The 43,357-nt window shown below is 40.9% G+C and carries 32 protein-coding genes; 12 read left to right on the top strand and 20 right to left on the bottom strand.

Annotated features, from left to right (window positions below; translation table 11 throughout):
* The first annotated feature begins 744 nt into the window (after window positions 1-744).
* On the top strand, window positions 745-1,197 hold the full coding sequence (locus H6G74_RS27120) for a cobalamin biosynthesis protein (protein ID WP_190970594.1): 453 nt from the start codon (window positions 745-747) through the stop codon (window positions 1,195-1,197).
* 139 nt (window positions 1,198-1,336) lie between these two features.
* Here H6G74_RS27120 and H6G74_RS27115 read toward each other — a convergent pair whose 3' ends face one another.
* From H6G74_RS27115 to H6G74_RS27090, 6 genes are all read right to left on the bottom strand, one after another.
* Window positions 1,337-1,690 (bottom strand): phage holin family protein, encoded by a 354-nt coding sequence (locus tag H6G74_RS27115; RefSeq protein WP_062295288.1) that lies wholly within the window; start codon window positions 1,688-1,690, stop codon window positions 1,337-1,339.
* 90 nt (window positions 1,691-1,780) lie between these two features.
* Window positions 1,781-2,653, bottom strand: coding sequence for a peptidoglycan-binding domain-containing protein (locus H6G74_RS27110; protein ID WP_190970593.1), 873 nt, complete (start codon window positions 2,651-2,653; stop codon window positions 1,781-1,783).
* A gap of 449 nt (window positions 2,654-3,102) precedes the next feature.
* The gene (locus H6G74_RS27105) at window positions 3,103-3,546 is read right to left on the bottom strand and encodes a type II toxin-antitoxin system PemK/MazF family toxin (protein WP_190970592.1); all 444 of its coding nucleotides are present in this window, start codon (window positions 3,544-3,546) and stop codon (window positions 3,103-3,105) included.
* The gene (locus H6G74_RS27100; RefSeq protein WP_190970591.1) at window positions 3,540-3,782 is read right to left on the bottom strand and encodes an AbrB/MazE/SpoVT family DNA-binding domain-containing protein; all 243 of its coding nucleotides are present in this window, start codon (window positions 3,780-3,782) and stop codon (window positions 3,540-3,542) included. The genes H6G74_RS27105 and H6G74_RS27100 overlap by 7 nt, the downstream gene beginning before the upstream one ends.
* Before the next feature lie 512 nt (window positions 3,783-4,294).
* A complete protein-coding gene (locus H6G74_RS27095) occupies window positions 4,295-5,011 on the bottom strand; it encodes a COG4280 domain-containing protein (protein WP_190970590.1) in 717 nt (238 codons plus the stop codon).
* Between the two features lie 6 nt (window positions 5,012-5,017).
* Window positions 5,018-5,728, bottom strand: a complete 711-nt coding sequence (locus H6G74_RS27090) for a mobilization protein (RefSeq protein WP_096582981.1) — start codon at window positions 5,726-5,728, stop codon at window positions 5,018-5,020.
* A 642-nt stretch (window positions 5,729-6,370) separates the two neighbouring features.
* On the opposite strand from H6G74_RS27090, the gene H6G74_RS27085 reads away from it, so the two are divergent.
* Window positions 6,371-7,738: an NAD-dependent succinate-semialdehyde dehydrogenase gene (locus H6G74_RS27085; protein ID WP_190970589.1), complete on the top strand. Its 1,368-nt coding sequence runs from the start codon at window positions 6,371-6,373 to the stop codon at window positions 7,736-7,738.
* A gap of 100 nt (window positions 7,739-7,838) precedes the next feature.
* Window positions 7,839-9,482: an acetolactate synthase large subunit gene (locus H6G74_RS27080; RefSeq protein ID WP_190970597.1), complete on the top strand. Its 1,644-nt coding sequence runs from the start codon at window positions 7,839-7,841 to the stop codon at window positions 9,480-9,482.
* 251 nt (window positions 9,483-9,733) lie between these two features.
* On the opposite strand, the gene H6G74_RS27075 is transcribed toward H6G74_RS27080, so the two are convergent.
* The gene (locus H6G74_RS27075) at window positions 9,734-10,561 is read right to left on the bottom strand and encodes a hypothetical protein (RefSeq protein WP_190970588.1); all 828 of its coding nucleotides are present in this window, start codon (window positions 10,559-10,561) and stop codon (window positions 9,734-9,736) included.
* Window positions 10,562-10,910: 349 nt separating this feature from the next.
* On the opposite strand from H6G74_RS27075, the gene H6G74_RS27070 reads away from it, so the two are divergent.
* Together H6G74_RS27070 and H6G74_RS27065 are read left to right on the top strand one after the other, a co-directional pair.
* A complete protein-coding gene (locus tag H6G74_RS27070) occupies window positions 10,911-11,144 on the top strand; it encodes a hypothetical protein (RefSeq protein ID WP_190970587.1) in 234 nt (77 codons plus the stop codon).
* A 242-nt stretch (window positions 11,145-11,386) separates the two neighbouring features.
* Complete coding sequence (locus H6G74_RS27065; RefSeq protein ID WP_190970586.1) at window positions 11,387-12,532, top strand: serine/threonine-protein kinase; 1,146 nt, start codon at window positions 11,387-11,389, stop codon at window positions 12,530-12,532.
* Between the two features lie 73 nt (window positions 12,533-12,605).
* Here H6G74_RS27065 and H6G74_RS27060 read toward each other — a convergent pair whose 3' ends face one another.
* Complete coding sequence (locus H6G74_RS27060) at window positions 12,606-14,498, bottom strand: transketolase (protein WP_190970585.1); 1,893 nt, start codon at window positions 14,496-14,498, stop codon at window positions 12,606-12,608.
* 645 nt (window positions 14,499-15,143) lie between these two features.
* Here H6G74_RS27060 and polA point away from each other — a divergent pair.
* Window positions 15,144-18,059 carry a DNA polymerase I gene (gene polA / locus H6G74_RS27055; protein WP_190970584.1) on the top strand — a complete coding sequence of 972 codons (2,916 nt, stop codon included), beginning with the start codon at window positions 15,144-15,146 and terminating at the stop codon, window positions 18,057-18,059.
* Window positions 18,060-18,402: 343 nt separating this feature from the next.
* Window positions 18,403-19,359 (top strand): alpha/beta hydrolase, encoded by a 957-nt coding sequence (locus H6G74_RS27050; protein WP_190970583.1) that lies wholly within the window; start codon window positions 18,403-18,405, stop codon window positions 19,357-19,359.
* Window positions 19,360-19,942: 583 nt separating this feature from the next.
* Here the strand turns inward: H6G74_RS27050 and H6G74_RS27045 are convergent.
* The 3 genes from H6G74_RS27045 to cofH all read right to left on the bottom strand — a co-directional run bounded on the left by H6G74_RS27045 (window position 19,943) and on the right by cofH (window position 23,626).
* The gene (locus tag H6G74_RS27045) at window positions 19,943-21,460 is read right to left on the bottom strand and encodes a family 10 glycosylhydrolase (protein WP_190970582.1); all 1,518 of its coding nucleotides are present in this window, start codon (window positions 21,458-21,460) and stop codon (window positions 19,943-19,945) included.
* A 462-nt stretch (window positions 21,461-21,922) separates the two neighbouring features.
* Window positions 21,923-22,318, bottom strand: a complete 396-nt coding sequence (psb27, locus tag H6G74_RS27040; protein WP_190970581.1) for a photosystem II protein Psb27 — start codon at window positions 22,316-22,318, stop codon at window positions 21,923-21,925.
* 174 nt (window positions 22,319-22,492) lie between these two features.
* Window positions 22,493-23,626, bottom strand: a complete 1,134-nt coding sequence (gene cofH, locus H6G74_RS27035) for a 7,8-didemethyl-8-hydroxy-5-deazariboflavin synthase subunit CofH (RefSeq protein WP_190970580.1) — start codon at window positions 23,624-23,626, stop codon at window positions 22,493-22,495.
* 488 nt (window positions 23,627-24,114) lie between these two features.
* Between cofH and H6G74_RS27030 the strand changes: the two genes are divergently transcribed.
* Both H6G74_RS27030 and H6G74_RS27025 read left to right on the top strand, forming a co-directional pair.
* Window positions 24,115-25,350 carry a glycosyltransferase gene (locus tag H6G74_RS27030; RefSeq protein WP_190970579.1) on the top strand — a complete coding sequence of 412 codons (1,236 nt, stop codon included), beginning with the start codon at window positions 24,115-24,117 and terminating at the stop codon, window positions 25,348-25,350.
* Window positions 25,351-25,552: 202 nt separating this feature from the next.
* A complete protein-coding gene (locus H6G74_RS27025; protein WP_190970596.1) occupies window positions 25,553-27,226 on the top strand; it encodes a glycosyltransferase family 39 protein in 1,674 nt (557 codons plus the stop codon).
* A gap of 31 nt (window positions 27,227-27,257) precedes the next feature.
* Here H6G74_RS27025 and H6G74_RS27020 read toward each other — a convergent pair whose 3' ends face one another.
* Complete coding sequence (locus H6G74_RS27020; RefSeq protein ID WP_190970578.1) at window positions 27,258-27,860, bottom strand: DUF3318 domain-containing protein; 603 nt, start codon at window positions 27,858-27,860, stop codon at window positions 27,258-27,260.
* Window positions 27,861-28,103: 243 nt separating this feature from the next.
* On the opposite strand from H6G74_RS27020, the gene H6G74_RS27015 reads away from it, so the two are divergent.
* Complete coding sequence (locus H6G74_RS27015; RefSeq protein WP_190970577.1) at window positions 28,104-28,364, top strand: hypothetical protein; 261 nt, start codon at window positions 28,104-28,106, stop codon at window positions 28,362-28,364.
* Between the two features lie 162 nt (window positions 28,365-28,526).
* On the opposite strand, the gene H6G74_RS27010 is transcribed toward H6G74_RS27015, so the two are convergent.
* The 8 genes from H6G74_RS27010 to H6G74_RS26975 all read right to left on the bottom strand — a co-directional run bounded on the left by H6G74_RS27010 (window position 28,527) and on the right by H6G74_RS26975 (window position 40,191).
* The gene (locus tag H6G74_RS27010) at window positions 28,527-29,981 is read right to left on the bottom strand and encodes an amidohydrolase (protein WP_313888519.1); all 1,455 of its coding nucleotides are present in this window, start codon (window positions 29,979-29,981) and stop codon (window positions 28,527-28,529) included.
* Between the two features lie 424 nt (window positions 29,982-30,405).
* Window positions 30,406-32,055, bottom strand: coding sequence for an iron uptake porin (locus H6G74_RS27005; protein WP_190970576.1), 1,650 nt, complete (start codon window positions 32,053-32,055; stop codon window positions 30,406-30,408).
* Between the two features lie 116 nt (window positions 32,056-32,171).
* Window positions 32,172-33,800, bottom strand: a complete 1,629-nt coding sequence (locus H6G74_RS27000) for an iron uptake porin (RefSeq protein WP_190970575.1) — start codon at window positions 33,798-33,800, stop codon at window positions 32,172-32,174.
* Window positions 33,801-33,932: 132 nt separating this feature from the next.
* Window positions 33,933-34,553 (bottom strand): Crp/Fnr family transcriptional regulator, encoded by a 621-nt coding sequence (locus tag H6G74_RS26995; RefSeq protein WP_190970574.1) that lies wholly within the window; start codon window positions 34,551-34,553, stop codon window positions 33,933-33,935.
* A 134-nt stretch (window positions 34,554-34,687) separates the two neighbouring features.
* Entirely contained in the window at window positions 34,688-36,940 is a 2,253-nt protein-coding gene (locus H6G74_RS26990; protein WP_190970573.1) for a PhoX family protein, read from the bottom strand.
* A 409-nt stretch (window positions 36,941-37,349) separates the two neighbouring features.
* Window positions 37,350-38,015: a phosphate signaling complex protein PhoU gene (gene phoU, locus H6G74_RS26985; protein WP_190970572.1), complete on the bottom strand. Its 666-nt coding sequence runs from the start codon at window positions 38,013-38,015 to the stop codon at window positions 37,350-37,352.
* Window positions 38,016-38,043: 28 nt separating this feature from the next.
* Complete coding sequence (locus H6G74_RS26980) at window positions 38,044-39,378, bottom strand: PAS domain-containing sensor histidine kinase (protein WP_190970571.1); 1,335 nt, start codon at window positions 39,376-39,378, stop codon at window positions 38,044-38,046.
* A gap of 60 nt (window positions 39,379-39,438) precedes the next feature.
* On the bottom strand, window positions 39,439-40,191 hold the full coding sequence (locus tag H6G74_RS26975; protein WP_062289504.1) for a winged helix-turn-helix domain-containing protein: 753 nt from the start codon (window positions 40,189-40,191) through the stop codon (window positions 39,439-39,441).
* Window positions 40,192-40,742: 551 nt separating this feature from the next.
* Here H6G74_RS26975 and H6G74_RS26970 point away from each other — a divergent pair.
* Both H6G74_RS26970 and H6G74_RS26965 read left to right on the top strand, forming a co-directional pair.
* Window positions 40,743-41,726 carry a hypothetical protein gene (locus H6G74_RS26970; protein ID WP_190591398.1) on the top strand — a complete coding sequence of 328 codons (984 nt, stop codon included), beginning with the start codon at window positions 40,743-40,745 and terminating at the stop codon, window positions 41,724-41,726.
* Between the two features lie 42 nt (window positions 41,727-41,768).
* A complete protein-coding gene (locus H6G74_RS26965) occupies window positions 41,769-42,854 on the top strand; it encodes a hypothetical protein (RefSeq protein ID WP_190970570.1) in 1,086 nt (361 codons plus the stop codon).
* Window positions 42,855-43,357 lie beyond the last annotated feature (503 nt).

The following is a 43,357-nucleotide window of genomic DNA, read 5'->3' as shown; positions in this document are numbered from 1 at the left end:
CAAGTTAATCAAAAGACTTGGATATGGCTTTCGCAACTTTAGTAATTTCCGCTTACGTAGCTTATTAACTTGGCACTTTACTACTAATTCTCCATAAAATTACCGGAAGAACCATTATTATATAGCGTTTTCGAGTCTGCTGAGTTACAAATTTATCTGTTTTTATCTGCGTTCATCTGCGTCCATCGGCGGTTAATTATTCTTGCTTGTACTTCACTAGAATGAGAAAAGCTATATGGTTAATCTCGGCTCTAAATTCACAATTTAAGCACAAAAAAACTCAAAAGCAGATTATTGTGGACATTGATTTGCAGATTGAATAGTAACAAAGCAAACTATTCAAAAGCAACTTGTAGCGGCTCAAGATTTTTTTATGCTTCTTGATGGCGTTGACAAAATTTTCAATCTACGGTATTTACTTAAATAGTAGAAAAACTGTATCTCAAAATTTAATTAACTTCCAAACAGCAAAACTCCATCGCAGCTATTTTCGCCAACTGCGATAGAGAAAAAGAAATTGAAACACCAAGGTAAAGCACAGGCGAAAATGTTATGCTTCAATGCTAAAAATGAAGCAAAATATGAGGAAATAACCTACTGTTTTTGCTTATCCTCTCCCTTGGTGCTTCCTACTGTGCTAGACATGTTCAATATATAGTTTTTAATTTTTGGGAACAGTATTCTATCGATCAATTTTTCGGTATTGCAATCAACGACAATTTCCCCAACTCAAATCATCGGAGATTGCTGATTAATTTCACTACAACATCTCAGGAAAAAAATTCTGATTACCGACAAAATTTGTGGGTGGGAATTGGCTTTAAACAAGGGACTGCGGCGCAGTTGATGGTGATAGCCATTGAACAAGTATTTAAAAAATATTTACTCGATGAAAGTGCGATCGCGGGGATTGCTACCATTGATACAAAAGCATCAGATTCGGCATTAATAGAAATTTGCCATCAACGCCATTGGCTTTTACAAACATTTTCCGCCGCAAAGTTATCTACCGTCTTAGTACCCAACCCATCTACAATCATTACCAAAACCACGGGAACACCCAGTGTTGCAGAGGCGGCGGCGATTTTGGCGGCTTACAATGGCGAACTTGGTGCTAAATTATTAGTTCCAAAAAATATTTTCCGCGTATCAGAACTACCTGGGGTGGTAACTGTAGCAGTGGCGCAAGAAATTTAAGCGTGATTCAGGGAGTTGTAATTACAAGGGAGACAAGGGGGACAAGGGAGATGGAAGTCTGGCGAATAAACTGAACTATATTACGAAATTTAAGTAGTCTGGAAACTCTCGCCAATGAATAAAGACAGCGCCAACTTATTTATTCAACAGCTCTCAGAAAATAATTAATCACACTCGACACAATTGATAATACAATTGACCCCAGCAAAGCGGGTAAAAAGCCTTTAATCTCAAAACCAGTACCGGGAGTAATGGCACTGGCTAACCACAGAGATAAAGCATTAATTACGAATGTAAATAACCCAAAAGTTAGTAAAGTAATGGGAAAGGCTAACAGGCGCAAAACTGGTCTGATAAAAGCATTAACCAACCCAATAACGAATACTGCTACCAAAGCCGCAACAAAATTATTGACAATAAAACCATCGACAATTCTAGAAGTAATCAGTAACGCCACCGCAGTAGCCAGCCAAGTTAACAAAAAGTGTTTCATATCAAACAGGTACTACTTCCATCACATAAATTGAGTAGAGATGCCATATACCATCCCTACTGAAAACTGACATAACTACGTATTATTAGCCTATCGTTGCCCAGGCGATCGCCGCAAGAGAATGTCCCAGGTAGCACCACCAGCCACACCATCTTCTTCTAAACCATAGCGCCTTTGCAACGCTTTCACTGCGGTTTCGGTAGTGCGCCCAAAATCACCATCGACATTACCACTATTCAAAAAACCAAACCTTTGTAATTGTTTTTGCAACGTGATGACATCTTGACCACTCATCCCTAAACGTAAAATTGGGTATCCTTCCGCAGTGTATTGAATTCCCGGAACTTGGCGAAAGGTAATAGTTGGTGCTGCTGGCTTTGTCGGAGTTCTGCGTTGCGTTGTGGGAGTTCTGCGGTTAACTGGTTTTGGTTCTGGTGCGAGTGTTGGTACTTGGGTGGTTCTAGTTCTGGGAGTAGCAGGTCTTGGTTCTGGTTTCGCTACAGCAGTGTTGGTAGTGTTTGGTCGAGTTGCTGACAAAGATGCAGCCGTGTTGGTAGATGCAGGTTCTTTAGGAAACAGTTTTTGCCAAGTAGCCGCATCAACTACCCCATCAGGATTTAAACCAACGGCTTGCTTGAAACGAGAAACTGCATTTGCCGTATTTTCGTTATAAACTCCATCAACATTCCCTGAGTAAAAGCCTAAAATCTTGAGTGCGGCTTGCAACTCCGAAACACGTTCCCCTTGGGAGCCAATTTTCAGCGTCGGACGAGAAATAGCAGCATTTGGTACAGCTTGAGCGATTTCCAAAGGTGCAGCCAATGAAACTATAGACGAAGAAGCCACAAGTAAAGGCGGAGAAAATAACAGCAGTAACCAATACAACTGATTAGCACTCAAGCAACGCAAGCCTGACCGTAACTCTAAGTACTTCAAGAAACATGCTGTTAGGCTGCCTTTCATGGAATTTACCCCCAGAATCTTCTGTTGCTAATATTACCAGCCACTGGAGTCCAGAAAAAAGCTAGTACAGCACAATATGGTGGGTTGTGGAGCGATCGCTCCCAATCCAGTGATAATTACAATTGCCTAGATGAGTAAGTGCGATCGCTCCCAATCCAGCGATAATTACAATCACCTAGATAAGCAAGTGCGATCGCCCCAACTTCAGCGATAATTACAATGCCCTAGATGAGTGAGTGCGATCGCTCCAAATCCAGCGATAATTACAATGCCCTCAAAGTCAGCAAATTCCACCCTGAATTTCTTACTAAGACTAGTCACACCCAGATAAATCAATGCTTTTGAGAGCCAGTGTTGTGCATCTCTATTGCGAGGTAAAAGCTGGAGGAGAAATGAGATAATGAACAATATTTATTAGTTTGTTATTAAAATACTATACAAAAGCTAATTTAGAAAATTAACGTTTCTAACTTTGCTTGCACTTCTTCTATTAAATCTGTTGAAACTGTTTCAACAAATTTTACTTTTCTAGCTTTCCAGTCAAGTGTTTTAATTTGATCAGCTAGTACAACTCCTTCTGTTTTCATGTCTTCAGTAAGCGGAACTTCAAATTTAAGTCCTTTTGATTTACTAGTTATGGGACACGCCAAAACTAGAGAAGACATTTGATTGTATTTAATTGGAGATATAACGAGAACAGGGCGGTAGCCCTGTTGTTCGCGTCCTTGTTGTTGAAGCTCATTATTCAACGTTACAGCAATGTCTTCAAATGACATTCCAGCTTGGTGAAGGGCAAATGCACGCTGAATCGAATCAACAGTAAACTGTTTCTCTGCTCCAAATTCTAACTTGATAATATCTCCTCTTTCAGGAAAATATGGTTTAACTACCAATCTTCATTCCCCACAGCATTGCCAGTTTCAAATTCAGAATGAAAATTCTCAGGAGTCATCCCTTCCAATAACTCATCAAGAGTATATTTTCTTCTTTTTTGTGGCGTGATAATAATGCTGTTTCCTTCTACGGAAAAATCTATACCAATGCCCTCAGTTACGTGTGCTTGTTCAGCTACCGATTTTGGAATCCTAATAGCTAAACTATTTCCCCATTTAGCAACAACAGATGTCATAGTTAGCTCCAAAATAATTTCGTGAAAACCTATACGTTTAGGCTTCAGCTTTCTTAGTCAAAGCAAAATGCTGTTATATGTCTGACGTATATACTTTGAAGATACACATTAATCTACAGGGTGTCAACACCCTCGTATTTATTTATAAATTTCAGTATAAAAAATACTGTATTTCAAAAATTAGTCCCGACCTCGCAAGGAAGTTGCTCATCATTGGCGGATGAAAGCTTTACCATTAAAGCGTTTGAGTCAGTAAACAGATTTTTTCTGGAATTAATTTTCTTACTTGCACCCTATTTGATTAGGACTTTCGCATGAAAACGAAAAATCAAGGGTTAGGGAGAGAGTGAAGGGGTATATAGGATTACTACTTGATTTATGAACAGATACGTAGATACGTAGGATGTGTTAGCGACAGCGTAACGCACCTACCACCAAGGCTGTGCCAATAGGGTCTTCTCGGTTAGCTTTAGAAACTACGGAGCAGTAACGACAATCTTCAGCTAATTTTTTCATGTTACAGCTTGATTTTTGAGCCAATATACTGAAATACCGGCTGTGAAACTATATAAAGTCATCAAAATCAGAATCGAAACCTCATCAAAAGGAAACTCTACCCCCATACCTTCCCCTAACCAAAAAGTCCCCATTGCACAGAGCATAATTCCTGCACCCAGTTTTATTAAGACTTCTGGCAGTTTCACTAAATATTGATGTAAAAAAACTACCACAACTAAAGATAATAATAAAGCTAACCCTGTAGCTGTGATCGCCTCAGACCATGCGCTGCTTGCTAAACCCAATGTCATCACAATCACAACTATTTCTAAGGCTTCCAATGCTACACTTTTAGTCATAATCAGGAAATTCAGTTTGCTAAATCCCCCAGATTCCTGTTCTAAAACAATACCCTCTTTTTCCAGAACATCATCATTAATCCAGCCTGCACGCCTTCCTGTGGCTAGTCGGCGTACAGACTTTTGCGTCCATCCCCAACCAAACCACAACAATAACCCGCCAATCAAGATTTGCAATGGTTGTAATGGTAAGAATTGTAACCCAGTGCCGACAGCGATCGCTACAGACAACACAGCTATCAACCCGACGATAGAACCCCAAACGGCTTCTCTAACATAACCAGAACTACCAATAGCATAGGCGATCGCTACCACCTCGAAAAACTCCACACTTGTACTACCAAGCGCAGCCAAGAAAATACTCCAATTCATCTCATTTTAAGCCTGCTTTACTTCTTCATACCAAATGCCAACTTTTTCAAAAGCCGCGTAAGCCAGCTTGAGAAAATGTACGACTCGCTGTTTGCTCAAAATTCCAAATTCTTTGTATTCTCTTGCTTCTGAGAAAGTCATCCGAGTTTGGTCAATGATGTTTCTTTCTTTGTATGCCAATTTCGGAAAGTCCACAACCTGAACGTTATGTTTCTGTACTAACTGTTGCATGTTCGGGTCAGAATCAACATGTTCCCAGTCGTCACATAGTCCGCAATTTCTCACGAGGACATGAGGAACTTTATCACCATAGCTATTAATTGACTGAACAAATAAATTGAGGCTGTCATAGCCGCCTGTAGTGACAAACCACTTGCAAAAACTAACTCCTTCGGCGCTTCCCAGTTCCAGTAACTGGTTTTTATCAATCCAGTTTTTGACGGCGCGATGGCTTTGGGCGGCGAGATTGACAATTACAGGCTTAGACATTGCCATTTCAAAGATTCTATCGGCTTTGTCGGCTTGGCGTTCATCTTCGGTAAACACAGCATACTGACACATACCTTTATAAACGCCAGCCACATCAGGATTTGATCTATCCGTCTCTATGGGGACAAAGGGAATTTTCTTATCTAAGCAATATTGAATCATTGTCCGGGTGACTAGCGACTTTCCTACCCCACCTTTTTCACCATCTATTAAATGAATTGTTGGCATAATAGCTACCCCTAATACTGTTTGAAGTTATTTAAAATATCTGCTTGTGTTTTGGAAGGTTTTGGTGTCTTCTGCTGCAACTTTTATACCATCTGTTGAGAAATACTGCTGATTTTTCGTGAAATTAACGTTTATCTATAGAGTTTTTTTAGACTTTGTGCCTGTCATATTACCGATAAGGGTCAAAATTTAAATAATCCTATCATCAAAGACTGACAAGGTTTCGATACAAACTTTTACATTTGCTGGGGGAATCAGAGGTAAAAAATACCAGACTCTACTTTTAGAGTTTTGCGAGTAGCACTTTAATATTTTCGGTGTTATCTTAAAATCCTGGCTTTATGTCAGGCTGTGCGCTTGATTATTTAGCGATCGCACCCACAAACATCATGCACAATATCTAGTAATTTTTGCCTAGTAATTGAGCAAGAAAATCTCATCCATAAATCATTGAATCTGTCCTGTATCTACCTAAAAATACAGTCAATTAGTGTATCTATTGTTATAGATTTAATTGCGAAATTGTAATATTAAGCAACCAATTTTGAGCAAGAAGTCTACAATTTGGGTGGTAGCTTCCATAACTAACTTTGTGTAAAAATAGGCGGCTACCTCAAGCTGTTTTTTAATGGGGGTCAGGTAATGGCTATCGCCACCATCAATCCCGCCACTGGGGAGACGCTCAAAACTTTTGAGCCACTCAACGATGTAGAAATTGCCGCTAAACTAAATTTGGCAAATCAGGCTTTTGAGCAGTACCGTAAGACGAGTTTCCCACAGCGATCGCTCTGGTTGCAAAAAGCTGCGGAAATTTTAGACCAAGAAAAGGCAGACTTTGGCAAAATCATGACGCTGGAAATGGGTAAACCATACAAAGCAGCGATCGCAGAAGTTGAAAAATGTGCCAGTGTTTGTCGCTATTATGCGGAAAATGCTGCTGATTTTTTAGCGGATGTGACTGTGAAAACAGATGCTAGTCATAGCTTTGTCTGCTATCAACCATTGGGGGTAATTTTGGCAGTTATGCCGTGGAATTTTCCCTTTTGGCAAGTGTTTCGCTTTGCTGCACCTGCACTGATGGCAGGTAATGTTGGTTTATTAAAACATGCGTCGAATGTACCGCAATCGGCTTTAGCAATTGCCGATATTTTCCAACGGGCTGGTTTTCCTGGAGGTGTATTTCAAACTTTATTAATTGGTGCGGCAAAAGTAGCTGATTTAATTGCTGATGACCGAGTAAAAGCGGCTACCTTAACTGGAAGTGAACCTGCGGGTGCGTCTTTAGCCGCCAACGCCGGCAAACACATTAAAAAAACTGTTTTGGAATTGGGAGGAAGTGACCCGTTTATTATTTTAGCCAGTGCGGATATAGCAGCCGCAGCAGCTACAGCCACCGCCGCCCGGATGTTAAATAACGGGCAATCTTGTATTGCGGCGAAACGCTTTATTGTGGAAGAAGCGATCGCTGATCAATTCGAGAAGTTATTGTTAGATAAATTCCTGGCTTTAAAAGTCGGCGATCCTATGCAACCAGACACCGATTTAGGGCCACTCGCCACACCAGATATCCTCCAAGAGTTAGATCAGCAAGTACAAGTTGCCAAACAAAGCGGCGGTAAAGTCTTGACTGGTGGGCATCCTATATCAAACCTTCCAGGTAACTTTTATCCACCGACAATCATCTCAGATATTCCTCTTGACGCGCCAATTGCCCAGGAAGAATTTTTTGGCCCAGTCGCCTTGTTATTTCGAGTGCCAAATATTGATGCAGCGATTAAACTGGCAAATGCTACACCCTTTGGTTTGGGTGCAAGTGCTTGGACAAACAACGACCAAGAACGTTCACGCTTAATTGCCGAAATTGAAGCTGGTGCAGTCTTTATCAATGGTTTAGTTAAATCTGACCCCCGCTTGCCCTTTGGCGGTATCAAACGTTCTGGCTATGGCCGAGAATTAAGCATTCAAGGCATACAAGAGTTTGTCAATGTTAAAACTGTTTGGGTGAAGTGATTAGTCCTTTGTCATTGGTCATTCGTCATTGGTATTAACACAAAGGACAAATGACTAATGACCAATGACGATATTTCGTGCATCTTATGAGGAACTTAAAATGAATACAGCAGAACTATTAGTAAAGTGTTTAGAAAATGAAGGTGTAGAGTATGTTTTTGGACTACCGGGTGAGGAAAATTTACACGTTTTAGAAGCAATCAAACACTCTACCATTAAATTTATTACAACTCGTCATGAACAAGGTGCGGCTTTTATGGCCGATGTTTATGGACGGTTAACTGGTAAAGCCGGGGTTTGTCTTTCTACCCTTGGCCCTGGGGCAACAAATCTCATGACTGGTGTGGCTGATGCAAATCTTGATGGTGCGCCTTTAGTAGCAATTACTGGGCAAGTGGGAACCGATAGAATGCACATTGAATCTCATCAATATTTAGATTTAGTGGCGATGTTTGCCCCGGTAACTAAGTGGAATAAACAGATTGTGCGACCGAGTATTACACCAGAAGTTGTCCGCAAAGCCTTCAAGCGATCGCAAACTGAAAAACCCGGTGCAGTGCATATCGATTTACCAGAAAATATCGCCGCTATGCCTGTGGAAGGGAAACCTTTACAGCGCGATAAAATTGAAAAAACCTACGCATCTTTCGCCAGCATCCGCGCCGCCGCCGCGATTATTTCTCAAGCAGTAAATCCCTTAATTTTAGTTGGTAATGGTGCAATTCGTGGTCAAGCTAGTGATGCAGTGACACAATTTGCTACCCAAATGAATATCCCTGTTGCTAATACATTTATGGGAAAAGGTGTAATTCCTTATACTCATCCTTTAGCGTTATGGTCTGTCGGATTACAGCAACGGGATTTTATTACCTGCGGTTTTGATAATACAGATTTAGTAATTGCGATCGGCTATGATTTAATTGAATTTTCGCCGAAAAAATGGAATCCTGAAGGTAATATTCCCATCGTACATATTAGTACATCTGCGGCAGAAATTGACAGTAGTTATGTTTGCAATGTCGAAGTTATTGGGGATATTTCTGATTCTTTGTTTGAAATTTTAAAAGTAGCAGACCGCCAAGGTAAACCTAATCCTTATGCGATTAGTTTACGCGGTGAAATTCGCGCTGATTATGAACAATATGCTAATGATGAAGGTTATCCAATTAAACCGCAAAAATTAATTTACGACTTGCGGCAAGTCATGGGGCCAGATGATATTGTAATTTCCGACGTTGGCGCACATAAAATGTGGATGGCGCGTCATTATCATTGCCATAGTCCCAATACTTGCATTATTTCTAATGGCTTTGCCGCAATGGGGATTGCAATTCCTGGTGCTTTAGCCGCTAAACTCGTATATCCCAAACGCAAAATTGTCGCCGTGACTGGTGATGGTGGCTTTATGATGAATTGCCAAGAATTAGAAACTGCTTTGCGTGTGGGTACTCCCTTTGTCACCTTAATCTTTAATGATGGTGGCTATGGCTTAATTGAATGGAAACAAGAAAACCACTTTGGTAAAGGTAATTCATCTTTCGTCCATTTTGGTAATCCTGATTTTGTCAAATTAGCCGAAAGTATGGGTTTAAAAGGTTATCGTGTGGAATCTAGTCTCGATTTAATCCCGATACTTAAAGAAGCCTTAGCACAGGATGTACCCGCCGTTATTGATTGTCCTGTAGATTACAGAGAAAATCGCCGATTTACTCAAAAAGCCGGTGAATTGAGTTGTGAACTGTAGTTCTTAGGACTTACTCACAAAGGTTGTTTGTTGAGAATGGGGGTGTACAGATGGGAACACACCCCTATACCCCAATACGGTTCACTTAAGGCTAAAACTCTTGATCAAAGTCAGATTTTTTAACGAACCGCCAAGAACGCCAAGGACGCAAAGAGAAGGAAGAAATGCTTAACTGAACTGTATTGCCCTATACCCCTACACCCTTGTACCCTCGCCAGAACCCTTGATTTTTCGTTTTTATGCGTAAGTCTTTATGGTTGATATCGATTCATCCTTACCCAATCTTGAGTCGAACCAACATTGGGATTTTCACCATAGTCATTCGTACCGTATATCTGTCCTTGCCGATTGATCCAATAGTAATTGTGGTTTGTGGGTAACTCAACAATGGGATAACCATAAGGATTTGTCCAAGTTGTCACATTACCCAAGTTCTCGCGGAACTGGAAATTTTGACGGTCTATCGACTCATGGCGTTGACGGGTGACTTCATCCCAAGTATGTTGCGACCATTCGCGGTATTCTCGATATCTCTGTCCTTCAACTTGGGAAATTTGGAGGTTCTGCGCCATAACTCCTTGCATTCCAAACGCAGCCCCGTTGGTGGCGGAAACTTGAGAGGCGACTTGGGGCAACCATGAAGCATAATGAGGCCACTGTGGTTGATGGGAGGCAGCACAAGTCATCACCATTGTACAAATGTTGTAGCTATATGCCACACTACATTTAGCTATGCCTTGGCAAAAAATACCATTGTGTATGTATGTGCAATCAAACTCATAAGCAACGGAACATCCCGCAATTGGTTGCGCTGGGCGGGGCTGACTGATTCTGAGGTCATAAGGCTGCATTGCCATGAGTTTCTCATACACAAACTGCCCAGGATTGTAGTTTACAGGCAGTCCAGAATTTCCTACCATAATTGTCAAAGCTGCATTGTCTGGGGAAACTAAGACAACAGCAAACTGGCCATCCTCAACCACTCGCCAACCACTCGGCATTGCATAGTTGAAGTAATTTCCATAGCGAATTTCCAGTGAGCCAGGGGTAGAAGAAAAAGGCAGATTGTTGTTATACATTTGGCTTAGTGGCAAAGGTTGGCATTAATTATGGATACATCTAGAGTATGGGGTTTTACGTATGAGATTGCAAAAGTTACTTGAAGAATTATGGCGTTGTATAAATACAAGATGAATTGTCTCCTGCAACTTTTGACGATGATTTATCAAAATTAAAGCATCTGTTAGAGCTATGTTGATGGCTGCAACTCCTGAGAATACAGAGTTTTTATTCAGTACTCAGCACTTTGCTATAATTTGGTTTATTCTGAAAATAATGTAAGTGATTAAGTTTTTTCTGATTTAATAGTATTAATTTAAACAAATACTGTTTAAGTATAAAGCGATCGCCTAGTCCAAACATCAAACTATGAATTATCACATTTGCGACTTGGAAGCGACTCCCGAATGGCTGAAAATGGAATCAATTGATTACATCGCCGAATGTTTAGAGGTTTGTGAAACTCTAGAAATGGTGGCTGACTTACGAGAAATCTTTCCTCGCCAGACACTACGTTCGGCAAGTATCAAAGTATGTGAGGCACAACGCCAAAGGCTGATTAATTGGTTACAGGTGCTGAATCAACAGGAGAAAGCGGCATAAATTATTCTCCAAAGGGAAAATTAGCAGTTATGGGACTCGCATTTAATTTGAAGGAAAAATACAGTACGCCCAAAAAATGCTGTTTCCTACTCCCTACTTCCCTACTCCCCACTCCCAGCCTTTACAGAGAATTTCAAAAATCAAACCAGCTTCCTATATTTGAGTTTACATTTAGCAAATATCAACACTCTTCTGTCAAGTAAAAGGGACAATAAAAACAAGTCTCCCTCAGTTCGCAACGCATGAGCTACTGCCTTAATCCTCGGTGTCCCAAACCAGAAAATCCAACTGATGTTAAGTTCTGTACGACTTGTGGTTCTAAGCTTCTTCTCAAAGAACGCTATCGTGCCATTCGTCCGATAGGACAAGGTGGTTTTGGCAGAACCTTTTTAGCTGTCGATGAAGATAAACCCTCAAAACCGCGCTGTGTGATTAAGCAATTTTATCCGCAAGCCCAAGGTACAAACACAGTCAAAAAAGCGGTGGAGTTATTTAACCAAGAAGCTGTGCAGTTGGATGAATTAGGTAAACATCCACAAATCCCGGAACTTTTGGCATATTTTACGCAAGATGATCGGCAGTATTTGGTGCAAGAATTTATTAATGGGTTAAATTTAGCGCAGGAATTATCCCAACATGGGACTTTTAGCGAAACGCAGATTTATCAACTCTTGCATGATTTATTATTGGTGTTGCAGTTTTGTCATGCTAGGCAAGTAATTCACCGTGATATTAAACCAGAAAATATTATTTTACGTGAGAGCGATAGCAAACTAGTTTTAGTCGATTTTGGTGCAGCGAAGTCGGCAACGGGTACAGCTTTAAATCACACTGGTACTAGTATTGGTAGTCCAGAATATGTTGCACCAGAACAAATTAGAGGTAGAGCAATTTTTGGCAGTGATATTTATAGTTTGGGAGCGACTTGTATTAATTTATTAACTGGGCGATCGCCTTTTGATTCTTATGATGCTAATAGTGATACTTGGGATTGGCAACAATATTTAGCTACTCCTGTGAGTCCTCATTTAAGTTGCATTCTCAATAAAATGCTAGAAAGCATTCCCGCTAGACGTTATCAAAAAGTAGATGAAGTTCTACAAGACTTAAATACCCAATCTCCGCCAATAAATAAACCACATATCCCTGTCAAATCCCAGGTGCAGTCCTCGCCAACTTTACCACCTCAAGTTGTGAGTCAAACGCCAAGCCAAATTGATTTAGAATTAGAAGAATTAAAAACTCAATTTATGGGTGGGAAATCTCAACCAAATCAAGTAAAGCCGAAAAATACCACATCGCCACCTACAAGTAACAGCGAAATAGATCAAGAATTAGAAGAATTAAAAGCTAAGTATTTGGGTAATCATAACTCACAAAATCCCTAATGAATTTTAATAGATAGATTCAACAAGGACAAGGGAGACAAGGAAGCAATCGTTCTACCTTGTCTAATCCCACTTAGCACTTCGTACTCAGTGGATGTTTAACTAGCGATCGCACTGCGGCAATTATGGCATCAGCATCGATTTTGGCGGCGTGGAGTAATTCTTCTGGGGTTCCTGATGTGGGCATTTCACTCACGGCTAATTTGATCAGTTGTAGTTGCGGCCCTTCGTAAGTTGGCATTTCCCCAACACCAGCGAAAGCATCCAACACCGCCGCACCTAATCCGCCCTCTAGCCAATGATCTTCAACTACGACTAAGTTACCTTCGGTGTCTTGTGCAGCTTGATGTAGGGTTGACACATCAATGGGTTTGACTGAGTAAGCATCGATAGTGCGGACTGTGATCCCGGCGTTTTTCAGTTGTTCATAAGCTTTGAGGGCTTCATGTAAGGTAATCCCCGCACCGATGATGGTGGCTTGGTCTTGGTCAGAACTGCGGATAACTTTGCTACCACCAATGGGAAATTCTGCATCTGCATCGTAAATTACAGGTGTAGCTTCGCGGGTTGTACGTAAGTAAACAATACCTTGGCGATCGCTCATTTGCGCTACTAATTTGGCGGTTTGATTTGCGTCGCTGGGGTACAATACAGTACTACTCCACACAGCCCGAAAAGCCGCTAAATCTTCTAATCCCATTTGGGAAGCGCCATCTTGACCGATAGATACACCAGCGTGGGAACCCATTAATTTAATGTTGGCGCGAGACACAGCCGCCATCCTGATAAAATCGTAGGCGCGGGTTAAAAAGGCAGCAAAGGTAGAAGCAAAGGGTTTATATTTTCTGACTTGCAAACCCACCGCCGCCGCAATCATTTGTTGTTCGGCTATGTACATTTCAAAGTAGCGTTCGGGAAAGGCTTCGGCAAAGTCTTCGACATACGTGGAATTACTGACCTCAGCATCAAGGGCAACTACATCTGGTTGAGAATTGCCTAACGCTTTTAAAGCATCGCCATAAGCCCGACGTGTCGCTACTTTTGTGTCTTTTTCATAACTAGGAAGTTGCAGGGGTTGGGGCTTACCCGTAGGAACCGGCTCTTGGGTATCTGGTTGATGAACTTGGATAATTATCTGACGTTCACCGCCTAATTCGGCAATTGCTTGTTCTTCTTGTTCCGGTTTTAAAGCTTTACCATGCCAACCGCCTAAATCTTCTAAAGTAGCCACACCTTGACCTTTCTTGGTACGGGCGATAATTACTGTCGGGCGATCGTTAACGGCGATCGCGGCATTCATGGCATGATCTATTTGGGTAAAATCATGACCATCAATTTCTATGGCTTGCCAACCAAAGGCTTTCGCACGATGAGAGTATGCTTGCGTATTCCAGCCTAATTCCGTTTGCCCCCGTTGACCCAAGCGGTTGACATCAATAATGGCAATTAAATTATCTAAGGTATAGTGTGCAGCATGGTCAAAGGCTTCCCAAACCGAACCTTCGGCGGTTTCACTATCTCCCAGTAACACCCAGACATGATAGGGAAGTTGGTCGAGATATTTTCCGGCTAAAGCTAACCCCACAGCAATGGGTAAGCCTTGCCCTAGAGAACCAGTTGCCACATCCACCCAAGGTAAAATGGGTGTGGGATGACCTTCTAAACGACTACCCAATTTTCGCAGCGATCGCAATTCTTCATCGTTAATCACACCTGCGGCTTTGTACATAGAATAAAGCAATGGTGCAGCGTGACCTTTAGAAAAAATCAGGCGATCGTTATTCGGGTTTTTGGGATGCTCAAAATCGTAGTGAAAATATTTAGTCAGTAAAACCGCCATCACATCCGCCGCCGACATAGATGATGTCGGATGACCAGAACCCGCAATTGTGGTGGCGCGAATACTATCAACACGCAACTGTTGGGCTAATTCATACCATTGATGCAATTCTTCTTGTGTAGTCATAATTGTTTTCCTAACTTAAAATAATTGCAATTATTGGATGTTGATATAAAATTTGTAGTCAGTGATGAGATAAAAATAATTAACCGCCGATAAACGCCGATATAGACGCGATAGCGGCTTCCCGAAGGGTACGCCGATGTTTTTTATCAGCAGATAAAACCGTTATCAATCAATTCACTAATAAGATATGATTGCTATTGTCAAAAATCTCTCTATCTGGGTTTACTTTAGAGAGGAGAATCAAAAAACTCTTCTGACTAAGGGAATAAATAATATTTATATCTAGAAGAAGACTGCAAAAATCACTAAAGTAGTTAGGAGTTATAGTAATCCTCAATGAGTCGTGAGAAATATAGATAAGGAAACGAACCGCAAAGGACGCAAAGGACGCAAAGCTAAGAAAGAAGAAAGAGATATAGAAATTTTACAAATGATTTAGGACTGCTATATTACTCAGAATGCAAGTAAATTCGGCTGAGGGATAAATATTGGAATGACAAATAAATTATTATGTGAAATATTACAATAAACGTCAGATAATAATCAAAAAAATCAGCGTACATCCGCGTTCATCTGCGGTTAAATTTATCCCATATTCCTGACTAACAAACTATTTAATTTCCCATTATTCGCTACAATATAAATATGTCTAAAAATTCTACTTTAACTACAACACGCCCCACATTCATCTTAGTTGATGGACATTCTTTAGCATTTCGTTCTTATTTTGCTTTCGCCAAAGGACGAGATGGCGGACTGCGAACTAAAACCGGGATACCGACGAGTGTGTGCTTTGGTTTTCTCAAATCTTTGCTGGAAGTGATGACAACACAACAGCCACAAGCAATGGCGGTTGCATTTGATTTGGGTTTACCGACTTTCCGCCACGAAGCTGACGATACATACAAAGCCGACCGTCCGGGAACACCAGAAGACTTTGTTCCTGATTTAAAAAATCTGCATGAATTACTCGAAGGCTTGAACCTGAAGATTTTTACTGCGCCTGGTTACGAAGCTGATGATGTGTTGGGAACCTTAGCGCAAAAAGCCACGGCGGCTGGGTATAAGGTGAAAATTTTAACAGGCGATCGCGATTTATTTCAACTCATTGACCCAGACAAAGAAATTACCGTTTTAAACTTTAGTCCCGATGCACTCAAACGCGCCACAAATAGCATCACAGAATTTAGTGTAGAACAAGTTAAAGAAAAATTAGGCGTATTACCTACACAAATCGTCGATTATAAAGCCTTGTGTGGTGATAAATCAGATAATATTCCTGGGGTAAAAGGCATAGGTGAAAAAACGGCAGTTCAGCTATTAAATACCTATGGTTCTTTGGATAATATTTATGCTGCACTAGCGGAAATTAAAGGCGCGACGCAAAAAAAACTTACCGAAGGTCAAGAGGATGCTAAAAAGTCGCAATATTTAGCACAAATAGTCACTGAAGTACCTCTAGAAGTTAACTTAGACAACTGCAAATTAACTGGATTTGATACAAGTGTCCTTACTCCTATTTTAGAAAAACTAGAGTTCAATACCTTTTTAAAGAAGGTCAACGAACTTCAGCAGAAATTTGGTGGTGAAGTTACAGAAACTCCTGTAAATGTAGAACCACAAAGCACAGATAATGATGGTGATGATTTATCGTTTTTTACTGCTGCTGAAACAGCCGCATATCAACAGCAACCAGTTTCAGAAATTCAGCCACGGATAATTAATAGTGAAGCTAAACTGACTGAGTTGGTCAATATATTGCAACAATTTACTGACCCTACAAACCCAGTGGCTTGGGACACAGAAACCAGTGATTTAGAACCGCGAGATGCAGCTTTAGTCGGAATTGGTTGTTGTTGGGGAACGCAACCAGATGAATCAGCATATATTCCCCTGGCGCATAAAAACGGGGAAAATTTAAATCCAGAAACAGCACTTGCAGCACTACGTCCCATTTTAGAAAGTGCTAATTATCCGAAGACATTTCAAAACGGTAAATTTGACCGCTTAGTATTTCGCTGTCAAGGAATCAACTTAGCCGGAATTGTCTTTGACCCAATGCTGGCTAGTTATGTTTTAAATCCCGATACTAGCCATAATTTAACTGATTTAGCTTTACGATATTTAGGCTTATCTATTCAAAATTATGCCGAATTAGTTCCTAAAGGTAAAACCATTGCTGACTTAGATATTTCGGCTGTCGCCAATTATTGTTGTTTCCAAGTTTATGCTACATGGCAATTAGTAGAAAAATTGCGCGAAGAACTGGATAAATTTCCAGCTTTATCAAAATTATTACTAGAAGTAGAACAGCCATTAGAAGCCGTTCTTACAGAGATGGAATATACAGGTGTCAGCATTGATTCTGGTTATTTGCAAGAACTCTCAAAACATTTAGAAGTAGATTTAAAAAGAATCGAAGAGACGGCAACTGAAATTGCTGGCGAAAAATTTAACTTAGGTTCTCCGAAAAAATTAAGCCAAATCTTGTTTGAAAAGTTAGGATTAAGTACTAAATATTCTCGCAAGATTCAAACTGGTTATTCTACCGATGCCGCAACTTTAGAAAAGCTATTAGAAGTTGATAACACTGGGTTTGTCGAGGCGATAATTGAGTATCGCACATTATCTAAATTAAAATCTACTTATGTAGACGCTTTACCTGCGTTGGTACGTGCAGATACTCAACGTGTGCATACTGATTTTAACCAAGCTGCCACATCAACTGGTAGGTTATCTTCTTCCAACCCAAATTTACAAAATATCCCCATTAGAACTGCTTTTAGTCGGCAAATTCGCAAAGCATTTTTACCAGAAAAAAATTACTTGATGGTTGCTGCTGACTACTCACAAATTGAGTTGAGAATCTTAGCACATTTGAGTCAAGAACCATTGTTAGTGAAAGCATATCAGCAAAACGAAGATATTCACACAGTTACAGCGCGACTGGTATTTGAGAAAGAAGATGTTTCCGCAGATGAACGCCGAATAGCCAAGACAATTAACTTTGGTGTAATTTATGGTATGGGTTCGCTGAAATTCTCACGTTCTACGGGAATAGATAAGAATGTTGCCAATGAATTTATTAAGCGATTTAACGAACGCTATGCTAAAGTATTTGCATATTTAGAGAGCGTGAAAAAACAAGCGATCGCACAAGGGTATGTTGAAACTATCCTCGGTCGTCGGCGTTATTTTGATTTCCAAACCAACAGCTTACGCAAGTTAAAAAATACCAATCCTGAAGATATTGACTTGAGTAAATTAAAAAATATAGGTGCGTTTGATGCTGGCTTACTGCGTTCTGCTGCCAACGCACCAATTCAAGGCTCTAGTGCGGATATTATCAAAATTGCAATGGTGAGATTGCATGAAATTTTAAAACAATATCAAGCACGTTTATTATTGCAAGTTCACGACGAATTAGTGTTTGAAGTTCCGCCCCACGAATGGGAAGAATTACAACCACAAATTAAATCAGTCATGGAAGGTGCAGTAACTTTAACTGTGCCATTACTAGTAGAAGTCCGCGCCGGAGAAAATTGGATGGAGACGAAGTAAACTTCCCATCAGACTACACAAACGAAGCCAGCCTAGCCTATCCGAACGAAGGCTATAGCTTTTCTCATAGGACTTACGCAAGAACCTTCTCAAATCCTCTTAACTTCGTGTCCTTTGCGCCCTTTGCGGTTCGTTTTTTCATGATTTTGCGTAAGTCCTGTCTCATTCTAGTGAAGTACAAGTAAGAATAATTAACCGCCGATAAACGCGGATGAACGCAGATAGAAACAGATAAATTTGTACCTCAGTAGACTAGGAAAAGCTATAATTGATTTGGTATTATGTTTTGAGATTTTGTATGCAATAGCAAGTATGATGAATTATTTCATACTTCATACTTCTAATGGATACCATTAATTTTGATGGTGTAAATGGGCATCGCTACTGGTTTTATGAACCTTATGTTTACACTGGTGTGGCTGATATTGATGAACGATTAAGTGGTTTTCCTGTCGCCGTATTTTTACCACAGCACCAGCCTACACAAGACACACCCTTAGTAATTGGTTTGCAAGGGATGTGTGCGCCTTATGGTTGGAATGCTTTTATTGTGCCGACATTAACGCAAATGGGTATAGCTGTGGCTTTATTTGATACACCTTTTGCGGGTGAACGCAGCTTAGTACGTACATTTACGGCTGTAGTGCAGAACGAAATTAAGCCATTAATTGACCGAGGTATTGCCTTTGATACAGCATTACTTTTATCTATATTTCGCAGTACTGCCCAGGATATTACTAGAATACGAGATTTTTGCTGCGATCGCTATAATCTGAGTCAGACAAAATTGGCATTATTTGGAGTTAGTATGGGAGTCTTGCTATCTGCATATACCTTTACAGCACATAGCTTGGGAGATAGACTACTAGGCACTATTGGTCATGCTGATCTGCCATCATTTGCTAAAAGTTGGGGATATGGTTTTTTACCTGATTTAGCAGCTTCGCCCCTTGGTAATTTAGCAGAAATATTCTTAAAAAAATTCCAGCCGGATTTACAACCTATAGTTTCACTTTTACAATTAGCTAAACATCTCAAATATCAAGATAAATATACTTGGGAATGTAACCCGATGAACTATGTTCAACAAGTCGAACTTCCCAGAAGAGTGCGTTTTTTAATTGGCGCGAATGATCCAATTGTTAATATTAAAGATACTCGTGCTTGCGCTCAAAAATTTCCCGATGGTGCTTATTATGTGGTTCCGGGAATGGGACATGGAACCAGACAACAAGGGCTAACATTTGTGGATCATGTACGTTATTTTCTCACTACCCAGTTGGGTGACTGGCAAAGATAGAAAAGAATTGACAACTGGGCGTTCCACTAGTACAACAAGGCAAAAGTAACCCTTCTCCTGTCGGAGACGCTAACGCGAACGGCTGCGCTCAGGGTAAAAAAGGCAAAAGGAAAAAGAAATAATAACGATACCACAAGCCTTTTAGCAATTCCAGATAGTCTGTTTATTTACGCCGACCTGTACTAGCCCCTTGGAATATAGCAATTCTAAATGAGTCGTGAAAAACATAGATATGGAAACGAACCGCCCTCCGGGTTCAGCAGTTCCTCATGGGGGAAACCCCCAAGACCGGACTGCTTCACCAAGAACGCCTTATACTGTTTCACTTTAAGTTTGATACAAATAGACCGCAGGGGGGCAGGAAGCAGGGGGCAAGGGGAAAGAATAAAAAAACATGAATTTGTATCATTTTTTTCGTGAAATGGTATTAGACGCGCAAGCGGCTTCCCGCAGGGTAGGACGCAAAGGTAAGAAAGAAGAAAAAGATATAGAAATTTTACAAATGATTTAGGACTGCTATAGTAAGACTTTTCCTCCTGCCTGGTTGGTGAGCGAAGCTGAACCACTGCCTTCTGCTATATGATTAACGCAGGCGGCAGAATTTACGATCGCTATCATTTTCTTGGTATTGCCAAGAATAAGCAAAATGACTCACACCTGCGAGTTGCGGCGCATATTTGCGTAGGGCTTGCATTTGGGCTTCTAGGGATGGGCGAGTGCTGGTTGATTGTCCCCATGCACCTGCTAAGGCGGGAATAATTTTTGTCCCCGGTTTGGCGGCACTAATCACCCGTTGCACTTGGTCGGCAATACAGCTAACATCACTACAAGTTGCATAAGCCATCGCGTGCCATTGCAAGTTGCTGGGAAATCTATCCCAAGGTTGCAAGCGGGAATCATAGCCTTGTCCCACCATTTGGTTGCCATCGGGGAAAAACACTACTCCGGCGGGAATGCCTAGCTGCTGTACTGGGTAACTGGCTAAAGCAACAAAATCTAAGATACCTTGCATAGCATGGGCAACCATTAACTGCCAAAGTTCAACTTGCAAAGTCGGTTGTCTGTTGGTTGCTGGTAACAGGGCTTTGTCTTGTGGTGGCGGAACGCGCCCTTGCCACATCGGTTCCCCTTCTTGGGGATACAGTTTATCCACTTCATCGATATCGCCGGCGGTGACATATCCCTTACTCAAGAACCGCCGCATCAAATCCAAACCTTTAGTATTCAACGCCCGCTTAAATAAAGCTTCTTGCGTAGCTGGGGTAAATAGCCATAAATCAGTAACTTTTGTGGCAATAGAATCAGTGCCTGCTTGTCTGGGATAACGCACATAATCAAATAGCAAACCATCAGGGCGACGGCGTAGTACTTGCTGTACCATCTCGAAGTAATCGCGCTTGGCTTGCATATTGTAGGGGTCGATAAATACTTGCGAACCGTTATCTACAACATATAAACTCGTTTGCCCTTTGCCATTACGGGCGATCGCAGGTTCTCGATCTGGTCTTTTGGCGTAGTTATAGCCAAAATTCGCGGTATACATCCACGAATAAACCTTCAAACCCCGTTCTCGCCCTTTTTGAATTGCCACGGCCAGTAAATCAATCTTTTCCGTCCCTGGAGTCCGTATTACAGAAGGCCAAACTGTGGGATTATCGGCGGCTGGTAATAATACCTGCCCATCATAAAAAGTTTCTACATAAATTTGGTTATAGCCACGGTTGACCATTCGATCCATAATTTGGTCAATTATCCCTGGTTGAATATCACAGGGATATAAACGCACCCAAACAGCTTGAATTTTTGGCCAAGTACGGCTGCGGCATTTTTGGACATCTTGGGCGTGTTGGCGTACTAACTTTTGATACTGGCTTTGGGCATCGCGATCGCCTTTGAGTGCCGACAAACGCAATTTTTCCTTGGTTTGGGCGGCTGTGTTTGATAACTTGCAATCTTGGTTAACTTGTGCTTGAGCTGGTTGACTGATCAAGTTAGGTAGCAAAATACTACTAGTAAAAACCACAGCCCACAAGCGTTGCCATAATAATTTTGCAGAACAGTGAGATATACCAACAAGGTAGATGTACAAATTCACGGGCATTGACGATTAAGGTGTATCAATTGTTATAGCAAGAGGTATAGAGTGAAAGGATTAGTATTTCTAGCGTTGACGCTCGGAAAATCATCTTTCCTTTAAATACAGCTATTGCATCTAGGAATTACGCAATTACACGAAAAATTAAAAGTTTGGAGGTATAGGGATTCAAGGGTGTAAGTGTTCAAAACCCTTACACCCGGATTTCTCACAAGAGAGAAATCCAGGGGTGTGGGAAGGGTAGGAGGATGGTGAAGAAATCTTTCCCCCCACACTCCCCACACTCCCCACACCCGCTACCCATACGTGAGAAATTCGGGTTACACCCCATAACCCTACACCCATTCTTCACAAACAATCTTTGTGCGTCAGCCCTAACAGATATACCTGTGTCAAAATAAATAAATCAAGAGTCCAAAGTCATAACTCTGGACTCTTGAATCTGAAAAAATATCACTAGAGGAATAGTTAAGCACCACGCTTGAGTGCAGATTCTACTTGCTGAAACTCCTGTTCTAGACGACTTTTCAGTTTTTGCGGAACTGGACGGTTTGGGTAAGAACTGTAGTGTCCCGCCAGAGAGTTAAGGGCGGTACGCATGGTTGTAAAAGAACTTAAACCAGAAGTTGAACCAGCGCGTTGATAGCGGGCGGAGAAATCGTTAATTTTTTGCCGCGCATCTGCTTGAAGTGCGGCTTTATCTGGTGAGTCGTCAGTTACTTCTAGGGCTTTTCTCAGGGTACTGACTACAGTCAAGGTGTCTTGGCGATAATCCCCCGTTAAGCTATCAGGGCTGGAACAACCAATTAAGCCAATAGCTAAAACTAAAACCAAAGCAAGCAGACGCGACCAATAGCGTTTCATAAGCATTATTTGAAACTACACATAAATCATCGTCCATCCTATCTTGGAATGGTATCTAGGGGATCAGGAGAAGCATGAAGGATAAAATCAGCAACAAATTTTATCAAAACAGAATTTAGGAGTTATTATTCTGTATTCCTTATGAATTCTGACTCCTGACTTCTGAATTCTTCTTCACACTTTTTGATACAAAGTATCTCGTTGTTGATAAGGCCTTCCCAAAGATGCGATCGCAGTTTGTAAGGTTTCCACTTCCATACAAGTACCGCCCACAGCACCAGCCATTGTGGTGATGTGTTCTTCCATCAATGTGCCACCAATATCGTTACAACCCCAAACTAAGGCTGCTGTCGCCCCAGTTAACCCCAACTTTACCCAACTGGGCTGATGGTGAGGAATCCAATTACCCAAGTAAATTCGGGCGACTGCGCCTAATAATAAAGCATCTGCTAAAACTGGTTGATCACGTCCTACCCGACGACGTAAAGATTTTGGTGCTTCTTGACCCACAAAGGGTAATAAGATAAATTCTGTGATGCGTGCGGGATAGCCGTGATTGATGGCTGTTTGTTGGAGCGATCGCAATTTTTCTAAATGCCCAATTTGTTGTTCTGGGGTTTCGATATGCCCCGATAACATGGTACTGGTGGTAGGTAAACCCAATTTATGGGCTGTGGAGATAATTTCTAACCAAGTCGCTGTGTTAATTTTTTCAGGACACAACACTTTTCGCACTTCATCATCCAACACCTCAGCCGCCGTTCCTGGTATCGAACCAACCCCAGCATCCCGCAAAGCTGCAATCACTGTTGCATAATCCAGCCCATCAATTCTGGCAATAAACTGCACCTCTTGGGGCGAAAAGGCGTGTAAATGAATTTGGGGAAATTCCTGTTTAATCGTTGCAACTAACTTCAGGTAATAAGGCAAAGATTTGCCGTTAATTTGAGCTTCGGGGTTTAATCCCCCCTGCATACAAATTTCTGTCGCCCCCCGCTTAACTGCATCTTGGGACTTTTCTAAAATTTGCCCCCAATCTAACCAATAAGCACCAACATCATCAGCATCGCGGCGGAAAGCACAAAAACTACAATGCTGTTCACAAATGTTGGTAAAATTAATATTACGGTTAATTACATAAGTAATAGTATCGCCTACCTGATTGTAGCGGAGTTGATCGGCTGTGTGACGAATTGCTGCGATCGCTTCAGGAGCAGTTTGCTTTAACAACAATACTCCGTCTTCAGGAGATAAATCGTACCCCATTAAAGCACGTTCAAGAATGTTTGCAACAGAAGTGTTGATCACAATTAATAACTAAAACTGTATTGTTTTTATTGATATTATCTAGCGAAAGTCTAGGGCTTTGTATAGAGATTTTTATTTATACATCCGAAATCTAAGATTTATTACTTAAGAAAATTTGCTAATCGTAAAAATACTTAGCAAAAAATATTTGATGCTTTTTAATAGAAAAATCAGTATTTTTACGGAAACGTTTTCCTAATGATTCAGATAAACTCTATTAGCTCCTGAGTTATTACCTACTTATTTTTACATAGTAGTACTAATTCTGTAATTACCTAATCATTGCACCTACTCGTTAGGTGCATTTGTTTTATAAGTGATCTGACTTATGTAATATTCGGGAGAAGAGGGCAGGATAAACTATGTGCTAATCTAGCGACTTGAGCCAATTTCTGATTATCAGTACATTTGGGGAAAAATAAACTATGTAAAGAAATATAAAATAGGTTAGCAATCTGATTTTCTCTTCCCCACCGTAATTTAGCTCTATGAGAAACAGCCCAAGCAATACATTATTATCAGTGCCATCTGGCGGTTTGCAGATTTCAGAATTTCCACCTCCCCATCTCACAACAGGTAGAACAAACTTTTATTTTTCGCTGATCATTCCTACTTATAAAGAACGTGACAACATCGCCAGGCTCATCAGAGTACTAAGTGAACTGCTAGAGGAAGTGATTCCCGATGATTATGAGTTAATTGTGGTAGATGATGATAGTCCTGATCGCACTTGGGAAGTCGCGCAATCAATGATGGCAGAATATCCCAATTTGCGGGTAATGCGTCGCCAACAAGAACGGGGATTATCTTCAGCAGTTATTCGGGGTTGGCAAGTTGCGAGGGGAAGTGTGTTAGGAGTGATCGATGGAGATTTACAACATCCGCCAGAAGTATTGTCACAACTGTTACATAGTATTGAACAAGGTGCAGACTTGGCGGTTGCTAGTCGTCATATAGAAGGTGGTGGGGTAAGCCGTTGGAGTGCGGTGAGACGCTTTTTATCTCGTGGCGCTCAAGTTTTGGGTTTGATTTTCTTACCAGGGGTATTAGGGAGAGTTTCTGACCCGATGAGTGGTTATTTTATGGTGCGTCGCAGTTGTATTGCAGGGGTGACACTCAATCCTGTAGGCTACAAAATTCTCTTAGAGGTCATTGCTAGGGGAAATGTAGCAGAAATCGCCGAGGTGGGTTATGTATTCTGTGAGCGCAAACAAGGTGAAAGCAAAGTAACTTGGAAGCAATATGTAGAATACTTGCATCACTTATTGCGCTTACGGCTGACTACAACACAAGTGGGACAAAAATTTTCTTTTCCTATTGGTCGATTTCTGCGCTTTGGCTTGGTAGGGCTAAGTGGTGTATTTGTAGATATGGCAATACTTTATTTACTGAGTGACCCATCAACTTTAGCTTTACCATTGACACGCAGTAAAATCATTGCGGGTGAAATTGCTATTTTCAACAATTTTTTGTGGAATGATGCTTGGACATTTGCCGATGTGTCGATGCAGCAGCAAGAATGGCATCATCGTATAAAGCGGTTTTTGAAATTTAATCTGGTGTGCTTGGCGGGATTGGGAATCAATGTTTTGGTGTTAAATTTGGTGTTTAATTTGGTGATTCCCAATCGTTATATTGCTAACTTGATTGCGATCGCAGTTGCGACTATCTGGAATTTTTGGGTGAACTTAAAACTGAGTTGGCGCGTAACTGATGTGAAATGAGGGAGTTTGTTGGGAAGGGGGACACGGGAGACAAGGGAGAAATCTAAATGAACTTAAATTTACAAATCAAGTCAGAATAGCAAAGAGTTGACTTGTAAATGGCGCGGCTATGAAAGTTTTGTTTTGGAGTGCATCGAAATTTTACAAAAATGCGAGCTTGTTGTTATCTACCTTTGCTAACCGCCGCGTTACCCCACAAACCATGTCGGGACATTGGCATTTTGTAACTAATACTCGCTGGTTTCATCCTTTGCTGTTACTGCTGTGGTTGTTGATTGGTCTGGGTTTGCGGTTCACTAATTTAACAGCTAAACCACCTTGGACTGATGAATTTTCGACTTTAGTGTTTAGCTTGGGGAATAGTTTTTTACCAGTACCCTTAGACCAAGCGATCGCACCTGATATTTTATTACAACCATTACAACCCCAAGCAAGTGATACTGTACAAAATGTTTGGGCGCACTTGAGCCGCGAAACTAATCATCCGCCACTATATTTTTTCTTGGCGCATTGGTGGATGCAGTTATTTCCGACACAACAAGGTCTAGTTTCATTATGGGGGGCGCGATCGCTTGCCGCAATCTTTGGTGCTGCATCAATTCCCGCTATTTATGGTTTAGGATGGCTAACTTTTCGCTCTCGCTTGATTGCACATATCGCTGCTGCCATTATGGCGGTATCACCCTACGCGATTTTTTTAGCCCAAGAAGCACGTCATTACACTTTAGCAATTTTGTGGGTAATTGCATCTTTGGCTTGCTTCATTATCGCTACACGCCACATGCAAAATCGCACACCGTTACCCATCAATACAGCACTAGCTTGGGTAGTAATTAATGCTTTCGGAATTGCGACACATTACTTTTTTGTTCTTACCCTTGGTAGTGAAGCTTTAGTCTTACTTGTTATCGGCTGGCGACAACGTAATTTTATCTCTCCACCTTGGCGGCGAATTTATGCGGTTGCTGCTGGTACTGCTGTTTCCGGGATAGTTTGGCTACCCATATTTTTACAGAATAACTATGGTGATAAATTAACCGATTGGATACAACAACCGCGCCAAGGTTTCGAGTGGTTAAACCCATTTTTTCAAGCCTTCGCCGCTTGGGTGACAATGCTTTTTTTATTGCCAATTGAATCACCACAACTAGCAATTATTTTAATTTCTGGTTTAGTAATGTTGATTTTCTTTATTTGGTTTTTACCAATATTGATTCGGGGAATCAAAGTGCAATTACAACAACCAGAAACTCAGGTGATTTGGGGAATTATTTTAGCTGCGATCGCTTTATTTTTTGTCTTTACTTATTTCCTGGGAATTGATTTAACCAGAGGCGCACGTTATAACTTTGTTTACTTTCCGGCTGTCATCCTTTTACTCGGTGCAAGTTTAGCAGTTCGTTGGCAAACTCAGCAAAACAACTATAAAATTACAGGTCAACAAGCTTTAGCTATCATTTGGCTGATGGGGTTTTGTAGTGCGGTAACGGTAATTTGTAATTTGGGTTATCAAAAATACTATCGTCCTGATTTATTTTTACAACTTATCAGGCAAACATCTCAAGTTCCGGCGGTAATTGCCACTACTCAAATTACTCATGTCCAAATAGGTGAAATGATGGGTGTTGCCAGAGAATGGAAACTTCAAAACCAACCCTCACCATCACTACAATTTATTCTTGCTCATCAAGACCAAGACCCAAATAAATCTACAAACACCCTCAATAATATTTTAAAAACTCTACCAAAACCTTTTGATTTGTGGTTAGTAAATTTTCATGCACCTATAGCACCCGAAACCGAAAAATGTCTTGCTGAAACTAAAACTTTACCAGCAGTTAACGGCTATGAATACAAAATCTATCATTGTGAATAGTCATCTCAAATACATTTTTTTGTGGATTTTTTTAACTGTAAGTTTCAGGAATACCCACAGGTGATAAACCTGCGATCGCTCGCAAATTTTGACAACGAATTAATTCGGTAAAATCTAACCCAGGACGTTTTTCTATTTTTGCCATTGCTTCAATTGCAGAGAGTAAATATTGAGCCGCTTCTGTTTCCGAATAACCCCGACGTTGGGCGATTTTAATAGCTGCTTTATCTGCATTTAACTCTGACTCTGATGATTTATTGCTGCGCCAGATGCGGAAAGCTGCGATCGCACTTAATCCTACAGCCACACCCACACCCACAGCATCCGACTGTGACGATTCAATTAATCCCGCCAACAATCCCAGCAACACTACACCTTGATAAATATCCGGTTTAAACCATCTCACCCCAGTCAACCAACTCACTTTCTGCAACAGCGATAAATCCCGTTGTGGCTTGGTTAAACGTCCCCACAAATCAAAATTAATATATATCGGTCTATACTGTTGCCAAGGCAGAGGAAAAGTAGCATCAATCACCTGTGCCTGCTCCGGTTTGCTGACGATTTTAATTGTCATTCTCCCCGAAGCCGGCATCACATCTAATAACCGACGAATTTCAGCATTTTGTTCCATCTTTGTGATTTTCAGTAAGAAATACAGTCAAAATAATGCTTAGAATCTCCTCTTAATTTTCTATTAGTCCGCGCAGGCGGACTTTGTTTGTATAGCTGCGAATTCCATTCGCCAAGGCTTAAGTTGACCTTTAGCGAAATTAAGAGTTGTAAAAAAACAGCCGAATTTAGCAAAATACCAGATAAACAGATATATATTAATTCGGGCTGATATGCTGCCTACTGAGATTAAATTTTAAATTACATGGACGCTTTTGTTCCCATCCCACCTGAATGGACATCCAAGGCAGTTCACGCCTATGAATTTTGCTGTCCAACTTGCCGTTCTAGTAGTTTAGAAGCATTACAGGTTTGGATCAATCGGCGATCGCCTGTATTCTCAGAAGAACATCGCCGCAAATGGCAAGAGTTTTATCAATGCCATTGTGGTTGTGCATGGTGGGCTTGGAGTAGCGACAGACCTCCATCAGATTTAGTCAAACCAGAAGACAACTTTAATTTGTAAAAATCGTGCTTAACCCTGATTGTCAGAGGCGTGTTCGCCTGATATCGAACACGCCATCTTGATTTACCAATTAAAAAACCCATACCGCCGAATCAATATACAAAGATATGGGTTTTCAAATGATAAGGAAAAATTCTGTTTAGTAATATCTGAGAACAGTCGTTAATTCGATGGTCGTAACTCGGCTTGAATTTGCTCACCGATTCTGATGGCTTCACGCCGAATTTGCTCAGTATTAACCGTGAATACCTGACGCTCAGACATCAGAACCTGACCATCTACAATCACAGTGTCAACATCTTGGGCTTTCGCTGCATAAACGAGATGGGAAATAACATCGTAAAGAGGAGTCAAGTGTGCAGATGTGAGGTCTACTTGAATTAAGTCTGCTTGAAGCCCTACCTTAATTGCACCAATTTTATCTGCCAAACCAAGAGCTTCTGCACCTCCCAAGGTTGCCATCCGTAAAACTGTCTTGGCAGGTAAAGTAGTGGGGTCAAGGCTTTTACCTTTATGGATAAGGGCAGTAAGACGAATTGCTTCCCACATATCTAAATCATTGTTGGATGCCGCACCATCCGTACCCAAACCAACCTGAATTCCTGCCTGCACCATTGCCGGAACTGGTGCAAAGCCAGAAGCCAACTTCAAATTAGAGTCAGGATTATGAATCACGCCAACACCGCGTTTTGCCATCAGCGCAATTTCACTTTCGTTAGGCCAGACTACATGGGCAGCAAAAACGCGCGATTCCAGAAAACCGAGATTTTCTAGATGTTGTACTGGGGTGGCATTATAGCGTTGTTGGATGTCTTGGACTTCGGTTTGTGTCTCTGCCAAATGAATGGTCAATGGCACATCATATTGACGTGCTGCCTGTATAGCCTGTGTTAGATGCTCTGGCGAGACAGTATAAGGGGCGTGGGGAGCGAGGGCAGGGATAATTCGTGGATTACGTCCTTTCCAGCGTTTCACGAAATCCACAGCCGCAGCAAACGCATCATCCCAACCACGAAAACCAGGGCTAGGGAAATCTATAGATGAAGGTGCAATTACAGCCCGCAGTCCACATCTTTCAACTACTCTAGCTGCAACATCCGGTTTGAAGTACATATCAACAAACGTCGTAGTACCGCCACTAATCATTTCCCAACAAGCCAGTGTCTCGCCAACACGGATGAAATTTTCGTTAACGAACTGTCCTTCTGCGGGAAATATATAATTTTGTAGCCAATCTTGTAAACTCAAGTCGTCCGCTAAACCGCGAAACAAAACCATTGCGGTATGAGAGTGACCGTTGACCAGCCCTGGCATTAGTACCTTACCTTCGCCTGGTAGTCTCTTAGAGGCTCTGTAAGCTGCCAAAATTTTATCTTCTGTATCTAAGGCAACAATTTTGCCGTTGTTGATGGCTACCGCACCATTCTTAATTACGGGTTGTGCATCATTCATTGTGACGACAAAATCACCGCCAACAATCATTTCTACTCGCTGTCTGTGTTGATTGCCCCAACGGTAATTATATTGGGCGAGGGCTACTTGACCTGTAAAGGCAATCAACACCGTACAGACAAATAAGATAAGTAGTCTGTAGTATTTTGGAAACTGACGTTTCACTCTATTCTTCCTCACTAATTTTTGTTCGTCGTGGAAAAATAGGTCTAATTCTTAACCTAGAATTAAACAGTAATTTTACTGACACTAATTAATATACAAATAACCTGAAATATTTCTGATAAATATTTATAACGGGAGTACTTCTGTCAAGTCTCCATGATAAGTCTTTTACAGGACATGATATGACTGATTTACTGTTAATCTCAAAAACGTTGCAGCCCTAGGCGATCGCATTTCATAGCGATAGTCAGATATATTAAGACAAATTGAAAGCTTGAATGCCAGGAATAATAAGACTTTTCCTTCTACCTTTTGCCTCCTGCTTTCTGCTATATCAAAATCAGCTTTAGTTCCGTCGAACTCACGTTAAATAAAAGCCCGCCTTATAAGGCGGGCTTTTATTCATCTCATCCAAAACTGAAATCTAGAAAGAGAAGGTAGTACGCAATGTACCAACGTAAATAGTATCGTTGTTGTCGTTATGTTCTGGGTTGAAGATTACCAACAAGCCAGGGGTAACTAAGATGTTATCGCTGACTTTGATTTTATAAAGACCTTCTAAGTGATAAGAAGTATCTCTGTCGGTATTTGCTCTAGTACCAAAGTTCAGGTCAGTAACTTTGGGTGGTTGACCAAAAATTATCCCCAAGGTGTTGCCTTCTCTACCCAGGTCTTTGACTGATAAATTAGCAGCCCAGTACCAAATATCTGCACTACCAGAGGTTGGCCCCTGTTCAACTTGTGCATCAGTGTAACCTACCCAACCACCAATGCCAATTTTGTCAGTGGGGCGGAAGTTAGCCATGAAACTGTAGTTATTAGCTGTGGTACCAATGTTACCGAAAGGTCTGTTGGAAAGAGAACTACCTTGGCTGCCAAACAGGTTGACATCAATATCAGCACCATCATTTTGATAAGTGTGAGAGTAAGCAAAACCAACGTTGATCTGTTTGCTTGGTTTGAAGTCTATTTGACCAAAGTAGGCATTAGATCCGTTGAACAGACCATTACCTTGGCTGGGGTCACTAGCGTTGGGTGCAAGATACGCACCTGTTAAGCTGATGGGGCCTTTGGGGTTGACTGTCACAGTCAAACCAGCACCACCAGGAGATGATGCCCGATAAATTGGGCTGAAACGTCCGTAGCGAGAGATTGCACCTGTACCACTACTTCTGAAGTCTGGGTTGAACACGTTGATGTTGTTCCAAAGTTCTGCACCAAATGCGTCAACTTTGACTCGCACTGCATCACTCACCAAGTTGAATTCATAGTTGAGTTTATCAACTTCAACACTGTTACCATTATCGCCATCATGACCTAAGCGAGTCATGCTGGTACCTGTAACATTGGGTCTAGTTGAGCTTCCACCGTCGAATTGAGTAAGATTCCGAGCTTGCAAACGAGTTTGCAATCTATCTGAACCTGTGAAGCTGGTATACAAGTTCAAGCGTACCCGGTTAGCAAAGATCACGTTTTCATTTAGATCAGCGTTGTTGTTGGGATTAGTGTCTGTATCAGCGCGATCATCACCAAAGGGTGCAGCTACAGTGAAAATAGCTTCACCAACCAACTTGGTAGTAGTAGAAAATTGATTAGCTTCTAACTCAGCAGTGCGAGCTTCTAGCGCATCTACCCGACCACGCAGAGTTGCCAATTCCGCCGAAAACTCTTCTTGTAAACGTTGTAATGTGGCTAAATCTTCTTTAGTGACTAAATCTGCTGTTGCTGTCGCAATCAGTTCGTTAACCCTATCTAAACAAGCATTCAAACCAGCCGCAAACTCATAACGAGTTAAAGCCCGGTTGCCCCGATATGTACCGTTGGGATAACCTGCAATACAACCGTAACGTTCTACTAAAGACTGTAACGCTTGGAATGCCCAATCTGTTGGTTGCACATCCGAAAACTGTGATACGGATGTCACTTGACCCATGCTGTCATTTTGTTGGGTTAGTTGTGCAACAGTTGTAATTTGTTCGTTAGCTTCTCCAGCTAAGGCGCTGTTAGCTGCCAATAAAGACGCAGCTAAAATTGCTGGACTAACTTTTAATACATTCCAGAAAGAACTTTTCATGATTTTGTTTGCTTTCACTCACACCATACCGTCAAAGTTTATGGGTATTTTCCTTATTATTTTTTAAGGGAAAATACCCACCAACCTTGTTTTTATTATATCACGTAAGTGTGATTTTAGAAAGTAAAAGTTGTGCGGAGTGTACCAACGTAGATGGTATCGTTTCGATCGTTATTTTCAGGATTGAAAATCACCAACAAGCCAGGAGTCACTTGAATATTGTTGTTAACCTTGATTTTATAGAGACCTTCCAAATGATAAGCTGTGTCTCCATCTCTACGATTAGCAACAGGAGTATCTGTAACTGTTGGCTGCTGACCAAATACTAGACCTAGTACGTTACCTTCTTTACCAAAATCTTTGAGGGCTAAGGTTCCAGCCCAGTAGACGACATCTGCATTTCTGCCTCTATTGGAGCCACTTTCAGCTACAGCATTGGAGTATCCAGCCCAACCACCAATAGTTAATTTAGAACTAGGTTGAAAGCTCGCTTGGATACCGTAGTGATTACCTGTAGTAGCAACACTAGTACCAAAGGGGCTGATAGCATATAAACTACCAGTATTTCCTGTGAAATTAACGTTGTTAGTTCCACCATTTCTGGCACCGTCATAAGTATGGGCGTAGGCAAAACCAATATTAAAGGCTTTACTGGGTTTAAATTCTAGTTGTCCAAAAGCTGCATAGTCACCGTTGAACAAGCCAAAACCTGCATCGGGGTTACTGGCTTTAGATGCTAAATAAGCTCCGGTCAAACTAATAGCACCTTTAGGGTTAAGAGTAACTGTTAAACCAGCACCACCAGAGCCTAAACGATAAATGGGGCTGAAACGTCCGTAACGTGAAATTGCACCTGTACCACTGCTTCTAAAATCTGGGTTGAAGACGTTGACGTTTTCCCACAACTCAGCAGTGTTGGCATCAACTTTCACCCGAATATAATCGCTCAAATTGAAAGCGTAGTTAATTTTATCAACTTGAACTTGGTTGGAAGTATTGTCTACAAAAGACAGGCGGGTTTGACTTGTACCAGTTACATTGGGTGTAGCATTGACGTTATTTCCAGATTGTAACCGGACTTGTAGTTGATCTGTGCCTGTAAAGCTGCTTAATAAGTTTAAACGTACCCGGTAATCAAAAGTAGTGTTAGAAGTTAAATCCTGTGTTGGTGTCTGAGAATTGGGTACTGCTCGGTTATCTCCAAAAACTTGAGTTGCGTCAAAAACCGCTTCACCAACCAACTTGGTAGTAGTAGAAAATTGATTGGCTTCTAACTCAGCAGTGCGAGCTTCTAGCGCATCTACCCGACCACGCAGAGTTGCCAATTCCGCCGAAAACTCTTCTTGTAAACGTTGTAATGTGGCTAAATCTTCTTTAGTGACTAAATCTGCTGTTGCTGTCGCAATCAGTTCGTTAACCCTATCTAAACAAGCATTCAAACCAGCCGCAAACTCATAGCGAGTTAAAGCCCGGTTGCCCCGATATGTACCGTTGGGATAACCTGCAATACAACCGTAACGTTCTACTAAAGACTGTAACGCTTGGAATGCCCAATCTGTTGGTTGCACATCCGAAAACTGTGATACGGATGTCACTTGACCCATGCTGTCATTTTGTTGGGTTAGTTGTGCAACAGTTGTAATTTGTTCGTTAGCTTCTCCAGCTAAGGCGCTGTTAGCTGCTAATAAAGACGCAGCTAAAATTGCTGGACTAACTTTTAGTACATTCCAAAAAAGTCTGGTCATTATCTTCACTCTCACTCACACCCACTAGTGCAATGTATGGATGTATTTGGGCTACAATTGCTGCTTGTTTTATGGGTATTCACTAAATAATTACAGGCATCAATATATCAGAGAGGATGCAACCAACACAAGTTAATAAGCATTGTTTTTAACTATAGTTTGGGTAGTAAATTTATTTGGTAAACGCAAAATAATCCGTCGTTTGTATCTTAATAAGACCCCTTCTTCTTCAAATTGTTGTAATAGTCTGGTAATTGTCACCCTAGTGGTGTTTAAAACTTCGGCAATTTCTTGATGAGTGATGTTGATGTCGATAACTCGATCTTGTTCGACATTCCGTCCAAATTTATCACTCAGCCAAACCAAAAATTTCCATAAGCGCAGGGAAATGGGTTTGAGATGGACAATGCTTAAAAGCTCTTCTGATTGTTGAATATGGGCAAGTAAGCCTGCCATATCTTGATGCCAGAGATAAGAAGGTACAATACTTACCTCGACGCTGGTTAGGCACTCAATTTGGTAGGGTTTGACTTTCGATAGGGGAGAACCAATCAAATCCCCTGGACCCCAATAACCTAAAGTGATGAAAGTTCCATCTTCTGCCCAAGTGAGAGTGCGGACTGCACCACGTTCGATGCGCCAGATGATCTCGTTTCTGAGGGGAATGATTTCTTTCCGGGCAAAGATTTTTAGTGATAATTGTTCACTAACAGATGCCGTGGATAATGTTGGTGTCAAACTAGTAGATGTCATTATAAATTTTATGGGATCTGGTGAAAGTTTTGATTTTTTACAAGGCGATCGCAGCAAAACTATTGGGGCTAATTTCTAACAGCTATTTGCTTGATAATTTCACAATCATTTGTAGCTAAATAATAGATGTCTGATTATGTAGTTAATTGAGGATTTTGATATATTTTGTTAGTAGATATTGCCGTTTTTGTGATAGCGATAACCGCTGGTTTTGGGGGTGCATTTGGTGTTTTATCAGGCCAATTAGAACCAATGGGAATTTGACGAGTTTGCAAAAATTCTTCGCCTGTGGTAGAGGTGACTACAAATTGTCTGGTTTCGATTGCTTGGTTTTTTCTGGTGCCATTTGTTTCACCTGGATGTTGTATAGATAAGAACATAGTTGTTTGATCATTTGTGAAACAAGGGCCTGTCGTTTCACATTCCATTGGCCCCATTGCAAATAAAAAGGCTTTGCCTGCATCTGCGCCACTGGTGGGGATAAACCACATAGAGTTATTGCCAAACAAGCCAGACAAACTCACCGATTTTCCGGGTTCAGCATTGCGGTTATTCACGGCGTTATTGAGTTTGGTGGTGGAAATATCTGTCACCATCCAGACATTACCTTGTCGGTCGAGTAATAAATTATCGGGATTGGCAAAACCCATCCCGCCTGCGGCTGGTTCTCCACCTGTGGCTAACATTTGCCAACGAAAACTCATGGCTGCGGGGTCGTTGTTATCTTCAGTTAAACGCATCACCCAGCCGTATTCATAGCCTGGTTCACCTTTGGGACTTTTAAACACTCGCACATCCGAACCACCTTGTTTGTCTGGCGCACCAGATGTAAAAGTGATGTATAAATCACCGTTGGGGGCAATTTCTGTATCTTCTGGACGGGCTGTGCAGGTAGCGCCAGCAGCATTAGCGGCGTAATGTGCATCAATTAAAATTGCGCCTTGTTTTTCTTCGGTGTTGCCTGTGTAAAGGTCTGCGAGTTTTTGATACTTTTGTTTGTACTGGGCGATCGCTTCATCTTTGCTGACTGCAAAATAACCTGCCTTCAGGTCTGTTGTTTCGGCTTTGGTTCCCAGGGGCAACAAAATGATATTACCAGCAATCTGACTCGGCACATCGGGATTAACCGGAGTCTCGGCTTTCAGGGGTATCCAGCTACCAGTACCATCGGCGTTGAATTTGGCAGCGTACAGCATTCCCTGTTGCAATAGCCGTGAATTGCCTTTGTCTTGGGGATTTTTTACCTGATCACGACTGACAAATTTATATATGTGTCCGCCACGGCGATCGCACCCTGAATAAAATGCTAATGGTTTACCTGCTTCTACCCGCACACCGACGGCTTCATGGCGATAACGTCCTAACCAAGTGTGTTTCGTCCCGTAATCTTGGGGGTTAGCGGGGTCAATTTCCACAATCCAACCATATTTATTCCCGGCTAAACCAAATACATTTCCTTGTCCAAATAATTCTTCATCCCCCAAAGCAAAGGGCAATGTCCCAGGGTTAAAAGCTGTACCATCAGCATAAACTGGTTCCGGTACTTGGGCTTGGAAGTTTTCTTCGGCACTCAAAACTGTTCCCCAAGGTGTTGTTCCCCCTGCACAGTTGCCAAAAGTGCCAATAATGCGATCGCCCAGTTTATCGATGTATCCTTGTCCTGTTTGCTTGCGAAATATTGCCACGGCGGGGCCTGTGGCTTTTAAATAGCGATTATCTTTTAGTCCCGAAATCCCACTAATGCGTCTATCTGCTGGGGAATTAGTTCTTTCCCACTTACCATTGGCTGTTTTTTGCAGGGAAATAACACCTAAACCTTGATCTATTAAAGCTGCTTGACAAATTTCGGCAATTTGAGCTTTTACTGAGTCATTATCTGGCAAAGCATAAGCATTAATGGCATTTTTCCCGGAATTTGTGCTGTCTAAAGCTGCTTTCACCTCAGCAAACGGTAATGATTGACCAATGACTTGCTGATAGGTTTCCATCCAAGGAATCGCACTGATATACTCAAAATTCACTGCCAGATAACCAGCATTTTCGGTGGTGGAGATAAACGATAAATAATCGTTGTTGTAACCAAACCGCGAATCTCCGACTTGATCACCCCAAGCCGCAATGACTTGATATCCAAACCCTTCTGGTAGTACCAAGTCATCTACGACTTCATAACTACTATATTGGACTTGTTGCTGTTCCCGATTGAAGCCTGCTGTTTCTAAGGGAATCGGCCCTTTGATGGGTTTAAACGAAAATGCCGATTCTCCCACAAATGATGTGTTTCTTTGCGTCGTTGTCTTTTGACCGCAACCTGCGAGATTAGCCAGCGCCAATGCACTTGCGCTACCTCCCATTAATAGCAATAAATCCCGACGCTTGATACTCATTTATATCAGTAAAGCGATAGTTCCTGTGATTTCGGATACTTTAATCAGTCAAGGTTAAGAATAGGTAAAAATTCAGTGAAATCTAACTCAGTTAAGCAAGTTTTAACTTTTTGGTAGTTCAAAATACTAGTCATACCATTTTGGATTTTAGATTTTAGATTTTGGATTGGGTAAGGGTTGATCGGTAAGCTTTTGAGTCATCCATCTGTCGCAATCATTTTTTAATTTGGTGTCAGTTCAGATCCCCGACTTCTTCAAGAAGTCGGGGATCTCTTAATTCCTCAGCGAAAAAAAACGAGAATTGGAAATTTATATATCCCAATTCTCGTTTTTTTATGTTGTATTTAGTAACAAAAAATTTGCTAAATAATCAATTCCTTAATTTGGAAAAATCTCTCATCAATTATTGTTAACCGCGTTGACCAGTGACAATATATGCTACTCTCTGACCAATATTAGTAGCATGATCAGCCATTCGTTCCAAACAACGAATTGCTAGTGCTAACAAAATAATTGGCTCCACCACTCCAGGAATATCCCGTTGTTGAGCTAAAGTTTGATAAAGGCGATCGTAAGCATTATCTACAGCATCATCTAAGTGCTTAATTCCCCGTCCGCCAGCTTCATCTAAATCAGCCAAAGCTACCAAGCTAGTTGCTAACATTGCCTGGGCATGGTGTGACATGATTTCAATTTCTGGTAAAGATGGATGAGGTGGATAAGGGAAAAGTTTAACTGCTATTTTGCCTAAATCTTTGGCATAATCTCCTATACGTTCTAAATCTCGAACTAATTGCATAAAGGCACTCAAACAGCGCAAATCTTGCTCTGTTGGTGCTTGGGTCATGATGGCTGTACAGTCTGATTCTATTTGTCTATAAAAACGGTCAATTTTTTTATCTAATTGGGGGAGTTCTTCAGCAGCCGTAAGGTTACGAGCAAATAACGCTTGGTGGCTGAGGCGAAATGATTGTTCTACCAAAGCTCCCATACGTAAAACATCTCGTTCTAAGCGCCTGATGGCACGCGCCAACTGAGAACTGTCAGGATTGGGATTATAAACGACAGCTTCCACACTTGTATTCTCAAAAGTGAAGATACTATTAACTATAGTCTTGGCTTTGAGAGTTCGCCACCACTTCGGGGAGAGTGAGCTGCATCCACGCCCCACCTGTTTGGGGATGGTTCATGGCTTTAATGGAACCACCATGTGCTAAGAGAATTTGCCGGACGATCGCTAAACCCAAACCATTTCCGACAATTGAGCCAATGGAATTATCTTGTAAGGGCGAATGAGTTCTGGCTTGATCTCCGCGATAAAATCGCTCAAAGATATGCGGTAAATCTGCTTCTGAAAAACCTGTACCGGAATCAATTAAATTTACTTCTAAAAAGGAATGTATAGAATTATTTTGATGATGATGATGATTATCTTCAGAAAATCTAATTTTTGCTTCTACTTGAATGTTGGTGCTAGGAGAACTGTACTTAATACTATTGTCGAGCAAATTGAGAAAAACTTGATAAATTCTGGCTTGATCAGCTTTTACCCAAATATCTTGCGGCCCAGAATAGTGCAGCGACAGGTGTTGTCTTTGTGCCAAGGGTTCTAATGTTTCCCAAACAGATGTAATCAGCGATCGCAATTCCACTGGTTCCAGATGCAGTTGCATAGTTGGGTTAGCTTCGATTTGCGTCAGTTCTAACCAGCCTTGGACTAAGCTAATCAATCGGTCAACTTCTTGCATCAAGCGGTCAACCCAACGGTTTAATGGTGGTTCTAGGCGATGCTGTAAGGTTTCTGCAACCAGCCGAATGGAAGTTAATGGTGTTCTGAGTTCATGGGCTAAATCAGAAAATGAGCGATCGCGTTCTTGATTTACGTCTAAAAGTGGTTGACGATTTTCCAAAAATACGCCTACCTGACCGTTGGGTAAGGGCAATCCAGAGGCGCGTAAGGTCATAGACTTGATTGTGGGCAATTCGGCTGGATTGTCGGATGAGGGATGAAATAACCACTCTTTGGTTTGGGGTTTTTGGCGATCGCGTGTTTGCTCAACTAACCGATCTAATTCATAGGAACGCACTAATTCTAACAACAAGCGCACTTGCCCCGGTTGCCATCTTTGCAGATATAAAATTTTTCGCGCTTGTTGATTGCACCACAGCAATTGATTTTCTTCATCTACTTGCAAGTATCCTATAGGTGCAAAATCCAATAGGTCTTGATAAGTTTGTAGAGATTGCTGTAAATCTTGGCGCTGCTGTTGTAATGTCTTGATTTCCTGACGCAAACGAGGTAATAGCGGTAGAGCTAAGTCAGTAGAACTAGAGTAGGGTTGAAGAACTCTCCCCAAGTAACGGTTTAATTGAATCTGTTGCCAAATCCAAAACCCAATACCTACCGCCAAACCTAGAATTAATCCCAATAAGAACATTGTGAGTCCCAGTTGCTAGTTGCGTCGTAATTAATAAAAACTAACAACTATCTTCACCAATTATCCGAAACGATAGCCAAATCCTCTTACAGTCACAATATATTCGGGGTGGCTAGGATCTAACTCTAACTTCTCCCGCAACCAGCGAATGTGAACATCTACAGTCTTGCTATCGCCAACGAAATCTGGCCCCCAAACCTGATCTAACAACTGTTCCCGCGACCAAACTCGCCGCGCATAACTCATAAACAATTCCAGCAACCGGAATTCTTTCGGGGAAAGATTGACTTCTTGACCCCGCACTAGTACCCGACATTCTTGGGGGTTTAAGGTCACGTCTTTGTATTTCAGAACGGGTAATTGCGGTAAAGTGCTTAAACGTTGACGACGCAGCAGTGCGCGACAGCGAGCCACTAATTCCCGCATACTAAATGGTTTGGTGAGATAGTCATCTGCACCAACTTCTAAACCCAACACGCGATCGGTTTCACTACCCTTAGCACTCAGCATCAAAATCGGCACTGGATTACCCTGATGGCGCAGCAAGCGACAAATATCTAAACCATTGATTTGCGGCAACATCAAGTCAAGAATCACCAAATCAAAAGGGAACTCACCTGAGTTGGGTTCATAGCTTTTGAGATACTCGATCGCAACCCTGCCATCTGGCGCTGTCACGACCCCGTAACCTTCCTCCTCCAATGCTACAGATAGCATCTCTTGGATTAACTCTTCATCTTCTACCACTAGAATCTGACTTGTGTGTCCGATATCTGCTCTGGCAGAATACTTGGTCGATTCACTGGTGTACATTGATATCACAAAAGTCTGCCCTGTGCTTGTATCAATATTGAGAAACGAGTCAATTATCTAATCTCTCGGTGCATTCACTGTCGCACCTGAGCAAATTACTTTGCAAAAAGTAACATATATAACAGTCATGTCTACAAAACATTATAAAGCAAGTTTGTTGCATATTAGCAAAAAACTCGTTGTCAAACTTCACACTCAAATGTTATGAAGTTTGCTGTTATCTGCTACTAGTTGCAGACTAGGTGATTCTACACTGCTACATCGCCGAAAAACAAGCTTTTCACGTCAGCCATTACTCTCTCTTGACAAGGGCAAGAGAGTTTGAGTATACTTATTAGTACAAATTTACTATAAAATTTCTCGTAGCAAACATACCAACAAGAAACCAGTACGGTTAATTGACATCGTACTTGATTCACCGTATTTCTTCATTCCAGTATTTGTACTGAACAAAAATCACTGTGTTAAAGGTTACTCTGATGTCTGCATAGGGTAGCTATTGGTATGGTTTGCTACCTGTTCAATTCATTGCTAATTAAGGGAGTTTGAGTATGACTTCAGTTGCAGTTAAAGACAGTAAACAGCAACTAATACAAGCATTTCAACAAATTTTAGCTGAACAAAAAAAATTAGAATCAAAAATTGCGACTAAACAAGAAGAAGCTGAAAAAGCCAAAAACCAAGAAATTTTAACTGCGGCTTCTACATATACCGTTGATAGTATTGTTAAAGGTTTAGCCGATTTACAACTTGAATTTGGTAGTATTGTCACCTCTCTATCAGAAAAACTTGCAAAAGAAAATTCCAAATTAGATGAACTCAACCGAGCGATAGAAATTGCTACTCAAAATCTTCAAGAACTGCAAAGAATTAGAATTGTTGCAGATACATTAGATATTCTTACTCAAGAACATCAAGAAAAGTTAAAAACTTTAGAACAAGATACCGCTAGTAAACAAGAATCTATTGAAAAAGAAATTGCTCTCAAACGTAAAGAATGGCAAAAAGAGCAGTCAGAATATGAAGAAGCTATCACAGCATACAATGATACAACTAATAAAGAACGTCAACGAGAACAAGAAGAATATCAATATAAATTAGAAACTACTCGTAAGCTCAACACCGATGCTTACGAAGCCAAAAAACGCACCTCAGAAAGAGATATCCAAGAAAAGACTGAACAGAAAGAAAAAGACTGGACTGAACGGGAGAAAGTTTTATCTAGTAATCAAGCTTTATTTAAAGAATATCAGCAAAAAGTAGCAGCTTTCCCCACTGAATTGGAAGAAGCCGTGAAAAAGGCGCGAGAAGAAGCAATTAAAGAAACTAGTCAAAAAGCCAAAATCGAAGCTGATTTATTTGAGAAAGAATGGGAATCTACCAAGCAAAGCTATGAACTCAAAATCCAAAGCTTAGAACAGACAATTACCAAGCAAACTGAGCAAATCGAAAGTATTTCCACCCAATTACAAGCCACTCTGAAGCAGGCGCAAGATTTAGCAATGAGAGCTTTTGGTAATTCTGCTGCTAAATAGATAATTCTTATCTGAGTAATTTAGAATCATTGGAGGTTAAATATGGCTAGTAAGAAACTCACAGATAAGAATACCAAAGCTGAAATTCTGCAAGCTTATGAAGAGTTAACAAAAGAAACGTCTGGGCTAAAAACTCAACTAAATCAAGCCTTAAAAGCAAATCAAAATGCCAATGTAGAAAAGCCAAAAGTAGAACAAAATACAACTATCACTATGACTCAGCCTACAACTATCCAACAAAAGATGAATTATACAATTGAAAGTTTAGCTAAAATTCAACTGGGTTTTGGTAGTGCGGCAAATGAGTTATCAGAACAATTAACCACTCAAGCTTCTAAATTAGGAGAAATTAGACAATCTGTAGAAGCAGAAATTACCGCCTTAAAGCAACTACATAATTTAGAAATTGCTGAAGATACATTAGACACTTTGATTACAGCCTATGAAGATAATTCTAAGGCATATCAAGAAGAGTATAATCAGCGTTATGAAGTATTATCACAAGATATACTTGAGCAGCGTATTGCTTGGCAAAAAGAACAGGATGAATATAAGCAATCAACTAAAGAACGTAATGATAATTTAAATAAAACCCGACAGCGTGACACAGCCGAGTATAAATATGATTTGGAATTGCAACGCAAGTTGGAATTTGATGAATATGAACAATCCCAAAAAACTTTATATAAACAATTAGAAGAATTTCAACAAGAAACAGAAAAGCAATGGGCTGAAAAGGAAAAACAAATTGCAGAACGCGAAAAGCAATTTGAAGAAGCAAAAGTAAAGGTAGAAGCATTCCCAAAAGAGAAAGAAGCAGCCATCAAAAAAGCCACAGAAGAAGGTAAAGGAATCGCTCATTACCAAGCCAAGGTAAAATCTGATTTATATGGGAAAGAAGTCGAAGGACAAAAGCGTTTCTATGAGCAAAGATTACAATCCCTAGAACAAACTATCACTAACCAAGAAACACGTATTCAAAATCTATCCAAACAATTGGAATCTGCGCTGAAACAAGTTCAAGATTTGGCAGTTAAGGCTATTGAAGGAACTGCAAATGTCAATTCTTACCAAGCAATTAAAGAGATTGCATTAGAACAAGCAAAAAGTCAGGTGAAGAATAAATAGACATTAATTTAGAGACGTAATTACTAATTACGTCTCTACTTTTTAGGCATTATTTGTAATAAATGATTATTGATAATCAGGGTTCAGTCTTATTAGGCTTACCATTGTTCAGAGGTTTCTTGCGGGGAGTTGCGTTTTCATTAGATTTTTTATTGGGTTGGGGGTTGGTGTTTGATTTTTGGTTAGACATAAGACTGGGAAATTAACTATACATTGATATACAACAAGAATATTACTGAATCCAGAAATTAGTTAAAAAATTTACATATAAAAATAAAAAAGAGACGCGGTTATACTTGCGCCTCTAGATAGAGAAGAAACCCAATATTGTAAAAAATTAAAAGTTTTAGTAAATGTGATCGTTATTAGTGAAGTTTTATAAAAAACTATGGTTCTTCCGGTAATTTTATGGAGAATTAGTAGTAAAGTGCCAAGTTAATAAGCTACGTAAGCGGAAATTACTAAAGTTGCGAAAGCCATATCCAAGTCTTTTGATTAACTTG

The organism is Nostoc spongiaeforme FACHB-130 (assembly GCF_014698475.1).
In the GTDB taxonomy this organism is placed as follows: domain Bacteria; phylum Cyanobacteriota; class Cyanobacteriia; order Cyanobacteriales; family Nostocaceae; genus Nostoc_B; species Nostoc_B spongiaeforme.
Note: the sequence above shows the minus strand (reverse complement) of the source record. Positions and strands in the feature narration are given on the sequence as shown.

What these genes read in the sequence shown, in the direction of transcription:
- polA (WP_190970584.1), top strand. Translation starts at nt 15,144, where the DNA reads ATGTCTAAAAATTCTACTTTAACTACAACACGCCCCACATTCATCTTA.
- H6G74_RS27000 (WP_190970575.1), bottom strand. Translation starts at nt 33,800, where the DNA reads ATGACCAGACTTTTTTGGAATGTACTAAAAGTTAGTCCAGCAATTTTA.
- H6G74_RS27060 (WP_190970585.1), bottom strand. Translation starts at nt 14,498, where the DNA reads ATGACTACACAAGAAGAATTGCATCAATGGTATGAATTAGCCCAACAG.
- H6G74_RS27115 (WP_062295288.1), bottom strand. Translation starts at nt 1,690, where the DNA reads ATGAAACACTTTTTGTTAACTTGGCTGGCTACTGCGGTGGCGTTACTG.
- H6G74_RS27080 (WP_190970597.1), top strand. Translation starts at nt 7,839, where the DNA reads ATGAATACAGCAGAACTATTAGTAAAGTGTTTAGAAAATGAAGGTGTA.
- H6G74_RS27085 (WP_190970589.1), top strand. Translation starts at nt 6,371, where the DNA reads ATGGCTATCGCCACCATCAATCCCGCCACTGGGGAGACGCTCAAAACT.
- H6G74_RS27020 (WP_190970578.1), bottom strand. Translation starts at nt 27,860, where the DNA reads ATGGAACAAAATGCTGAAATTCGTCGGTTATTAGATGTGATGCCGGCT.
- H6G74_RS27015 (WP_190970577.1), top strand. Translation starts at nt 28,104, where the DNA reads ATGGACGCTTTTGTTCCCATCCCACCTGAATGGACATCCAAGGCAGTT.
- H6G74_RS27045 (WP_190970582.1), bottom strand. Translation starts at nt 21,460, where the DNA reads ATGCCCGTGAATTTGTACATCTACCTTGTTGGTATATCTCACTGTTCT.
- H6G74_RS27025 (WP_190970596.1), top strand. Translation starts at nt 25,553, where the DNA reads ATGTCGGGACATTGGCATTTTGTAACTAATACTCGCTGGTTTCATCCT.
- H6G74_RS27095 (WP_190970590.1), bottom strand. Translation starts at nt 5,011, where the DNA reads ATGAATTGGAGTATTTTCTTGGCTGCGCTTGGTAGTACAAGTGTGGAG.
- H6G74_RS26995 (WP_190970574.1), bottom strand. Translation starts at nt 34,553, where the DNA reads ATGACATCTACTAGTTTGACACCAACATTATCCACGGCATCTGTTAGT.
- H6G74_RS27065 (WP_190970586.1), top strand. Translation starts at nt 11,387, where the DNA reads ATGAGCTACTGCCTTAATCCTCGGTGTCCCAAACCAGAAAATCCAACT.
- H6G74_RS27030 (WP_190970579.1), top strand. Translation starts at nt 24,115, where the DNA reads ATGAGAAACAGCCCAAGCAATACATTATTATCAGTGCCATCTGGCGGT.
- H6G74_RS27100 (WP_190970591.1), bottom strand. Translation starts at nt 3,782, where the DNA reads ATGACATCTGTTGTTGCTAAATGGGGAAATAGTTTAGCTATTAGGATT.
- H6G74_RS26980 (WP_190970571.1), bottom strand. Translation starts at nt 39,378, where the DNA reads ATGTTCTTATTGGGATTAATTCTAGGTTTGGCGGTAGGTATTGGGTTT.
- H6G74_RS27075 (WP_190970588.1), bottom strand. Translation starts at nt 10,561, where the DNA reads ATGTATAACAACAATCTGCCTTTTTCTTCTACCCCTGGCTCACTGGAA.
- H6G74_RS27110 (WP_190970593.1), bottom strand. Translation starts at nt 2,653, where the DNA reads ATGAAAGGCAGCCTAACAGCATGTTTCTTGAAGTACTTAGAGTTACGG.
- H6G74_RS27090 (WP_096582981.1), bottom strand. Translation starts at nt 5,728, where the DNA reads ATGCCAACAATTCATTTAATAGATGGTGAAAAAGGTGGGGTAGGAAAG.
- H6G74_RS26990 (WP_190970573.1), bottom strand. Translation starts at nt 36,940, where the DNA reads ATGAGTATCAAGCGTCGGGATTTATTGCTATTAATGGGAGGTAGCGCA.
- H6G74_RS26975 (WP_062289504.1), bottom strand. Translation starts at nt 40,191, where the DNA reads ATGTACACCAGTGAATCGACCAAGTATTCTGCCAGAGCAGATATCGGA.
- H6G74_RS27070 (WP_190970587.1), top strand. Translation starts at nt 10,911, where the DNA reads ATGAATTATCACATTTGCGACTTGGAAGCGACTCCCGAATGGCTGAAA.
- H6G74_RS26970 (WP_190591398.1), top strand. Translation starts at nt 40,743, where the DNA reads ATGACTTCAGTTGCAGTTAAAGACAGTAAACAGCAACTAATACAAGCA.
- psb27 (WP_190970581.1), bottom strand. Translation starts at nt 22,318, where the DNA reads ATGAAACGCTATTGGTCGCGTCTGCTTGCTTTGGTTTTAGTTTTAGCT.
- H6G74_RS27005 (WP_190970576.1), bottom strand. Translation starts at nt 32,055, where the DNA reads ATGAAAAGTTCTTTCTGGAATGTATTAAAAGTTAGTCCAGCAATTTTA.
- H6G74_RS27050 (WP_190970583.1), top strand. Translation starts at nt 18,403, where the DNA reads ATGGATACCATTAATTTTGATGGTGTAAATGGGCATCGCTACTGGTTT.
- H6G74_RS26965 (WP_190970570.1), top strand. Translation starts at nt 41,769, where the DNA reads ATGGCTAGTAAGAAACTCACAGATAAGAATACCAAAGCTGAAATTCTG.